Below are 55,969 nucleotides of genomic sequence, written 5' to 3'. Positions count from 1 at the left end.
GGCGGCGCCGGGCAGCGAGCCCTGGCCGTGCTTCCGCGATGCGTCTGAGGTGGTCATGGCCGACACATTAGCAGGAAAGGTTTGAGATCTTCAAAGTAGTTGTTTGAGGTTGAGGTGAGATCCGGACACGAACGAAGCTGACGCACCATCAGATCGCCCCCGTCGGCCCGATTGACCGCTGAGCGGTTATACGTATAACTTTGACGGCGTCCCCGCCCTCGCCTGCCCAGACCGGAGAAGACGCCCGATGGGCTACCTCGCCCTGCTCCGCGCCCCCCATGTCAGCCGCCTGCTCCTCGGCACCCTGCTCGGCCGACTGCCCGCCGGCATGACCGCCCTGGTGATCGCCCTCGCCCTGCGCGAGGCCGGCGCGCCGTACGGGCGGATCGGACTGGCCACCGCCGCCTACGCGATCTCCGCCGCCGTCGGCGGGCCGGTGCTCGGGCGGATCGTGGACCGCACCGGGCAGCCCCGCGTCCTGCTCGCCTCCGCCGTGCTCGCCGGCGGCGGGTACGCGCTGCTCGCCCTCGCCCCCGGCTCCGGGATCGCCGCCCCGCTCGGCGCCGCGATCGCCGGGCTCGCCATGCCCCCGCTCGAACCCTGCCTGCGCTCGCTCTGGCCGGACGTGGTGGAGGAGGAGCAGCTCGACACCGCCTACGCCTTCGACTCCGCCTCCCAGCAGATCCTCTACGTGGCCGGCCCGCTGGCCGTCGCCGGGATCGCCGGCCTGTTCAGCCCGGTCGCCGCGCTCTGGATGGCCGCCGGCCTGGGGCTGGCCGGCGCGCTGATCGTGGCCACCACCGCCCCGGCCCGGGCCTGGCGCGCCCCGGCCCGCGCACACTCCGCCGGGCTGCTCGGACCGCTGCGCTCCCCCGGCCTGGTGCTGCTGCTGGTCGGACTGGCCGGGGCCGGCTGGGCGGTCGGCGCGCAGAACGTGCTGTTCATCGCCTACGCCGAGCACCACGCCAACGCCCTGCCCGGCGGCGCGGGCACCCTGCTGGCGCTGGCGGCGCTCGGCGGCCTGCTCGGCGCGCTCGCCTACGGCGCGGTGAAGTGGCGCAGCAGCACGGCCACCCGCACCTGGGTCATGGCGCTCGCGATGGCCGCGTCCTACCTGCCGCTGGTGCTGCTGCCCGGGCCGTACCCGATGGCCGCGCTGGCCTTCCTCTCCGGGATCGGGCTGGCGCCGCTGCTGGCCGCGGCGTTCGTGCTGGTCGCCGAGCTGGCGCCGACCGGGACGGTCACCGAGGCGTTCGCCTGGCTGGTGACGCTGTTCGCGACGGGCAACTCGCTCGGCTACGCGGTGTCCGGCAACCTGGCCGAGGACTCGCTGCGGCCGGTGGCGCTGTGCGCGGCGGGCGGGATCGCGCTCGGCGCCCTGCTGCTGTTCGGCGCCCGCCGCTGGTTCCACCCGGCGCCGTCGGTGCGGCCGGTGCGGCCGGTGCCGGTGGGCTGAGGCCCCCCACAGACGACCGCGCCCACCGGGGTCTGGCCGGCGGGCGCGGTCTTTCGTTCTCCCCTACTCCTGCCTACGGCTGCGCGCCCGCCCCGGCCCGCCGACCGCCGGCGCGGTGGAGGAGCGCAGCACCAGCGAGGTGGCCAGCGGCGGGACGGGCGCCGCCCGCTCGCCGCGCAGCAGGCCCGCCAGCGCCGCCGCGCCGACCCGGCCCAGCTCCTCGCCGGGCAGGTCGACGGTGGTCAGCGGCGGGGCCAGCAGCGCGGCCACCGCGACGTTGTCCATGCCGACCACCGACAGGTCGGCCGGCACCCTCAGCCCCAGCTCGGCGGCGGCCTGGTACACCCCGGAGGCGACCACGTCGTCGTCGCAGATCACCGCGCGCGGGCGGTCCGGGCGCTCCAGCAGGCGGTGCGCCACGCTCCGCGCGGCCGGCTGGCCCTCGTTCAGGCTCACACCCAACTCCACGACTTCCAGGTCGAGTTCGGCGGCGACCTGCTCGAACGCGGCCTGCCGCACCCGGAACGTGTAGGCGGAGTGGGTGGAGCGCAACCGCCCGATCCGGCGGTGGCCGAGCCCGGCCAGGTGCTCGACGGCGGCGCGCATCCCGCCCGCCACGTCGAGTTCGACGGTCGGCCGGGCCCGGTCGGTGCCCGGGTCGGCGTCGAGGAAGACGGCGGGGGTGTCGGCGGGCAGCTCGCCGAGCTGGCTGTCGTCCGGGGAGCAGATCAGCAGGCCGTCGAAGCGGCTGGTGGTGGCGGCCTCGGCGAGGGTGGCACTCCCCCAGCCGGAGCTGACCACGACCGCCAGGCCGTGCCGGCCGGCCTCCTCGTGGACGCCCTCCAGCACCCGGCCGAAGAACGGGCCGAGGATGTTCGGCACCGCCAGGAGGATCATCCCGCTCCGGCCGAGCCGCAGCTGCCGGCCGGCCGCCTGCGGGCGGTAGCCGAGGCTGCGGGCGGCCTCCCGGACCCGCTCCCGGGTGGCGTCGGAGACCCGGCGGCCGGCCTCGGCGCCGGAGAAGACCAGCGAGACGGTGGCCTGGGAGACCCCGGCGAGCCTGGCCACGTCCCGGCCGGTGGGCCGACGCACCGGGGCCGGCCAGGTCCCGGCCTCCCCCTCGACGGCCGAGCCGGGCGGCGCGGCCGACCCGGGCGACGCCGACGGCCCAGGCGGCGGGTCGGCCGGTCCGGGCTCGGAAGTCGCGGAAGCGGAAGCGGGGTCGGGGTCGGAAGCGGAGGCGTCCGGGGCGGTGGAGTCGGGCACGGCGGCTGCGGCTGCGGGTCCGGCCGGGGTCAGCTCTGCCGGACGGCGGCCGTCCGGGCCGCCTCGTCGGCGGCGTCCTCCTCGGCGTTCTGCGCGGCGATCCGCTCGGCGGTACGGCTGCGCAGGCCGGAGACCTTGGTGGTGATCTGGGCGGACATGTCGTCGCGCTGACGGCTCAGCAGCACGTAGCTGAGCGGCGCGGACGCGATCGCGGCCAGCAGGAACAGGAAGATCACGCCGGCCTGGCCGCTGACCGGGATGATCTTGAAGTGCCCGAGCAGCAGGGCGACCAGCAGGCAGCCGAGGAAGATGCTGACCCGCAGGGAGGTGTAGCGGAGCGTGGCGTGCGACTTCTCCTGGCCGGTGCTGCTCACGGGACACGTCCTTTTCACTGGTCTGGGCGGGGGCCGGTCTCCCAGTGAAGCATGCCTGACGGGCGGCGCGGGGAAGGGGGCGCCCGTCCCCCGCCCGCCGCCGCCCGGCCGTCCTGCGGATCAGCGCAGGTCGAGCCACATGGTGATCTCGTCGCGGTCGTCCCCGGGGGCGACCCGGACCGCGTCCGGCACCCGGCCGACCTCCCGGTAGCCGCAGCGGGTGTAGAAGCGCTCCAGGCCCTGGCCGCCGCGCGCGGTCAGCCGCAGGCTCTCCAGGCCCCACCCCCGGGCGGTCCGCTCGGCCTCGGCGAGCAGCCGGACGCCGTAGCCGCGGCCCTGGCAGTCGGGGTGCACCATGACCCGCTTGAGCATCCGCCAGTGCTCCATCAGGTCGAAGCGCATCGACTCGAAGAAGAGGACACCGACCAGCCGGCCGGTGTCACTCTCGTGGGCGACCAGCAGCCGGTCCGGGCCGTCCGGTGCGACCCCGGCGAACTGGTGGTCGGCGGTGTCCCAGACCTCGTCCTCCGTCACCGGCGCCACGAAGCCGACCGCGCCGCCGGCGTTGGTGACGTCGACCCACAGCCGGACGACGGCGGTGCGCAGGTCCGGGTCGAGCTTCGGGTCCAGGGTGAAGATGAGCGCCATGGCTGCGGAGCCTAACCGTCGGGTCCGACAGGCCCCGACCCGCCCCGGGAGCCCGCTCTAGGAGAGGGCCGGGGCGAGCCGGTCCGGCCGGCTGGTGCGCAGCGCCAGGCAGAGTCCGACGGCGACCACGCACAGGGCGCCGGCGCCGTACCAGGTGAGGTCGTAGTTCCCGAGCGCGTCGCGGGCCAGGCCCGCCAGCCCGGCGACGACGGCCGCGCCGATCTGGTGGCTGGCCAGCACCCAGCCGAAGACGATCGGGGCGTCCCCGCCGAAGTGCCGGCGGCACAGCGCCACGGTCGGCGGCACGGTGGCCACCCAGTCCAGGCCGTAGAAGATGACGAAGGCCAGGATCGGCGGTTCCAGCGAGCCGGCGAGCAGCTGCGGCAGCAGGAGCAGCGAGATCCCGCGCAGCCCGTAGTAGGTGACCAGCAGGATCCGGGAGTCGACCCGGTCGGTGAGCCAGCCGCTGAAGATGGTGCCGATCACGTCGAAGACGCCGATCATGGCTAGCAGGCCGGCCGCGGTGGTCACCGGCATGCCGTGGTCGTGGGCGGCCGGGATGAAGTGGGTGCCGACCAGGCCGGCGGTGGTGGCGCCGCAGATCGCGAAGGAACCGGACAGCAGCCAGAACGCCCGGCTTCGGGCGGCGTCCCGCAGCACCCGCAGCGAGCGGGTCAGGGCGCGGCCGTCGGCGGCGGGCGCCGGGGTCTCCTCGGTCGCTCCGTACGGGAGCAGGCCGAGGTCGGCGGGCCGCTCGCGCATCAGCAGCAGGACGGGGACGGCGACGGCGCTGGCCGCGAGCGAGACCACGATCACCGCCGAGCGCCAGCCGTGGTGCTCGACCAGCCAGGCGCCGACCGGCAGGAAGACCAGGTTTCCCGCTGCCCCGGCGGCGGTCAGCACGCCGGTGACCAGGCCCTGGCGTGCCTGGAACCAGCGGCCGGTGATGGTGGTGGCGAAGGCGCCGGCCATCGAGCCGCTGCCCAGGCCCACCAGCACGCCCCAGCAGAGCACCAGTTGCCAGGGCTCGCGCATCAGCATGGTGAGCCCGGAGCCGACCGAGATGGTCAGCAGCGCGCAGACCACCACCAGGCGCACGCCGAAACGGTCCATCAGGGCGGCGGCGAAGGGGGCGGTGAGGCCGTAGAGGGTCAGGTTGACGGAGGTGGCGCTGGATATCGTCCCGAGCGACCAGCCGAACTCGTTGTGCAGGGCGTCCATCATCAGGCTGGGCGTGGACCGGAAGCCGGCCGAGCCGAGCAGGACCAGCAGCGAGACACCGGCCACCACCCAGGCGTAGTGCACCCGGAAGCGGGCCGGGCGGGCGGGGCGGGCGGGTCCTTCGGGGGCGGGCGCGGGGGCGGGGGCGAAGGCGTTGCGTTCGGTCACGCGGACGAGTGTCCCGAAGCGGCGCGGCCGCGACGAGTGGCCTGAATGACAGCTTTCGCAAGAATCGGGCCACGGTTCCGGCGTACCCTGGCCCGGACCGGCCGGACCAGCCCGGCCCGACCAGCCGCCCGGCCCGACCGGCCCGGGCGGCCCGGGCGGCCCGGGCGGCCGCACCACCGAAGGGGAACGGCATGGCCCACCTGGTCGCGGTACTCGCCCTCGACGGCGTGATCGCCTTCGAACTCGGCATCCCCGCCCGTATCTTCGGCGGCGCCAAGGACCCGGCCGAACGGCCGCTCTACGAAGTCGCCACCTGCACGCTGGACGGCCGGCCGGTCGCCACCAGCGCGGACTTCCGGATCAGCGTCGACCACGGGCCGGAACTGCTGGAGCGGGCCGACACGGTGGTGATCCCGGCCTCCGCCGACGCGAGCACGGCCACCGTCGACGCCGCCTTCACCCCCGAACTGGCCGCCGCACTGCGCCGGATCCGGCCCGGCACACGACTGATGTCGATCTGCACCGGCTCCTTCCTGCTGGCCGCCGCCGGACTGCTGGACGGCCGCCCGGCCACCACCCACTGGCGCTACACCCGGCGCTTCGCCGAGCTGTACCCGAAGGTGCGGCTGGACCCGGACGTGCTCTACACCGACGACGGCGACCTCCTCACCTCCGGCGGGGTGGCCGCCGGGGTGGACCTGTGCCTGCACGTGGTCCGCCGCGACCACGGCAGCGCGGTGGCCAACGCGGTGGCCCGCAGCTGCCTGGTCCCGCCGTGGCGCGAGGGCGGCCAGAAGCAGTACGTCGAGGCCCCGAGCCCGGTGGACTCCACCGGCCACGGCACCGCCGCCGTCCGCGCGTGGGCACTGGAACACCTGGACCAGCCGCTGGCGCTGCGCCAACTCGCCGACCGGGCGGGCATGAGCGTGCGGACCTTCACCCGGCGCTTCCGCGAGGAGACCGGCGCCAGCCCCGGGAAGTGGCTCACCGTGCAGCGCACCGAGCGGGCCCGGCAACTGCTGGAGCGCACCGACCTGACCATCGACCAGGTCGCCCGGGAGTCCGGTTTCGGCACCGCCGCCTCGCTCCGGCTGCAACTGCGCGACCGGCTGGACGTCGCCCCGAGCGCCTACCGGCGCACCTTCCGCACCGTCCCCGGGTGACCCCGGGTGGCTTCGGGTGCCCTGGGCGGCTCTCGGCCGAGTGGCCGAAAAGCGCCGCCGGATGACGGCGGGTCGGATGGCAGCCGGCCGCGTGCACCCCGAGCACGGCGCGGCCGGCTGCCATCCAATCGCGACGCACGGGCCCTGAACCCGCGCCGCGCCCTCCGCACTCGCCAAGGAGCGCCCGCGACCGGCGGTCCACGGCCCCCCTGCTGGCGTGGTCCCCCTGGACAACAGCACCGCGGCGGCGTTCGGGCGTCCCCTCGGCGTCCCCTCACTGACGGAGAGCCGCACCCAAGCGTGATCAGTCGGATACGTCACGTCAATGGGTAGTCCGAAATTCGGAATGGTTGCGTCAACTTTCGGCCGGTGATCTCCGCCGGCGATCACCGGCAGGACCGGCAGGACCGGCAGGACCGGCAGCGAACCGAGCAGGCCCCGGGCTGCCGCTGCCGCTACTGCGCCAGCGCCGCCCAGTCCACGCCCGCCAGCGGGTCCGCCGGCCGGGCGTCCGCACCGATCTCGCACCACACCCGCTTGCCCGAGCCGTCCGGGAACCAGCCCCAGCGCTCGCAGAGCAGCTCGACCAGCTCCAGGCCGCGCCCGTTGGTGGCGTTCTCGTCCGCCCCGGCGTGCCGGGGGGCGGGGGCCGTCCGGCTCGCGTCGGCGACCTCCACCCGCAGCGGGCCGGCCGGCTCGCCGCCCGCCTGGTCCTCCTCCACCGGCAGACAGAGCCGCAGCACCGCCGGACACCCGGTGTGCACCACGGCGTTGGTCACCAGCTCGGAGACCACCAGCACCACCGTCTCGGCGACCGGCGCGTCCGGGTCCACCCCGTGGTTCAGCAGCCGCGAGCGCACCCACCGACGGGCCCGCCCGACCTCGGCGGGGTCCGCCCGCACCGCCAGCTGTACCTGAAGAACCTGCACCGCTCCACCACCCGCACTCGCAGTTCGGCCATCGTCCCGATCGGGCCGGATCGTCCAGCCGGCGAACCCTCGCACATCGCCCGGTGCCACCCGGGCCCTCGGCCGGGCTCCCGCCCGGCGCTCACCCGACCTGTCCCGTCCGGGCCGACTCGTCCGTCGCGCACTGGCCGCGACTCGATTACGCCTCAGGATGAGTGGGCGGACGGGCCTCGGCAAGCGCTTCGGGCATATTCCAGCGATCGGGGGACAGCGCAGTGCATACTGTCCCGTTCACTCTCGCGAGCCTCGTTCCGGCACTCGTCCGGCCCGGGCCGACCCGCCGGTCCCGCAGTGGCGAACCTACCTCCGGACGCCCCGCGCACCCGGCCCGCCACTCGCGAACCACCCGTGCGACATATGTCCAACGGCCTTCGAACAGCGGCCTCCCGGACCGTCCCGCGCACGGGCCGCCGGTACGGGCGAGAACCGGGCGACACCCGGGCGACGACCCGGATGGGGACCCGGCTGACGACCCGGGCGACGATCCGCAGGCCCGGGTTCCGTTCTTCTGGGAATGCTCCCGCCGCCGACCGGCCGCAAGATACCGTTGGGTACGCCAGCGAAACCCGGGCAGGAGGGTGGTTCCCGATGGCCACCCCCGACCGCGCGCCGCGCTGGGACGAGCAGCTCCAACGCCGCCTCGCCCGCGGCGAGGAGACCGCGCTCGGCGAGATCTACGACCAGCTCGCGCCGATGGTGCACGGACTGGCCGGGCGGATACTCGCCGACCAGGCCGCCGCCGCCCAGCTCACCCGGGAGATATTCGCCCACGTCTGGGAGCACCCCGAGGACTTCGACCCCGCCCAGGGCTCGCTGCGCTCCTGGCTCGGCGCGCTCACCCACCGCCGCGCGGTCGACCGGCTGCGGGCGCGGCGGGCCGCCGAGCGGGTACCGGGCGGCCCGGGCAGCGGACTTGACGGACCGGGCGGCAGCGAGGGCGCGGCCGAGGCGGAGATCCGCGCCGTGGCCACCGCCGCGCGCATGCAGTACGTGGTGGACTCCCTGCCCCAACCCCTGCGTGAGACCATCGCGGTGACGTACTACGACGGCCGCACCTACCAGGAGACGGCCCGGCTGCTCGGCATCAGCGAGCAGGCCGCCAAGCAGCGGATGCGGCTCGGCCTGGAACTGCTGGCCACCGAACTGGCCGAGGAGCGCGCCCGCCACGACGAACGGCACGGCCGCGAGGACGACCGGGAAGACACGGACGACGCGGGCGACAGGGACGACGGGGACAGGGACGCATGAGCGAGCGGAGCGAGCCCACCACCGAGGAGCGGCACGACGCCCTGCGCTCGCTGCTCGGCGCCTGGGCCCTCGGCGCCTGCCCGAGCCATGACGCCGCCGAGCTGGAACGGCACCTGCGCACCTGCCCGGAGTGCGCCGAGGAGGCCGCCCGGCTGCGCGAGGCGGCGGGCTGGCTCTCCCTGGACGAGCCGCTCGACCAGCCCAACTCGCTGCGCCAGCAGGTGCTCGACTGGTGCCTGGCCCGCCGCCCGGCCGAACTGCCCGTCCCCGCCTGGGGCATGCCGTACACCGCGGAGACGGCCAAGCTCGACGCGCTGCTGCGCGACCTCGGCCCGGAGGAGTGGCAGGAGGTGGCCGACCTGCCGTGGCACGGCGGCACCGGGCGGCTGCGCCCGGCCGAGGTGCTGTGCCACCTCGCCGCCGTGGACGGCTATCTGGCGCTCGCCCTCGGCCTGCCCGACCCGGTGCCGGCCGGCCCGGGCGCCGCACCGGCCCCGGCCGCCCGGCGGGTGCCGCCGCAGGAGCCGGCCGCGCGGCCGCCGGCGCTCCGGCTCCCGCCCCTGCTCCCGCCCCGGGTCCCGCCGCAGGGCGGGCCGTACGCCGGGATCGCCGAGCGCACCGCCCGGCTGGTCGCCGACCAGGCCGGTCTCCCGCCGCAGTCGGCGCGGGAGCGGTGGCGGCGGCAGACCCACGACCTGGTGCGCACCGCCGCGCTCGCCCCGCAGGGCAACACCCCCGTCGACTACGGCTTCGCCGTGCTGCCGCTGCGCGACGCCTTCGTGGACCGCGCCTTCGAGTGCTACGTGCACGGCGAGGACGTGGCCCGCGCGGTCGCCTACCCGTACGACCCGCCGGCACCCCAGCACCTGCGGCAGATGGTGGACCTGGCGGTCCGGATGGTCCCGCGGGCACTGGCCGAGCTGCGGGCCGCCCGCGCCACCCGTCCCGAGCCCGCCGGGGCACCGGCCCTCCCGCCCGTGGCGGACCAGGGTCAGGGCCGGGGCCGGCGGCTGCGGCTGGTGATCGACGGCCCGGCGGCCGGCGAGTGGCTGATACCGCTGGACGGACCGGAGTCGGGGCCGCCCAGCGGCGAGCCGGTGGCCTCGATGGTGCTGGACGGCCTGGAGCTCTGCCACCTGGCCGCCGCGCACCGCGATCCGGACCGGCTGCCGGTCGGCGAGCACGGCGACCGGGCCGCGATCCGCGAGGTGCTGCACGCCCTGCCGCTGCTGTCGCGGCCGTAAGCGGCCACAGCCGCCGCAACGGCCGCTGCCGCCCCGGCCTCGCTACGCGAAGACCACCGTGCGGGTGCCGTTCAGCAGCACCCGGTGCTCGCTGTGCCACTTCACCGCACGGGCCAGCGCCTGGCACTCGACGTCCCGGCCGAGCGCGACCAGCTGGTCCGGGGTGACGTCGTGGGTCACCCGGGCCACCTCCTGCTCGATGATCGGGCCCTCGTCGAGGTCGGCGGTGACGTAGTGCGCGGTGGCGCCGATCAGCTTCACGCCCCGGGCGTGCGCCTGGTGGTAGGGCTTGGCGCCCTTGAAGCTCGGCAGGAAGGAGTGGTGGATGTTGATCACCCGGCCGGACAGCGCGGTGCACAGCTGGTCCGAGAGCACCTGCATGTAGCGGGCCAGCACGACCAGCTCGACGTCCTCCTTGGCGACCAGGTCCAGCAGCTGCTGCTCGGCGTCGGCCTTGGTGTCCCGGGTGACCGGGATGTGGTGGAACGGGACGCCGTAGCTCTCGGTCAGGTCGCGCAGGTCGGTGTGGTTGGACACCACCGCGGCGATCTCCACCGGCAGGGCGCCGATCCGGGTGCGGTAGAGCAGGTCGTTCAGGCAGTGCCCGAACTTGCTGACCATGAGGACGATCCGCATCCGCTGCTCGGTCGGGTGGATCTGCCAGTCCATCCCGAACGAGGCCCCGATCGCCGCGAAGCTGGCCCGCAGCTTGTCGGCGGTGACCGGCTCGGCGGCGGAGAAGTGCACCCGCATGAAGAACAGCCCGCTGTCCCCGTCGCCGAACTGCTGGCTGTCGATGATGTTGCAGCCGGTCATGAAGAGGTAGCTGGAGACGGCGTGGACGATGCCCTGCTTGTCGGGACAGGACAGCGTGAGGACGTACTGGGCGCTGGCCGGCTGCTGGTCCACTGGGGGTATCCCGTCCTGAGGTCGTGGCGTTCGTGGGTGGTCCAGCGTGTCACATCCTGGACAGTCGCCGCCCCGCTGCCCGTACTGCGGGACGGCACTGCTCAGCGGCCCGACCAGGCGCCCGCCCAGGCACCCGACCAGGTACCCGGCCGGCGGCCCCGCCGTGGCCCCGTGGCCCCGGGCTCAGACCCGGGTGAGGATGCGCAGCACGTCCAGCGACTTGGGCGCCGCGTACGGGTCGTCCCCGTCGTTCACCGCCAGCGCGACGTGCGCCTCGCGCGCGGCCCGGACCGCCTCCGGCCAGCCGGGGTGGCCGAAGTAGGCGGAGGCGTGGGCGTCCGCGCCGACCTCGTGCAGCAGCTGGACCACGCGCAGCACCGCGACGTCGACCAGGGCGGCCTCGGCGGAGTCGCGGAAGATCGTGCCCACGTACTTCTCGGCCGACCAGTGGTCCAGCCAGGTGTCCTCGACCAGCCGGTAGACGGCGTCGGTCACGTCGCCGTACCCCTCCCGGCCGTTCAGCCAGGTCTCCTGCTGGAAACCGGGGTCGGACAACATGTGCAGCGCCGAGCGCAGTCGGGCTCGCCAGCGCCACCAGGGCAGGTCGTTGAGCGGCATGCCGTTCATCGTGCTGGAGCGGTGGCCCGGACGAGAAGTGTTTCGGGCAGACCGATGCGAAGAATCTGTGCTGGCGGACATGGAGAACGATCGTACGTTCCCTGTCCGTTCGTACTCCACTCCCGATCTACACGCGTACCCCGCCTGATTTCAGCTCCCGTTACCCGACCGTTCGTACTTCGGCCCTCTCGGCGTGTGGCGCCGGGGCTTGGCTTGCTCCGGTGCGCCGGATGGCGCCCCAGAGAGGGAAGACCGATGACCAGCCGAAGGGACCCGCTCCGACCCCGGCACCAGTTCGCGCGGCGCCGCCGCCGCCCGATCGCCGCGGCCGCCACCGCCGCGGCCCTGCTCCCCACCCTCTTCTCGGCCTCCGCGTGCGGCGGACCGGCCGATGCCTCCACCAACGGCGGCGACCTCACCGTGATGACCTGGTCCCCGTCCGGCACCGGCTCCGCCGACCGGCCCGGCATGACCGCGCTCGCCGAGGCGATCGGCCGGGACGTCAACCTCAAGGGCGGACTGAACGGCCGCCGGCTGCAGGTGCTCACCTGCAACGAGCACAACACCTCCGAAGGCGCCAAGGCCTGCGCCCAGCGGGCGGTGGACGCCAAGGCGGTCGCCGTGATCGGCTCCTACAGCCAGTACGGCTTCGACTTCATGCCCGTCCTGGAGCGCGCCGGCATCCCCCTGATCGGCGGCTACGGGCTCTCCCAGCCCGAGTTCAGCAGCCCGCTCTCGTACCCGGTGGACGGCGGCATGCCCGCGCTGATCGGCGGCAGCGGCCGTCAGCTGGTCGAGGCCGGCTGCAAGGCCGTCGCGCTGGTCCGCCCGGACACCCCGTCCGGCGACAACCTGCTCGGCTACCTGGCCAACGCGCTCAAGCCGGCCGGCATCAAGCTGCTCGACGTCAAGGCGCCCGAGCAGTCCACCGACTACACGGCGGTGGCCCGCAAGGCGATCGGCAAGGACGAACCGGCGAACTGCGTCACCAGCGCCCTCGCCGCCGAGCCGACCGGCAACCTGCTGGACTCCTACCGTCGGCTGAACCCGAGGAACACCCGGTTCGCCTCGGTGATCGGCAGTGTGCAGCAATCGGTGGTCGACTCCACCGGCGGCGACTCCGGCCCGCTGGCCGGCACCTACGTCACCAGCTGGTACCCGCCGGAGTCGGCGAAGGTCTGGGACGGGCTGCGCGCGGTGGTGCGCGCCGACACCACCGGCGGCCACAGCATCGACGTCTCCGATCCCGGCGTGCAGACCACCTGGGTCGCGTACGAGGTGTTCCGGCTGGTCGCCGAGAAGGTCACGGCGTCCGGGCGGCAGGTCACCGAGAAGACCGTCACCGGGCTGCTGGACAGCGGCGAGGGCATCGACGTCGGCCTCACCCCGCCGCTGAACTGGGGCACTCCCAACATGCTGCCCAGCACCGAGTCCCCGCGGCTGGTGAACACCTGGGTCACCTACCAGGTGGTCAAGGGCGGCCGGATGACCCTGCAGCAGCCGGGCTTCGTGGACATCCGCTGGGTGCTCACCGGGGGCCGCCCGCCGGCGTGACGCCGGAACGGCGCAGGACGGGCGGCGCAGCACGGACGACAGGGGGACGGACGACGAAGGGGCGGGCCGGCGGGCCCGTTCCCCCGTCCGTCCTACAGGTCGCCGTCGCTGCGGCTGGGCAGGCCGGTCTGGGTGGCGATCGCGTTCCACAGGGTCGAGGCCTGCTTCTTCGCGGTGGTCGCCGTGCCGCTGGCCTGGACGGCGTTCTTGTAGTGCTGGTTGTCCAGCTTCTTGGGGTCGCAGGCGCCGGGCGCCTGGGAGTCCCCGGCCCAGGCCGCGTACTCGTCGTCGGCCTGGGCGGAGGCGGTCCACGCCGCGTTGAGCTGCTCGACCAGCTGCTGGCCGCCGGGCAGCTTGTCGGCCTTCAGCTGGCCCAGCTTGGTCTGGAGTTCGCGCCGCTTGCCGGCCGCGCCGGTGAGCGCCTGCTGCGACTCGGGCAGCTTGTCGCACTTCTGCACCGCGGCGACCGCGCCGACCACCGCCGAACGGCTGTCGCTCGCGGTGCCGAGCAGGTCCGACAGCGGCTGCGCCTGGGCCTTGACCGCCGGGTCGACGGTGGTGCCCGAGCTGCTCGCGCTCGCCGTGCCGGGGGTGGCGCTGCCGGTGGCGGCCACCGGGAGGGTCTTCTTGGCGTCGGCGGCGGGGGTGGTGTCGTCCCCGTTCAGCAGGACGGCGACCAGGATGCCGGCCACCGCGAAGCCGGCCACCACCCCACCGATGATCAGCTTGTTGGACGGGCGGCCGCCACGGGCGGCCGGAGCCTGCGCGCCCGCCTGGGTGGTGTCGAAGCCCTGCCCGTGGTCCTGGGCGTAGCCCTGCCCCGGCCCGTAGCCCTGGCCGTAGTTCTGCCCGTAGTCCTGACCGGGGTAGGCCGGCGCCGGCTGCGGCTGCCCGGCCTGCGAGTAGCCCTGGTAGCCGCCCGGGCCGGGCTGCTGCGGGTAGCCGGCCTGGGACTGGCCCGTGGGGTAGCCGCCCGCGTACGGGTCCGCGCCCGGGTACGGCGGGAGGTGCTGCGTCTCCGGCGCCGGCTCGTGCTGCGGGACGCCGTAACCGGGCTGCGGAGCACCGGCCCACGGGGCGGGCTGGGCCGGCATCGCCTGGGTCGGCCGCGCGTGCCCGCCCTCGCCGAGGTACTCCGGCTGCCCGGACGGCTGCCCCACCGGCGGCACGCCCGTCTGCCCCTGCGGGTGGCCCTGAGGCTGGCCCGGCACGCCCTGCGGCTGACCCGGCGCACCGCCCTGGGTCTGGCCGGGCTCGGGGCGGAACAGGTCGTCCAGGTTGAAGTCACCCGAGTTGGGGTACGAGCGGCGCTGGCTCAACGCGATTCCTCACCTGTGCACGACCGCGCGCTGACGGCGGACCACATCTCGTCGGTTCTTGGGGGCATCACAGTTCCTTGGACGTCACGCCCACGCTACCGGTTCGCCGAACCGGGTGACCACGCGGGCGGGACATCCCTCACGCTCCCCTCACGCCGCCCCGCCGGGGCCCGGGGCCTTGGACCCGCCCCGCCGGGGCGGGCACGCCCTAGGCAGCCTCCGCATCCGCCCGGGCGTGGAACTCGCGGACCACCCGCTGCTCCCGGTAGGGCTCCAGCCTGCGCCGGAACTCGTCCAGGTACTCCACGCCCCGGTTGGACCGCAGCCCGCTCAGCAGCCGGACCGCCTGCGCGCCCGTCTCACAGGCGCGTTCGAGGTCCCGCTGCTGCAACTGGGCGGTGGCGAGCAGGACGAGGTCCACCGCGCGGCGGCGGACCCGGGTCGGCGGGTGCAGGTCGAGCGCCCGGCGGGCGTAGTGCTCGGCCTGGCCTGCCTGCTCCAAGTCCCGGTGGCAGTGGGCCAGTTCGTCCGACAGGTAGGCGTCGTCGAAGTGGACGATCCAGTCCGGGTCGTCCTCCGGGCGACGCTTCTCCATCATCTCCAGCGCCTTGGCCGACACCGCCTCGCAGGAGCGGGCGTCCCCCAGCAGGGCGTGGCCGCGGGCCTCGGCGGCGTAGAACATCGCCATCGCCGTCGGGGTGGCGACCGTCCGGGCGCCCTCCTGCGCGGCGCGGGCGAGCTGGGCGATCTCCCGCGGGTTGCCGAGCGTCGCCGCCAGGTGGCTCATCGACGCCGCCAGCACGTAGCCGCCGTAGCCGCGGTCGTCGGCCGCCTGGGCGAGCCGGAGCGCCTGGATGTAGTAGCGCTGGGCCAGGCCGGGCTGTCCGGTGTCCACCGCCATGTAACCGGCCAGTTCGGTCAACCGGGCCACTGCGGCGAAGAGTTGGCGCCCGGTCTCGTCCCGGTACGCCCCGCCGAGCAGGCTGGAGACCACCGAGTTGAGGTAGTGCACGACCACCGGGCGCACGTGACCGCTGCCGAAGCGGTGGTCCAGGTCGACCAGCATCGTGGTGGTGGCCTTGATCGCGGCCACGTCGGTCGGGCCGACCCGGGGGCCGCCGGTGCGCGCCACCACCGGGTCGGGCGGGGTGATCAGCCAGTCCCGGCTGGGCTCCACCAGCGCGGAGGCCGCGACCGTGGCCCCGGTCAGGAAGTCCCGCCGCCCGACGTCGCTGCGCCAGAGCTCGCAGACCTGCTCCAGGGCGGCGTTCAGGGTCGGCGCGAACTGGAGCCCGATGCCGGAGCTGAGGTTCTTGCCGTCGGCCATGCCGATCTCCTCGACCGACACGCTGCGGCCGAGCTTGCGGCCGAGGGCCTCGGCGATCACGGCCGGCGCCTGCCCGCGCGGCTGCTGCCCGCGCAGCCAGCGGGCGACGGAGGTCTTGTCGTAGCGCAGGTCCAGACCGTGCTCGGCGCCGCAGAGGTTGACCCTCCGGGCCAGGCCGGCGTTGGAGCAGCTGGCCTCCTGGATCAGTTGCTGCAGACGCTCGTTGGGCTGTCGTGCGACGAGTGGTCTTGCGGCCATTGGGTTTCGCCTCCCCACACCCTCCGGTCCCGGCCGGCGGGCGACGATTCTGCTGATCTGTTGCCGACTGTCCGACCGTCCAAGGAATCTGACACCAGGTTAGCGATCAGCAACGCCAGCGGGATACCCACGGTGACGATCCGCACCCCCCACGCGCCCTGGGAAATGCTCCTGTGCGCCCCCACTGCGCCTGCCCCCGCCCGCCTCAACTCGGTCGAGTAACCGGTTCGGGTGACATTGCCGGTATGCGCCCAACCGGCTTGCGCCGGGCCGTAACCAGCCTCACACACGGTAGTTGAGCTTCGCGTGGAAGACATCCCCGACTCCCCCGACCAGGGCAAGACCGCCGCACTGCCCCCGCTGCTCGTCGAAGCCGTCGGCTACGCCGAGAACCGCCACTGGGAGGTCGCTCCCGGCGCCTGGCTGATCGACGGCGACGGGCCCGCCCGCTGCTCCTGCGGCGACCGGCGCTGCCTGCTTCCGGGGGCCCACCCGCTCGACGCGGACTGGGCCCGCAAGGCGAGCGCCGGGCCGGGGGCGGTGCGGCGCTGGTGGACCGAGCGGCCGCAGGCCTCGATCCTGCTGCCCACCGGCCGGTCCTTCGACGTCCTGGACGTCCCGGAGACGGCCGGCTGCCTGGCGCTGGCGCGGATGGAGCGGATGGACCTCCAGCTGGGCCCGGTCGCGGTGCTGCCCGCCTCGCCCGGCCGGATCGGTCGGCGGCTGCACTTCCTGGTGCTGCCCGGGGTCGCGGCCAAGCTGCCGGAGATGCTCCGCAAGCTCGGCTGGCCGCCCGGCCGGCTGGACCTGGTGGCCCGCGGCGAAGGGGACTGGACGGTCGCCCCGCCCTCCCGGATCGGCGGCACCGGCTACGCCCAGTGGGCCCGCTCCCCCTCGGCGCTCAACCGCTGGCTGCCCGACGCCGCCGAGCTGATCAGCCCGCTCGCCTACGCCTGCGGACGCGAGGCGCCCGCGGCCGCCCACCCCCAGCCCGCCCAGCCGGCGGCAGCGGTGCGCTGACCGGGCGCGGCAACGGTTCGCCACCCCGACGCACCGCCCTGGTTCACCGCCCCGGTTCACCGCCCCGTGAACGGCCGCCCTCCGCCTATCGGGTGAGGGCGCGCAGCGCGCGACACCCCGCGCCCGGCTGACGGGCCTTGCCTCCCACCGGAGGCGAGGCCCGTCACACGCATGTGCGGATAAGGCCTCCGTGTACCCGCTGATCATGGGCGAAAGCCCCCCGGACGAGTGACAGCGCTCAAGGATTGCCATGATCGGCCGAGGGGAGGAATTGCGGTGCGAGGGGACGCCGGAGGGAGCGCTCGGACGGGGAAGCCGGGCGAGGCGGTGGAGGGGCCGGGAGGGACGGAGGGGATGGAGGGGACAGGGAGGGACGGAGGGGACAGGGAGGGAACGGGGAGGCGAAAGGGCCCGCTGCACGGGGAGCAGCGGGCCCTTCGCGTCGTTCCGGGAAGCACGTTCCCCGGGCCCGGAAGCGTTCCTCCGGGCCCGGGGGGCGCGTTCCTCAGGCCTGGGCGACGAAGACGTGCTGGGCGATGTCCTTGCCCAGCTCCGCCGCGTTCTCCCCGGTGCCGACCAGCACGCCGCCGACGCCGGCGCTGACCCGCACGGTGGAGCCCGGCCGGATCCCGGCCCGGCGCAGCGTGCGCATCAGTTCGCCGTCGGTCTGGATCGGCTCGCCGATCCGGCGGACCACCACGCTGGCGCCGCCGTCGCCCGGCTTGACGGTGTCCAGCGGGACGAGCGCGGCGTCGAAGCCCTCGCCCTCGGCCTTGGCGTCGCCCAGCTCGTCCAGGCCCGGGATCGGGTTGCCGTACGGGGACTGGGTCGGGTGGCCGAGCATGGCGAGCACCTTGCGCTCGACCGTCTCGCTCATCACGTGCTCCCAGCGGCAGGCCTCCTCGTGGACCTGCTCCCACTCCAGGCCGATCACGTCGACGAGCAGGCACTCGGCGATGCGGTGCTTGCGCATGACGCGCACGGCGAGCCGGCGCCCGTCGTCGGTCAGTTCGAGGTGTCGGTCCCCCGCTACCTGCAACAGCCCGTCGCGCTCCATCCGGCCGACCGTCTGGCTGACCGTCGGGCCGCTCTGCTCCAATCGCTCAGCGATCCGGGCGCGCATCGGAACGATGCCTTCCTCCTCCAGCTCCAGGATGGTGCGAAGGTACATCTCAGTGGTGTCGATCAGCCCAGACATCGCCGCTGGCTCCGTTCTTCGGTGTCCTCACCGCCAATTCTGACGTACTGCACCGACAACCGGGCCCGCGCAAGGGCCCCGGGTCCCGGTTTTCGTTCCTGTTGACAGCGGTGCCGCCGGGGCGCCACGGTGCTCGCCGTAGCTTTCTCCACTGGCGGCCCGGACCCTCCCGGCCCGCCCCACCCGGCCGGCTCCCCCACCGGCAGAGAGCGAAGGCAACAGATGAACGACCTGGTCGGCCGGTACTTCGACGCCGCGATCGCCCATCTCCAGCGGGTCCGGGAGGAGGAGGCCGACGCCATCGAGGCCGCCGCGGCACTGCTCGCCGAGGCGATCGCCGAGGGCCGCCGGGTGTTCACCTTCGGTGCCGGGCACTCCGCGCTGCCGGCCCAGGACGTGGTCTACCGGGCCGGCGGGCTCGTCCCGATGAACCTGCTGAACGTCCCCGGGATGGCGGGGGTGACGGTGATGCCCGCGCCGCTGGCCAGCGCGCTGGAGCGGGTGTCCGGCCTGGCCACCACCACCCTGGACCTGACCCCGGCCGCCTCCGGCGACCTGCTGTTCGTGATCTCGCTGTCCGGCCGCCAGGTGATGCCGGTCGAGCTGGCCCGGTACGCCCGGGACCGCGGCCTGAAGGTGATCGGCGTGACCTCGCTGGCGTACCCGGGCGAGGTGCCCCCGGCGCACCCGTCCGGCACGTACCTGAAGGACAACTGCGACGTGGTGCTGGACAGCAAGATCGCGGTCGGGGACGGCGAGCTGACCCACCCGGCCGCCGAGACCACCTTCGGCCCGGTCTCCACCATCGTGACCAGCGCCCTCATGCAGGCCGTGGTCGCCTCGGCGGTCGGCCGGCTGGCCGACGCGGCGGCCGAGGGCACCACCGCGGCCCCGCCGCTGTTCCGCTCCGGCAACGTCCCCGGCGGCACCGAGTGGAACGCCAAGCAGATGGCCGACAACGCCGACCGGATCCTCTACACCTACTGACGCCCACCGGTCGCGCCCACGGGCACGCCGGGCCACGCAGGGTGTCCGCCCGCCCACCGAACGTACCCGGGCCGGACAATCCACCGGGGCATCCCGGCCATTGCGGGCGGCCCGGGGGCGGGCCAGGCGTACCGGGAAGCCGCCCGGGGCAGGAGGGCGGTGCGACCGGAGCGACGGGTGGGGGCCGGACATGGCGTCTGGGGCGGGACGGACGGGGTGGGTGCGCGAGCGGGAACTGCTGCCCGGGTTCTTCTGGGCCGCCGACGCGGCCTCGCTGCGCGGCCAGCGGCGTTCGGTGCTGCTCTCCGCCTGGGAGCTGCTCCTGCTGGTGGCCGCCGCCGCGACCGGCTCGGCCGACGGCGAGCCGTGGGCCTGGCCGGCGGCCGCCGCCTACCTCGGCGCGATCGTCCTCGCGGTGGTGATCAGTCGGCAGAACCCGCAGGGGCTCTGGTACGAGGGCCGGGCCGCCGCCGAGTCGGTCAAGACGCTGGCCTGGAAGTTCGCCGTCCGGGCGGACGCCTACCAGCCGCCGCCGCACACCCTGCCGGACGCGGAGGGCCTGTACCGCGTCCAGCTCGGCGGGGTGCTGGGCGCCTTCCGGGACAGCCGGGTGGTCACGCCGGGCGCCGGGGCGGAGCTCGCCGGGATCACGGCGGCGATGCGCGACCTGCGCGAGCAGCCGCTCGCGGTGCGGCGCGAGGTGTACCTGAGCGAGCGGATCCAGGTGCAGCACGACTGGTACCGCGCCAAGTCCCGGTACTGCGCCCGGGCCGGAGCCCTGGCGGGGGTGCTGGGCGTGGTGCTCCCGGCGCTCGGGCTGGTGCTCGCGGTGCTGCGGGCGCTCGGCGCGTTCACCTACGACGCGCTGGGCACCGTCTCGGCGGTGGCCGCCTCGATCACCGCGTGGGCGCAGCTGCGCCAGTACCGCCCGCTGGCCGCCGCGTACGGGCTGGCCGCCGACGAGCTGGAGCTCATCCGGCGCCAACTGGCCCGGCTGGACGTGGAGTCGGCGGACGCCGAGGAGCTCTGGGCCCGGCTGGCCCGGGACGCCGAGGACGCGGTCTCCCGCGAGCACACCACCTGGCAGGCCCGCCGGGAGATCCGCACCACCACCGACCGGGACCACTGAGGAGGCCGCAGGTGTCGTTACGGATGGTCAAGGCCCCGGACGGTCGCGCCCTCGCCGTCGAATCCCTGGGCGACCCGCGCGGCCGCCCGGTGTTCCTGCTGCACGGCATGCCCGGCAGCCGGGTGGGCCCGCACCCGCGCAGCACCGTGCTGTACCGGCTGGGGGTGCGGCTGATCTCCTACGACCGGCCGGGCTACGGCGACTCGACCCGCCAGTTCGGCCGCCGGGTGAGCGCGGCGGCCGCCGACGTGCGGGCCATCGCGGACGACCTCAAGCTGGACGGCTTCGCGGTGCTCGGCCGCTCCGGCGGCGGCCCGCACGCGCTGGCCTGCGCGGCGCTGCTGCCGGAGCGGGTCAGCCGGGTGGCGGTGCTGGTCGGCCTGGCGCCGCGCAACGCGGCCGGCCTGGACTGGTACGCCGGGATGACCCCGTCGAACGTGCACGCCTACCAGGAGGCGGAGCGCGGGCACGGCCGGATCGCCGACGCGATGGAGTTCCGCTCCCGGCAGATCAAGGACGACCCGGTCCGGCTGCTGAACGGGCTGCGGCCCGAACTGTCGCCCGCCGACCGGGAGGTGGTGGCCGACAACGGGCTGCGGCGGATGCTGCAGAGCAACTACCGGGAGGCATTCCGGCACGGCGCGGACGGCTGGATCGACGACGTGCTGGCGTTCACCGCCGACTGGGGGTTCAAGGTCGAGGACATCGCGGTGCCGAGCTGGCTGTGGCACGGCACCGACGACCAGTTCTCCCCGGTCGAGCACTCCCGCTGGCTGGGCGACCACATCCCCGGCGCCGAACTCTTCCTGGAGCCCGGCGCCGCGCACTTCGGCGCGTTCCGGGTGCTGACCACCGCCCTGGCCTGGGCGGCGGGCTGAGGCCTCAGGCCGTCACCGGGGTGACCGGCGCTCCCCCGCCCAGCACGGCCAGGACGTTGTCCACGGCCAGGCCGCCCATCGCCTGCCGGGTGGCGACGGTGGCACTGCCCAGGTGCGGGGCCAGGACGGCGCGTTCCTGGGCGAGCAGCGCGGACGGGACGGCCGGCTCGTGCTCGAAGTTGTCCACGGCGGCGGCGAACAGCGCGCCGGACTCCAGCGCGGCGGCCAGCGCCTCCTCGTCCACCACTCCGGCGGTCATGCTGACCACCACCGCCCCGCGCGGCAGCAGGGCGAGGCGGCGGGCGTCCAGCAGGTGCCGGGTGGCGGCGCTGAGCGGGGCGGTGACGACCAGCACCGTGGAGTGGGCGAGCAGGTCCTCCAGCGGCCGCCAGGTGGCGCCGTCGGCCTGCTCGGGCGGCAGCTCGCGGCGATTGTGGTAGCTGACCGGCATGTCGAAGGCGCGGGCCCGGCGGGCCACCGCCTGCCCGATCCGGCCCATGCCGAGCACGCCCAGCGGGGTGCCGGCCAGCTCCATGCCGAGCAGGAAGTTCGGCGCCCAGGTCCAGGGGCTGCCGGAGCGCAGCAGGCGCTCGCCCTCGCCGAGGCGGCGGGTGGCGGCCAGCAGCAGCGCCCAGGCCATGTCGGCGGTGGCGGTGGTGAGCACGCCGGGGGTGTTGGAGACCAGCACGCCGCGTTCGGCGCAGGCGGCCAGGTCGATGTTGTGGTGCCCCACGGCGTGGTTGGCGACGATCTCCAGGAGCGGCCCGGCCGCGTCCAGGAACTCGCCGTCGACCCGGTCGTCCAGGGTGGTGAGCACGGCGCGGCGGCCGCGGACGGCGGCCAGCAGGTCGGCCCGGTCCATCGCCCGGTCGGAGTCGTGGCAGGTGACGGCGTGGCGCGCGGTGAGCCGTTCGATCACCCCGGGCGCGAGGCGCCGGGTGACCAGGACCGGGGGCGGGGTCTGCTCGCTCATGGTCCCGCAGCGTACTCGCCGCCCCCGGTCGCTCGCCTACACCGGCTGCGGCTCCAGGTCCCGGTTGATCCGCTTCCAGCCGCGCGCCGCGACCGTGTTGGGGTGCTCCTCGCCGAACTGCCGGATCAGCTCGCCGATCGCGCGGGCCCGCAGTTCGGCGGCCTGGGTGTGCCGGCCGGCCGAGCGCAGGGTGATCGACAGGTTGGCCTCGCAGGCGACGGCGTCCGGGTGCCGGGGCGTGTAGCGCTCGCACAGGCCCTGGTAGGCGGCCCGGCCGAGTTCCTCGGCGAGGCCGATCTGGCCGTCGTCGCCGTAGGCGTTGGCCAGGTTGATCACCGCGTTGAGGGTGTACGGGTGGTCCGCTCCGACGGAGTCGGTCAGCCCCTCGACGGTGAGCCGGCCGCGTTCGATGGCTCCCTGGATGTCACCGCTGCCGCGCAGGTAGATGCCGAGGTTGTTGGCGCAGGCCAGGGTGAAGGGGTGTTCGTCGCCGAACAGGCGGCGGTGGCCTTCGAAGACGGTGGAGCAGAGGTCGCGGGCGGCCTCCTTGTCGCCGGAGGCGCTGTGGTCGGCGGCCAGGTTGAGCGCGCAGGCGAGCGCGTCGGGGGCGTCGGCGCCGTAGCGCTCCAGGTAGCGCTCGTAGGTCTCCTTGGTGATCCGGCGGGCTTCGGCGAGCGCGCCGATGCGGCGCAGTGAGACGGCCAGCGACTTGGCGTTGCGCAGGTTCTCCGGCAGGTCGGGGTCGAGGACGTCGCCGAGGTCGGAGGTGACTTCCTGGAGCAGGTCCACCGAGCCGCGGTAGTCGCCGAGTTCGCGCAGGTCGCGGGCGAGGTTGGACTTAGTGGAGAGGGTGTAGGGGTGCCGGGGGCCGAGGACGGCGGTGCGCCGGTCGAGGGTCTCCTGGTCGAGTTCGCGGGCGGCCTCGCTGTTGCCGACGAGCCGGTAGTCGATGGCCAGGTTGTTGGCCATGGAGAGCGTGCGCGGGTTGTCGTCGCCGAACAACTCGCGGAACTGGTCGAGGATTTCGCGGTCGAGGTCGAGTGCGGCCTGGAACCGGCCGAGTGCCCGGCGGTCGGCGCCGAGGGAGCCGGCCGTCATCAGGGTGTACGGGTGGTGCTCGCCGAGCAGGGCCCGCTGGCGTTCCAGGGTGTCCTCGTCCAGGGCCAGGGCTTCGGCGTAGTTGCCCTGGGAGCGCAGCACGTTGGCGAGTTGGAAGCGCAGCAGCAGGGTCTGCCGGTCGTTCTCGCCGAGCTTGTTGGTCCACTCGGTGTCCAGGGCGTGGCCGAGGTCGCGGGCGCGGTCGAGTTCGCCGCGCTTCCAGAGGTAGCGGACGCGGTCGATGAGCAGCTGGCGGGTGTCCGCCTCGTCGCAGTTGTGCGCCTTGGAGGGCGACAGGTGCGGCCAGATCTCGTCGAAGGCGGGCCAGTTGGCGGGGTCGTCGGTGTCGCCGAGGACCGGCCGGGCGCCGGTCAGGATGCGATGCACCTCGTGGACGGCGATCTCCTGTTCGTCGTCGGTCATCTCGGCCCGGATCACCGCCTGGACGAGCCGGTGCACCTGGAAGCTGTTGCTGCCGGCGTCAACCTTGGCCAGCGCGTACCGGCCGATCGCCTGGATCACCTTGCCCAGCATGAACTTGTCGCTGAGGTCGGCGTCGTACTTCACCAGCGCCCGGATCATCTGGTCGCTGTAGAAGAGGTTCATCGAGATCGGCTCGGGCGCGAAGAACGCGCAGAGCTGGAGGAGCCGCACGGCGGCCGGGGACTGCTGGCGCAGCCGGCCGATGGAGACGTTCCAGGTCGCGCCGACCGGGGTCGGGTAGTCGGCGGGGCGGGCGACGGCCAGCGCGCGGGCCGCCTCGGCGTGCAGTTGGGCGACGTAGGTCTCCACCGGGGTGCCGGTGGTGTCCAGCCAGGCGGCCGCGACCTCGACGGCGAGCGGCAGGTCGCCGACCGCCTCGGCGACCCGGTCGGCGTCCGGGCGGGACAGGCCGCGGGCGCGCCGGCACAGGTGCTCGACGCTCTCGCCGCGGGTGAAGACGTCCACCTCCAGCGCCTCGGCGTGCCCGGTCCAGGCCTGGTTGCGGGAGGTGACCAGGATGTGGCCGGAGCCGCCGGGGAAGAAGCGGCGGATCTCGGCCGGTTCGTCGGCGTTGTCGAAGATCAGCAGCCAGCGCGAGGTGGGCACGCCGCGGCGCAGCGCCTCCCGGGCGGCCTCGGCGGCTTCGGTGACGGAGTCGCCGACGCGCAGGCCGAGCCGGCGGGCGAGGTCGGCGAGGGCGGGGGCGACGAGTTCGGTCTGTTCGGCGTCGATCCACCAGACCAGGTCGTAGTCGGACATGAACCGGTGCGCGTACTCCAGCGCGACCTGGGTCTTGCCGACGCCGCCGAGCCCGTACAGCGTCTGGGGGGTGGGCAGGACGGCCGCCATGCCGCCGCGCAGCTGGTTGCGCAGTTGTTCCAGGACGGCGGCGCGGCCGGTGAAGGAGGGGTTGCGCGGCGGGACGTCCCACACGGTCGGCTTGCTGCCGGGGAAGCGCGGCCCGCCGCCGTTGGACTCGGTCAGGGCGACGTCGCCGCGGCCGAGGGCGCGCAGCAGGGTCTGGACGGACTGCGCCTCGTCGCGGCCGACGAGGTCGACGGGGTTGCGGTTGCTGAAGGGCGCGGTGAGCCTGACGTCGCCGACGCGGACGGGGACGAGCTGGCGCCGGGTGCCGGCGGGGTCGGAGTTGACCACGGACTCCCACAGCGCCCGGGCCTGCGGGGAGCGCTGGTAGGCGGGCGAGAGCACGGCGACGGTCCGGTAGGCGGCGTCGATGCCGCGTTCGGTCTCCTCGCGCGGGTCGGTGCCGGCGCTGAGGTCGCGGGGCAGCACCCGGAAGCCGGCCCGGGTGAGCACGGACTCGATCCAGTCCGCCCACATCCGGTCCTCGGGGACGTAGGAGAGGTAGAGGTCGGCGGGGACGGACGGGCGGCGGCGGGTGAACGCGTCCACGTAGCGCAGCCGCAGTTCCTCGTCCATGACCGGCAGGGAGGTGACCTTGCGCTGGGTGATCATCGCGGTGAGCCGCTCGCAGGCGGCGAGCATCGAGGTGGGGGTGCCGGTCTGGTCGCCGAAGGTGGCGAGGATCTCCTCGTAGGCGTAGAACGGCCGGTACGGGATCTCCACCGAGCCCCAGTAGGCGGCGAGTTCCTCGCCGTTGAGGCCGGTCGGCAGCCCGTCGAAGCGGACCCGGGCGAGGGAGCGGCCCGCGTCGGCCTTCTCCTTCTCGCCCTCGTCGATGCGCATCGGGACGGGCAGGATGCGGATGCCGCGCTCGCGGTAGCGGTCGTGGATGTGCTGGGCGATCCGGGAGGCACCGTCGATGGACTGGTCGCTCAGGGTGAAGCAGACCACCAGGTCGTCGGGCATCTGGACGGTGCAGATCTCGGCGATGTCGGACAGTCCGGTGCGCGAGTCGATGAGCACGTAGTCGTACCGCTTGCTCATGTCGGCCTTGAGGGCGTCGAAGAACTGCCCGCCGTCGAAGCGGTCGTAGAAGATGTCCCAGTCCAGGTGGGTGACGGCCTCGGAGTAGTCCCGGTTGAACTGGCCGGCGGACAGGAAGTCCAGGCTGCCCCCGGTCGGGAACAGCGGCCAGGACAGCGACAGCGCGTGCGGGTGCACCCTGGCGAAGTCCAGGTGCCAGCCCTCGGCGTGCTCGACCGGGCGCAGGGCCTCCTCGCGGTACTCGGCGATCAGGTCCATCATCCCGGTCGTGCCGGCCAGCGAGGCCGGGTCGAGGAAGGGGTGGAAGAACTTGGCCAGGCCCGGCGCCTCCAGGTCCCAGTCCACGGTGAGCACCCGGTAGCCGTTGGCGGCCAGGATCCAGGCGGTGTTGGCGAGCGCCATGGTGCGCCCGGTGCCGCCCTTGTAGGAGTAGAAGGTGATGATCCGACCGTTGCGGTCCTGCTCCACGGACCGTCGCTCGGCCTCCCGCTGGGCGGCCAGTTCGGCCACGGTGAGGCCCCCGAGGCGGAAGTTCCTGGTGGGGTTCTCGCTCATCTGGGTCGTCCTCCCAAGGGCGCCATCCCGTCATCGGGGTCATCGCCGTCGTCACGGTCTGGGTGGTCGTCACTTCCGGAGCCGTCCTGCCCGAAGGGGGCCTCGCGGCCGAACGGGGCCGCGCCCGGGCCGCGCCGGAACGCGTCCCGCAGGTTCGGGCGGGGCGGCGGCGGATCCTCCGGCTCGGCCCTGGTGCGGCCCTCGAAGGCGTACTTGGCCTTCATGGCGGCCCGGGGCAGCGCGTCGTCGAAGTCCTCCAGGGTGTTCAGCCCGGTCGGGCCGGTCACGCCGAGGAAGCTGGGGCGGCTCGCCCGCCGGGTGATGCGCAGCGCCTGGTCGCTCAACTCGCCGAGTTCGCCGCCGCGTTCCTCGCACTCGGGATCCTCGGTGTTCCACGGCTCCAGGACGCTCACCCAGGTGGCGTCCGAGCGGTCGAAGCGGCGGACGAGCTCCCGGCGGTCCGGATCGCGCAGCGCCCACCGGTCGAGCAGGAGCAGGCCGGGGGCGGCCGCCTCCCCCTCGATGATGGATTCGACCTCGTCGTCGAACTCGTGCACGGTCGGCTGGAACCCCAACTGCCGGGCCAGCCGCACCGCGTGCTGGGCGATCGGCGAGCCGGCCGGTCGATAGGGGTGCCAGTCGGTGCGCCGGGCGCCGTAGAAGTCGGGATTGCGGTCGGGCGGCACCTCACCCTGGTGGTAGGAGAGTACGGAGATCCGCAGCTGCTTGGTCGGCGCGCTCACGTCGAAGGCGCTGGGCAGCCCGCTGAAGTCCAGCCGCCGCCCGACCGGGATCACCGTCTCCTCCGCCACCTGCACGATCCGCGCCGCCAGCCGGTGCACGGCCAGCTCGTAGGCGGAGCGGAAGTAGGTGAGCTTCATCAGCGCGTACAGGCCCTCGGTGGCGTAGTCCGGCCCGAAACTGGCGTGGTTGAACTGGAGTTCACTGGCGACCTTGGGCAGCCGGTAGCGGCTCATCGGCGCCCACAGCACCGGCACGATGCCACTGGTGCGCTCCGCGTCGATCGTCGCCGGGTACACCGGACGGCGGGTGAAGGCGTGCCACTCCTGCCCGCACGGGACGCTGTTGAAGTACCGGGGCGAGTACAGCGGTACGAACACCCGGCAGGTCGCCAGCTCCTCCGACAGCCGCTCCGCCCACAACTCCCCCTGGTGCATGGACTCGTCCATGAAGCCGACCGGCACCCCGGCCGGGACGGTGGTCAGCTGCAGCACCGCCTCGCACAGGTCCCGGTACAGCTGGCGGACCCAGTGGTTCGGATCACCGGCTCCGCGCGTGCCGGCCTTCGGGGTGTGCGCGTAGGAGAGGAAGAAGTACGGCCGGGCATCGTCCTCGTCCCAGCCACGGTCGTTCACACGCGCCTCCCCCGGGCCCGTCGGCAACCTGGTTCCCGCAGCCCCCGTGCGGCGGGGTCTCAGTGTAGGAACGACTGAGGACCCAAGGGAATAGCACAACGAGTCGCACGAATTGACATGACCGAAACGACGCGGCTGTGCGCCCGCTTATCGTGGCTCCGGGGCCTGCTCCAGCGCGCCCGATACGGAGTACAAGGAAGGTAGCCATGGACCACCTCAACTGGCAGAAGCCGAGCTTCAGCGGGGAGGAAGCCAACTGCATCGAGATCGCTTCCGACGGCGACCTCGTCTACCTCCGCGAGTCCGACAACCCCACTCACATCGTCACCACCACCCGCGCCAAGCTCAACGCCTGGCTCCTCGGCGCCAAGGCCGGCGAGTTCGACCACTTCATCGCCTGACCTCCACGGCCGGACATGGCGCGGGCCCGCCTGGAGAAGGCGGGCCCGCGTGCCATGCATGGCACCTATGCCTGATCCCGCCGATCCCGAAGCCGCTCGGACCGGGCCTGGCAGACACCGCCGACGGCGGCGGCCAGCAGGATCAGGACCAGCATGCCCGTCACGCCCGGCCCCGCCGACGCTTGAACTCGCGCAGCAGAGCCAGCAGGTTGATCAGGGTGCTGGCCGGGATGTTGCCGATGGAGACCAGGGCCCGGCCGTTCAGGTCGGCTTCGCCGGACTGAGCGGACGGCCAGAGGAGGCCGAACTCGCGTCCCTCCGTACGGAGATCGACGATCAGTTCGGTGATCTGCCGGCCGGTGAGCTGCCGCAGGGCCGGGTCGGCGGGGTGGATCGGGTGGTGGGCGATCACGCGGCGCCGTCCAGCTCGAACCAGACGCGCTTGCCGAGCTTCTGCGGCTCCGCACCCCAGCGGTGCATGAGCCCCTCCACCAGCATCAACCCCCGCCCGGACTGGGCGAACGGGTCGGGCTTGCGCTGCTCGGGCAGCACAGGGCTGCGGTCCGCGACGGTGACGCGGAGCGTCCCGCGGACGACGGCGACCAGGACGACGGGCGCGGCGGTCAACCCGTGCCGCCAGGCGTTCACCACCAGCTCCACGAGAGCGAGTTCAGCATCCCCGATGGAGGAGTTGGGGTACCCGGCGCGCGCCATGGTGTCGCGCAACGCCTCGCGAGAGACGGTGAGGGAGGGGGAGTTGAGGTTGGGGTCACACATGGGGAATCTCCCAGCGGTGCAAAGTGATTGGTGAGTGGACTGTAGGGCCAATCACCACAATCCTGCAACACTCTCCGCATCTAGATCTACACTTTCAGTAGGCGGCCTACTCGTTGGCCGAACTACTGCACGAGAAGGGCACGTGCATGGGATTCAGGACCGCAATCAGTGAACGGCAGCGTCGACTTGGCGATGAGCTGCGACGTCTCCGCACCAGCACAGGCATGTCTCTTCCGGACCTCGGCGAGCTGGTTGGCATGAAGGGACCAGCCGTCAGCCACACCGAGTCGGGCAGGCTCGGTATCAATCCTGAGCGCTTGACCCTCTGGCTCGACGCCTGTCATGCCAACGATCCCGAGTATCGAGCGGGCCTTCTCGCCATGGGCCAGAGCAACGGCAAGGGCTGGTGGACGGAATACCGGCCCTACGTTCCAACGTCAGCCCTCGATCTCGCCGAGTTCGAACACAGCGCCACCCGCCTGGACACCTACGAGACGCTACTGATCCCTGGGCTGCTCCAGACCAAGGGCTACAGCGAGGTCATCCTCGAATACGCGCAGAAGACCGTCGAGTTCCGGCAGTCGCGACAGCGAATCCTCAGCGTCGAGAGCGGGACGCCATTTCATGCCGTGATCCACGAGGCTGCCCTACGAACGATGTACGGCGGACCTACCGTCATGCGTGACCAGCTGAACCACTTGATCGAGGTCGGCAAGCTGCCCCACGTCACCATCCAGATCCTGCCGTTCGACTGCACCGTGTTCGCCTCGGCCGACACCCCGTTCATGCTGCTTCACGGCAGACACTCCAAGCTGGACACCGTCTTGATGGAACAGCCCCAGGGCTCACCATTCCTTGGCGAGCCCGAAGCAGTAGCCTCGTTCCGGCGACAGTTCGAACGACTCAAAGGCCTGGCACTCCCGCCCCTGACGGCCAGCGCATCCGAGCCATCGCCCTCATATCGCGATTCATGGGGCTTGCTCCAACACATTCGGTACGCAGTACAGGGAAGGTAAGCATGGAACAGCTCAACTGGCAGAAGTCGAGCTTTAGTGGGGAGCAGACCAACTGCGTGGAGATCGCTTCCGACGGTGAGCTGGTCTACATCCGCGAGTCCGACGACCCCGCCCACATCGTCACCACCACCCGCGCCAAGCTCAACGCCTGGCTCCTCGGCGCCAAGGCCGGCGAGTTCGACCACTTCACCGCCTGACCCACTCGGCGCAGAAGGGCGGCTCCCGCGAACTCGCGGGAGCCGCCGCCTAGCGATCGGCGCTGAGCGCGGTATCGAGATACTCCTGCACCGGCTCGAACAGCCCGTACGGCACGTACTCGGGGATCTCGGCGAGGGTCACCCACGCGAGCTGGTCCAGTTCCTCCGTGTCGACCACCTCGGCGGTGCCGCTGACGACCTCGCAGGCCGTGTACGACATCAGTCGGCCGGTCTTCGGGTGCACGCGCTCACCCAGGAGCTTGATCGCGGCCACACCGAGCCCGGTCTCCTCCACCGTCTCTCGGACAGCCGCCAGCTCGGGCGACTCGCCGGACTCGATCTCACCAGCCGGGAACTGCCACGAGAGCTGGCCCTCGCTGACCCGCCGCCGGACCATCAAGACGCGGCCTTCGTGGACCACGATCGCGGCGGCGATTCCCGGGCGTTCCTCGGCAGTCTGCCGTGTCACGTCTGCTCCTCCAGCGCGGCCAGGACGGGTGGAAAGATCGTATCGGCGTCGATGAAGCGGGTCACCTTCTCTCGCCGACACCAGTGCCGAGACGATCTTCTCCAAGCGCTTTCTGGAGCACATCAGCTCCGGGGCTCGACCGGGCCTCTGATGATGACGGACTTCAGCCGGACCAGCGGTTGCCCCTCGCAAGGAGCCGCCGGTCAACAGTTCCCCGGAGCGTCAGAGCGGGAGACCCTTAGCAAGATTCTTATTCCAGATCAGGAATATGCCCGATACGGCTTGGACAGGCGCCGCAGCCGGCCTTAGCGTCGTTGATGGGTTGGGAGGCACTCGACCTGGAAGGGGTCAGCATGGCTGAGTACCCGCAACTGCTGCGTCTTACCGGCAAGTTCAACGGTCCGAACTGCGACGACGACGACTGCCCGAACGTGTACGCGACCGATCGGGGGACGTTCGTGGTCCAGGGCGACCACTTCACGGCCCTGAAGGTGCCCACCGGGGAGTCCGCTGTCGAGATTCCCCAACACGTCCTGGAGGAGGCCATCCGTGCTCTTGGATGGTGACCAGTGGCGCGCTCACTTCGACAGCTACCAGCACGAAGCGTTCCGGTTCGAGGCGCAGCCCGCCTACACCATGCCCAGGGAAGCAGAGAGCCTGGCCCGCTTTCTGCGCGGCGAGCCGAAGCCGGTCGATCACAACGCGGCGTGGCACCGGAGGGTGCACGGCTTCGTCTCCTCGGGGCGGATGATCGGCCGCGTCCGGGTGGTGCGCCGACCCCTCACGGACTACCAGCGGTACCAGTTCGCCTGGGGCATCCCCGGCAACATCGCCGCCGGGGAAGACATTCGAATCCTGGACGCCACTGAACGGAACTTCGGCATTCCCGACCAGGATTGGTGGCTGTTCGATGGCTCCTCGGCAGTCCACCTGAACTTCCGACCTGACGGCACCCAGATCAACCGGGAGCTGGTCAGCGGCGACATGCGCCGACACCACGAGTGGAAAAGAATCGCCCTGGCCCACTCCATGCCGTTTTCCGAATACCTGAAAGAGCTCGGGTGACGCTCGACCCGGATCAGCTCGGCCGGTCGAAGTCCGATCTGGCCGAAACGCTCAGAAGGCTCCGCCTGGAAGCCGGCCTCACAGGAGACCGGCTTTCGGTGCGTTGTGGCATATCCCAGAGCAAGATCAGCAAGATCGAGACCGGAAAACTGACCCCGGCCCTCGTCGATGTGGAGCGCATCCTCAGGGCTCTTGGGGCTCCGGCCGCCCTCGTCCGGGAAGTGTCCTCGCTGGCTCGTACGGCCAATACCGAGTGGCAAGACAAGCGAACCTCGTGGCGCCGGGGCATCGAAAAGCGACAGGCGGAGCTGGCGTCGCTGGAGTCGGACGCGACAGAGCTGCGATATTTCCTGCCGGCAATGATCACAGGCCTCCTGGCCACGCCCGATTACATTCGGGCCAGCTTGAGCCACTCCCCCGGTGACAGGACGATCATCGTGGGCCGCAAGCTGGAACGCCAGGCGGCTCTCTATGACGAATCAAAGTCATTCACGTTCCTGCTCACGGAGCAGGCGGTGAAGTGGGCACTGCTTCCTCCTCAGGCAATGGCCGTCCAGATTGACCGCCTTGCATCGCTCGCCCATCTGCCGTCCGTTCGAATCGGCGTGATTCCCTATGGGACACTTATTACTCGCGGACCAATGAACACGTTCACGGTGTACGACGACCGCCTCGCCACTGCGGAGTCGTTCACCGGCCGTCTCGCATTTCGCGATCACCGGGACATCCAGCGCTATCTTGAAATTTTCTCGACATTCGAAGAATCCGCCCTCTTCGGCGACGAGGCCAGGGGGCGGCTCAGCGAATGGTCGATGATGTACCGCGGGTGATCTTTATTCACTGACGGGAATATCGTTGTCCGGTCTGCGCGAACCCTCCTAGTCTGGACACCTGCGCTACGGCGGCTCGGTACGGCAGAAGGATGGGCCGATGAAAACCTGGGAGTTCGTGAAGGACCGGACCGCCACCCGGGGTGCGGTCTGGAGATCGGTCGACGGCTCGCTCTACAAGCGGACCGGCGGAGAGGACTTGCGGGCGGAAGTCGAGTTCCAGCAGCTGGCCGCCGGACTGGGATTCCCCGTACCTGCGATTGTCGACAGCGGATTCGAAGGCGGAAGTTACTTCGCCGTCGAACGCACCATCGGCAACAGCTCGTTGCACGAGGACGCCCTGGCCGACGCTCAGCGGGCCGGACAGGTCAGCGACCACGTGATCAGCGCCGCGGCCGCCATCTCCTCGAAGCTCCTACAGGCCCAGGCGAGGCACCCTCTGCCCTCAACACCGTGGTTCGAGAAGGCGGCCTTCGCAGCGGACGTCTTCAAGGAGAACCCGGACTTCGACACGCCGCGGGTCCACCAGGCTGTCGAGCACGCCCTCGACCGCCTGTCCCGACTCCCCATGGTGCACGGGCACTTGGACTACGGTCTGCCCAACATTTTCACGGCCGGGGTCATCGACTGGCAGCACCACGGACCGATCCCGTTCGGCTACGACGTGTACCCGGCGCTCGACATCGTGGCCTTCAAAGGCGGAGGCAAGGGCTACACCATCACCTCGGAGCAGCGCGCCACGTACACCTTCGCACTCGACCGGACCAGCACGTCCCTGATCGGCTGGCGGGTGAGCGATCACCTGGGCGACTTCCTGCTCGTCAAGTGCTTCTTCTTCCTTGCCCTCATGCGGCCCACTCACCCCGCACGGCATGACAAGCACATCAAGTGGCAGTACCGCCGTGCCCTCTTCTCGATGGGACTTGAGCAGTATGAGTCGTCCACCACGATCGACACCGGAGCCTTCCCCGCTCTGGAACAGTTCGCCGCTGAACACCGGTAGGCCGGTTCCCACCGTTCGCGACCGTGACTACCTGATGGATCACCACGGTGTCGTCTTCAAGGTCATCGGGGACAGTCACCCCGGCAGCCACTACCTGGGCTACGTCAAGTACCACCCTGACGAGAAGGGGGACCGGCGGGTGTTCGGCCGGACCTACCGGCAGAACAGTGTCGTGTCGAAGTCCTTCGGCATCCTGGCCGACCGACCGGAGTGCTACGTCTACTCCGACGCCCTCGGCTGCGTCATCACGGGCATTCCGCGCGAAGACGTCGCTGTCCACTACTCGTGCCGCCAGGCCCTCGCCGCCATCCATGAGGAACCCGGCGCGGTCGCCGACAACCCGGCGGGCAAGGACCTCCTGGCGATCACGGAGTGGGTCACCGCGAACGGCGCCCGAGATCTCCTGGGTGTCACCGGGTCCTTTCTCGTCGGCTGTTTCAACGAGCGCTCGGACATCGACCTCGTCTGCTACGGGCCGGAGGGCTACGAGGCCGCCCAGGACCTGTTCCAGCAGACCGCTCTGATCAAGCCCTACGACGGAGACGACCTGACCCGGCTGTACATCCGCCGGGCCAAGTACATGGAGGGCAGCTCCTTCGAGGCCCTCATCAAGCAGGAACGCCGCAAGCTTCAAGGGCTCACCGTCAACACCGGCGCGCACATCAACTGCGAACCCATCCGCTCCGACCGCGACAGGCCCTTCTCCCGTATCTCCTCCAAGGAGATCGGAGAGATCTCCCTCCTCGCGAGAATCACCGACCACGCCGAAGGCCTCACCACCCCGGCGCTCTACGGGATCAAGGTCAGGACCATCCTGAGCTCGACCATCGACGAGCCCGACTCCTTCGCCCGCCGGATCACCCACATGCGCTCCTACCTCGGCGCCTACACCGGCGCGTTCCGATCCGGAGACACCGTGCACCTGTCCGGCAAACTCGTCCACTCCCAGGACGGCGACCGCAGCAGCTTCGGCATCGAGCTCACCCCCTGGACCGTCAGTGGCTCCTACGTCGCCAACCTCGCCGCGTAGGCGCCGCGCGGTGGCCCTGCTCGTCATCCGACACGCCGAGTCCGTCGAGAACGCCGACAAGTACCACGGCTTCTACCAGGACCCCCGCCCCTACAGCGGAGCCGCCGCCCATGCCATCTCCCACACCATCGTCGGCCTGACCCCGCGCGGCTTCCGGCAGGCCCAGTGGCTCGCCGGCATCCTGCCGAAGCTCGCCGGCCCCACGCCACACGTCTACACCTCGACCTACCGCAGGACGATCGACACCGCCGCGATCGCCCTGCCCGACATCCCCGACGGCTGGCCCCAGCAGACCACGCTCCTCGACGAGCAGCACTACGGCGACGCCACCTACATGACCAAGCGTGAGCTGAGCGACAGCTACCCCGAACTCGCCAAGGACCGCCGCCTGCGCAAGCACCTCTGGACCGCACCGGGTGGCGGCGAGTCGCTCGCCGAAGGCGTACTCGACCGGGCCACCGAGTTCGCCGCCCTCGCCCAGGCCGAACTCCAGGAATCGAGCACCGTCGTCGCCTTCACCCACCAGACCGCCGCAGTGGCACTCCGCTCCCTACTCGAAGCCTGCACCCTGGCCGAGATCCTCGCCGAGGAGCGGAAGGGCAAGATGCCCAACGCCGCGATCCTCCACTACGAACTGCGAGACGGCCAGTTCACCCGGACGGGAACCACAACCCCGCCGATCTAGGAGGAGCCCGTGCGACACCTGTTTCTCAACGGCCCTGTCCAGAACGGCCCCTTCACCTTCGACACCCGCCCCGGCAAGGCCGTCGGCATCCGCCTCGCAGCCGCCCTCGACGCCATCCTCGGCTTACCGCCCGCACCCCACCTGTGGAACACCGTCACCCTCGCCGGAGACCTCCGCCACCGCGAGGCTGAGGGGCCGAAGATCCCCCGTCAGCGCTTTGAGGCCGACCTCATCGCGAGCAAGTACGCGCCGGGACAGTATCCGGCCGGCGGCATCATGACCGACACCGACACTGAGGTCGCAGGCCTCGCCCTGGAGATGATCGAAAACAACCTCCGCGCCGGCACCCTGACCATCAGCCGTGAGACCGTTCCCACCTGCCGGGCCTGCGGCCACATGACCGGTACCGGTGGCCGCCCCTGCAACGCCTGCGGGAGCACCGACACCCGGGACCGCACAAGCCTTCACCTTGTCGCCGAACTCCCGAAGGACCGCCCCGTCCTCGACCGCTCCGACATCCACGCCAGTCGCCGGCAGCAGCCCAGACACCTTCAGGGCACCGTCGGCAAGGTTCCAGGGCGCCTGATCCTCTCCCGTACTCGCGACCACGGCATCGACCTGTCGCCATTCGGTCTCGACCGCCTCGTGCTCGACCCTCGCGTCGGCATCCATGCCACCGTCCTCGCCGCAGCCCGAAGGCACCGGGCGGAGGTGGCCGTCATGGCCACCACCCAGAACGCCGCCAACCACATCGCCGCCCACGGCCTGCACTTCCGCGGACACGACGGCATCCGCCTCCGCTATGCCCTCCACGGACACCTGCCCTACAACCACATGGCAGATCTTCGACCGCTCCACGACGCATACCGAGCCACCCCGGCGATCAAGGAGAGCTTCGAAGCCTGGTTCCTCCCCCTCTTCTCCCTACAGGCCAAGGCCGCAACCCGGCCCGAGCAGTTGCCGGCAATCTTCAGGCACTACATGCGGGCGCACCTGGCCAGACCGGCTGCAGCCGACGAAGAGATGATCGAGGTCCTACGGTGCTCAGTCGAAGCCGGCAACACCGAATGGATCACCCGGAAACGCGCGCTGGCCGCCGCGATGACAGCCTGTGAGGCCACCGCGTAGAAGCATCCGGCCCTGCATAGGAAGTCGGGCCCACCGACTTCCTATGCAGGGCCGCTCGACAGGAACGTCGCCGCCTTCGGGGGAAGGGCGGCTCCCGCGAGTTCGCGGGAGCCGCCCTTTCCCCCAGGCGCCGCCGTCACGCTGCGGCGGGCGTCGGGACGATCCAGAGCTCGGCCGGGCCGCTGATGATGACGGACTCCAGGCGGGCCGGCACCGGACTGGCCGGGTCCAGGATGCTGCCGGGGTAGGCGCCGAAGAGGCCGTCCAGGGCCACTTCGGCCTCCAGCCGCGCCAGGGGTGCGCCGAGGCAGAAGTGCGGGCCGTAGCCGAAGGACAGGTGCTCCTTGTCGGGGCGGGTCGGGTCGAAGTCGTCCGGCCGGTCCGGGTGGACCTCCGGGTCCCGGCCGGCCGCGCCGAATCCGAGCAGGATCGGCTCGCCCTGCCGGATGACCACGCCCTCGCCGAGGTCGATGTCCTCCAGCGGGTAGCGGAGCGGGATGTGCATCACCGGGCTCTCGTGGCGCAGGGTCTCCTCGATGACGTCCTCCCACGCGAGGGTGCCCTCGCGGACCTGGGCCAGGTAGCGGGGGTGGGTGAGGAGCGCCTGGACGGCGCTGGTGATGAGGTTGACGGCGGTCTCGTACCCGGCGCCGAGCATCAGGAAGAGCTCGTCGCGGGACTCCTCCTCTTCGCGGCCCGTGTCGCCGCCGGTGCTGACGGCGGCCACGTCGCTGGCGAGGTCGGGCCCGGGCTCGCGCCGTTTGAGCTCCAGCAGTTCGGCCAGCACCACGTTGATCTCCGCCCGCGAGAGCGTCATCTGCTCGGTCGTCGCCGTCGTCGTCAGCAGGGTGTCCATCGACCGGCCGATCTGCGGCCGCATGTCGGCGGGTACGCCGAAGAGGTCGCAGATCACCGTCATGGTGAGCGGGAGCGAGAGGGCCCGGCGGATGTCCACGGCCTCGCCGGGGGCGAGGTCACGGAACGCGCCGACCAGGGCGGCGGTCGTAGCCTCGATCCCCGGCCGCAGCGCGGACACCCGGCGGAGCGAGAACGAGGGCGCCATCCGTCGTCGTGCCGAGCGGTGTTCGTCGCCGTAGCGGTTGAAGAAGTTCTGCTGGAACGCGATCGGCCCCATCGGCCACCCCTCGGGCACCGAGGCCAGGCCGGGCCAGTGCTTGCGCGGGTCGCGGGAGATCCGCGGATCGCCGGTCAGGGCGCGGATCACCGAGCTGCGGGTCACGGACCAGGCGATGATGCCGCCGGGGAGTTCGACCCGCACGGCGGGCCCGGCGGCGCGGAGCTCCGCGTTCTGCTGGTGCAGGGCCCGGGCGGTCATGTCCAGCACCGGGCAGCCGTTGTCGTCTGGAGCCATGGCATTGCTCCTCAGGATCTCTCGGGGGCGCCCCGGCGGTCCGTGCGCGGCACGGCCCACCGTGTCCGGGGTCTGTGCTCCGTTCTAGAACGGCCCGGGGCGGTCGTCAACGGGCCGCGACAGTGTTACCAGGATCATCCAGCCAGACGGACTGTGCACCGTCTACACCGATGGTCACGCCGAACCGGCCCAGGTCCGGCCTCCCCTCCTCCACCCACCACCGGCGGCCGCCCACGATCTCGTCCCACAGCCAGCGGGGCCCGCATTGCTGAACAGCGTCCTCGCCGTTCCACCTGGCGTAGCGAACCGAGGCCCACGATCCGGCACCGTCGGACAGTTGCATGCGAAAGATGCCGCTGGGGTCGGCGGCGACATGCGCCGCCACCGCGAGTGGAAAAGAATCGCCCTGGCTCACTCCGTGCCGTTTTCCGAATACCTGAAGTCGGCCCCACCGACTTCTTGCGCAACACCGCATCCGTCGGCCCGCGTCCCAGGCGTCCTGGGGCGCGGGCCGACGTCATGACCGGGCCGGGCCTGTGCGGAGAGCGCAGGCCTGGCCCCCTCCGCAGGTAGGCGCGTCCTTGTGCGTAGGAAGTCGGTGAGGCCGACTTCCTACGCACAAGAGACCTGGACAGGACCGTCGCCGCTTCGGCGGGGCCGAAGTGGCGACGGGAGCAACCGAGCTGGAGGAGGGTGGGAGCGCGGGAGGGTCAGCGGCGGAGGAGGTGTTCGGCGAGGTCGACGGCTTCGCGGACGGGGACGAGTCGGCAGTCGGTGGTGCCGAGGCGGGTGGTGGTGATGCCGGTGGCGGCGGCGAGGACCTGGCTGCCGAGATCGGCGAAGTGGAGGTCGTCGAGCTCGGGGGCCCGGAAGGCGAGCCAGCCGTCGGGGCCGACGCAGCGGTATTCGCGCAGGGGGACGTCGGGCATGCGCTGGTCGGCGAGATGGAAGGCGGTGAAGCGGGCCATCGGGACGCCGAGCATCAGCACCCTGGCGTCGAGGTCGTAGAGGCGTCCGAGCGGGGACTCGGGGCCGAGATGGGAGGTGAGGGGGTGGTGGGCGGTGATCTCGTGGGCGTGCCGGCCGAGGGCCGTCCAGGAGGTCTGGGGGTGGCGGCTGCGCAGGGCGCCGGGGCGGGTGCGGATCTCCTCGGAGAGGGCGCCCATGGTCGGCGAGCACGGGGTGGTCGCCGGGTCGAACCGCGGCATCCGGGCCCGGTAGGCGGCGGTCTCGGCCGGGGTGAGGCCGGCGGTGGCGGTCTGGTGGATGCGCGAGGTGGCGGAGTTCTCGGGGGTGGCGGTGTAGGCGACCAGGGTGCCGCCGGGGCCGAGGACGTGGAGCAGCGCGTCGGCGACGGTGGCGGCGCCGCCGTCCACCGGGCCGAGGGCGCGCAGGGAGGCCTCGACGTGCACCACCATGCCCGGGCGGACGCCGAGTTGGGCGAACCCGGCGGCCAGACTCCCCGCGGTGAGGGCGGTATCGGTGAGGGCGGTATCGGTGAGGGCAGTGACGGTGCGCATGGCCGCTCCTCTGGGTCAGACCTCGGCGTGGCGGGCGTGGCCGCGCTCGTGGCGGGCCCGTTCGGCGGCCCGTTCGGCGGCGGCGGGCAACGGCACGGCGAGCCACGGAACGACGCTCTCACGCATGCCGTCGGCGAAGCGCAAGCCGAGCGCCGTGAGGGCGCCGGATCCGGCCAGCCGGTCGACGGCTTCGGCGGTGTACCGGCGCCAGAGCGCGAACTGCGTGCGCGCCCGGTCTGCGGCCTCGCCCGGCAGCCCGTCGTAGGCGAGCGCGCGGGTGCCCCAGTACTCGGTGACGGCGAGGTGCGCGTAGGTGCCCTGGAGCAGGCCTTCGAGCGGGCGCGGGTCGGGCCGCCAGGGCGCGAGGTACAGCCGGTCGTCGGCCGGGTCGTGGAGGTCGAACAGGTCGAGTACGGCGCCGAGTTTGACGTGCTGGAACTCGTGCGCGAGCAGCAGTGCGAGCGTCGGCGCGGTCGCGGGCCGGGCGATGCCGACCGCGCCGTGGGCCTGCCGGGCGGCCGAGCTGACGTCCCGCCCGGTGGGGCCCGGCCGTAGCGGGGTGATGGTGGTGAGGCCGGCCCGGAGGCCTTCCGCGTACGCGGGCAGGTCGTGCCCGAGCAGTTCCCAGGCTTCGCGCAACGCGCCCGTCCAGTCGAGCAGTTCGCCGTCGGAGAGCCGGCCGGCCACGGCGTGGTCGTGGCTGTCGCGCAGCGGGTCGACGTCCTCCAGGGTGACCGTCCACCCTCCGGCCAGCCGGACCCGCCGCAGCGGCTCGTCCAGGGCGGCGGACACCGATCCGTCGGACGCCCGCACGCTGAACCCGTCGGCCAGGCCGGTGACGACCGCCTCCCCGTCCGGGGCGGCGGTCCGCCCGAGGGTCGGCAGGTGCAGCCACCCGCCGCGCACCGGCACCGCGACCGCGTCCCCCCGCCCGGCGCGGACGGCGGCGGCGGCGGCCAGGGCGGCCAGCGGGCCGAGCCCGACGGTGAGGTCCCCGGCGAGCCGGCGGGCGGCCCAGGCGCGGGCGTACGGGTGGGCGAGGACGGTGTCGACGGCGGCGGGTGCGCTCGCGTCGAGTTCGGACAGCAGCGCCCAGGCCGCCGATCCGGGCTGCCCGGAGGCGTCCCAGGCGGCGGCCAGCATGGCCCGGGTGAGGGCGAGTTGGGCACGGGACAGGGCCCGTACGGTGTCCTGGTCCCCGTACCCGCGGGCGAGCTGGTCGAGCTGCCGCTCGGTGAGGGTGGCCGGCACCACCGGCTCCCCGGCCTGGGCGGGTACGGAAGGCCCCGCCGCGGCAACGGAACCGGCAACGGACCCGGCAACGGACCCGGCAGCGGAAGCGGCGGCGGAACCGGCGGCGGAACCCGCGGCGTCGCCGGCGAGTTCGTTGATGAGCTTCATGAGGTCACCGCAGTAGACGGAGGGATTGTCGAAGCCCGTGTCGGCCCGGTACCGGTGGGCGTACAGGCCGCCGCCGCAGCTGCGGACGACCGGGCAGGCCCGGCAGGCGGCGCTCAGCCCGGCCAGCCCCGACTGGCGGGCGGTCATGCCGGGGTGCAGCGCGACCTGGTCGAGGCTGTGCGTGAAGACGTCGTACCCCGTCTCCGGCGCGCCGTCGTAGGCGGTCTTGAGGCTGTCGGCCTGTTCGAAGCTGCCGTCCGTCTCCAGGACGACGAGGTCGGAGGGTTCCAGGCCGAGCGATTCGGTGAGGCTGGAGAGCCCGTGCAACGTCCGGTGGACGGATTCGAAGGTGCGGACGGCGAACGGGCGGCCGTCGGCGTCCCATCTCCGGTACACGGCCAACAGCCAGTCCGCGTAAGGCGTTTGCGCACCGTCGACGGCCGGTTTCGGCCGGTCCTCCCAAGTGGCGTGCGGCAGCAGGAAGTCGACGGCGGGGGGGTCGAGTTCGGCCAGGGCGCGGTAGACGGCATCCGGGTCGTTCTCGATGTCGACGGTGCAGAGCAGCCCGGCGTAGAGGTGCCGGTACGCGGGCCGGCGCAGCCGGTCGACCGCCCGCAGGACGTGCGGGTGGCTGCTGCGGCCGTCGGCGAAGCGGCGGTGGCGGTCGTTGGCGGCGCGGTCGCCGTCGAGCGAGACGCCGACCCTCATGCCGACTTCGGCGAAGAGTTCGCAGTAGGCGTCGTCGAGTTGGACGCCGTTGGTGTGGATGCGCAGGTCGAGTGCGCAGCCGGGCGGGAGGGCCGCCCGGAGCGCCTTGGCCGCGTGGCGCAACCGGTCCGGGCCGGCGAGCAGGGGTTCTCCCCCGTGCAGGACGACCCGGACGGCGGGCAGCCGGTGCGCGGCCGCGTGGTCGCCGATCCGCTCGGCGATCTTGTTCAGGACTTCGTCACCGATGACCTTGGGGCGTCGACGCCAACTGGTGTCGGCGTGCTCGTACACGTAGCAGTGATCGCAGGCGAGATCACACCGGCTGTGCACTTTCACGACGAACTGGGTGAAAGGCAGCGGAGTTGGCGTCATGGTCGATCGGATTCAGCCGGAGCCGATGGTCAGTCGGCTGATCAGATGGAGGAGTTGAAGGCCGCGACCGGCACCGCACCCGCGCCGGTGTCGGGCAGGGCTCGTCGGATCCTGGTGGAGAGTTCCTCGGCGCCGAGCTGGGCGAGGTCGGCCAGTGAAGGTCGGGTTTCGCCCTGAGGCTCCGTCAGTTCAGTGCGGGGCATGGTGTCCAGTGCGGGTGTCATGTTCGATTCTCTTCCACGATGGGGGTTAGAGAGAAGCAGGGCCGGGTATATACGTCGGCCTAGTCGACCAGGGTACTGCCAGCACGTGGGCTGTGCCGTTCTCTTGCGTGCCCCTAACAGCCCACTACCCCCTTCACGCAGCGAAGTCCCGCCAAAAGTTCACCCACTCGGCGGTCGCGTGAAGACACCTGACCGGCGCACAGGAGCACGGCGACGCGCCGCCGGCCCCACCCCGGCGGCGCCCCTTTGCCGACGTACGGCCGCCGCCCCGGACCGGCCCGCTCCACCGGCGCGGCCGGAGCCCGCTCCCCCAGCGCTCGCGCCCCATCCGAACCACCGGTCGGCGAGGGCCGGTTGGCGCGATTCGACAGCGCCCCGCGCTCCCCCGCCGCCGCACGACGGCCAGCCCGACGAGCCCGACGGCGGACCCGACGAGCCCACCGACGGACGCGCCGGTATTCGAACGCCTCGCAGACCCGCCCGCTACGGGCAGAGCCGCTCCACCCGCCACCCGCCCGCTCCGGCCGGATCGGCGAGGTAGCGCAGCCGGTCGTGCAGCCGGTTCTCTCGCCCCTGCCAGAACTCCACGCTCTCCGGGATCACCCGGTACCCGCCCCAGAACGGCGGCACGGGCACGCCCTCGCCCTCCGGGTAGCGGCGCTCCAGTTCGGCGTAGCGCTGTTCGAGGACGTCGCGCCCGCCGACCGGGCTGGACTGCTCGCTGGCCCAGGCGCCGAGCTGCGAACCGTGCGGCCGGGTACGGAAGTAGGCGGCGGTCTCGTCCCGGCCGACCTTCTCCACCCGCCCCTGGACGATCACCTGGCGGGCCAGCGCGACCCACGGGAACAGCAGCGCGGCGTGGGGGTTGGCGGCGAGCTCGGAGCCCTTGCGGGAGCCGTAGTTGGTGAAGAAGACGAAGCCGCGCGCGTCGTAGCCCTTGAGCAGGACGGTGCGCGAGCTGGGCCGCCCCTGGGCGTCGGCGGTGGAGAGCACCATCGCGTTGGGCTCGACCACCCCGGCGTCGTCCGCCTCGTGGAACCAGCGGGTGAACTGGGCGATCGGCTCGGGCGCGAGCTGTTCCTCGACCAGGCCCTCGTGGGTGTAGTGCTTGCGCATCACGGTGAGGTCCGGTCCGGGCCGGGCATCGTCGGCCAGGATCCGGGTGGCGGGGCTCAGGGGCGTCGACTGGGCGCGTTCCGGGGTCTGCACGTCAACATCATCCCGTACGACAAGCAACCGGCACCGCTACCTCCGGACAAACCCCGGTGGGAGATAAGGTGTCCCGCCACCGCTCGACCGCCCCCCGTACGGTGAATTGTCCCGAACCAGGCGTTTGGTTCCGGAGATTCCCGGGCACGACCGACCCTCGGCGGAAAAGTCAAGCAGGCCCAAGCGCAACATCACCATGGTGGTGTATGGCGCAATGCACCCGGTGCCTGTCACTCTGGCACCGAGTGCCAACCACCATTCGGTCACTGGCGCGCCGCCCCACCACGGCGCAGCGCCGATCGCAGAACTGAAGGAGCCGTCGTATGTCCGACTTCGTACCCGGGCTTGAGGGAGTCGTCGCGTTCGAGAGCGAGATCGCCGAACCCGACCGTGAAGGCGGCGCGCTGCGGTACCGCGGTGTCGACATCGACGACCTGGTGGGCCACGTCTCCTTCGGCCACGTCTGGGGCCTGCTGGTGGACGGCAAGTTCAACCCCGGCCTGCCGGCCGCCGAGCCGTTCCCGATCCCGGTGCACTCCGGTGACATCCGGGTCGACGTGCAGTCCGCGCTCGCCATGCTCGCCCCGGTCTGGGGCCTCAAGCCGCTGCTCGACATCTCCGCCGAGCAGGCCCGCGACGACCTCGCCCGCGCCGCCGTGATGGCACTGTCCTACGTGGCCCAGTCGGCCCGCGGCCAGGGCCTGCCGATGGTCCCGCAGAGCGAGATCGACAAGGCCGAGACGGTCGTCGAGCGGTTCATGATCCGCTGGCGCGGCGAGCCGGACCCGAAGCACGTCAAGGCCATCGACGCCTACTGGACCTCCGCCGCCGAGCACGGCATGAACGCCTCCACCTTCACCGCCCGCGTCATCGCCTCCACCGGCGCCGACGTGGCGGCCGCGCTCTCCGGCGCGGTCGGCGCGATGTCCGGCCCGCTGCACGGCGGTGCGCCGTCCCGCGTGCTCGGCATGATCGAGGAGATCGAGCGCACCGGCGACGCCACCACCTGGGTCAAGAACGCGCTGGACCGCGGCGAGCGCCTGATGGGCTTCGGCCACCGCGTCTACCGCGCCGAGGACCCGCGCGCCCGCGTGCTGCGCCGCACCGCCAAGGAGCTCGGCGCCCCGCGCTTCGAGGTCGCCGAGGCGCTGGAGAAGGCCGCGCTGGAGGAGCTGCACAACCGCCGCCCCGACCGCGTGCTGGCCACCAACGTCGAGTTCTGGGCCGCGATCATGCTGGACTTCGCCGAGGTGCCGGCGCACATGTTCACCTCGATGTTCACCTGTGCGCGCACCGCGGGCTGGTCGGCGCACATCCTGGAGCAGAAGCGCACCGGCCGGCTCGTGCGCCCCGCCGCGCGCTACATCGGCCCCGGCCCGCGCCGCCCCGAGGAGATCGAGGGCTGGGACGCCATCGGCCACTGAGCCCACCGGGCGCCCCGCGTCCGCACCACCCCTGAGCAGCGGGTCCGACCTCCGTCGGGCCCGCTGTTTCCGCAGTTGGGAGCCGTGAAGATCACAGTCTCAGCGTGCGGACGACCGTACCCCGGGCGGCTCCCCGGCCGGTAGGCTGCGCGCGTGGCTCAGATCCAGATCCCCGCTGACATCAAGCCCGCAGACGGCCGTTTCGGCTGCGGACCGTCCAAGGTGCGCCCCGAGGCCCTGAGTGCCCTCGCCGCCACCCAGACCTCCCTGCTCGGCACCTCGCACCGCCAGGCCCCGGTCAAGAACCTGGTCAAGCGCGTACGCGAGGGCGTGAGCAGCCTCTTCTCGCTCCCCGAGGGCTACCAGGTCGTCCTCGGCAACGGCGGCTCCACCGCCTTCTGGGACATCGCCGCGTTCGGCCTGGTGCGGGAGAAGTCCCAGCACCTGGACTTCGGCGAGTTCTCCTCCAAGTTCGCCTCCTCGGTCAAGGCCGCGCCGTGGCTCGCCGAGCCCAGCGTGATCAAGACCGCCCCGGGCACCCACCCGCTGCCGGTCGCCGAGGCCGGCGTCGACGTCTACGGGCTCACCCACAACGAGACCTCGACCGGCGTCGCGATGCCGATCAAGCGCCCGGTGGGCGCGGACGAGGGCTCGCTGGTCCTGGTGGACGCCACCTCGGGCGCCGGCGGCCTGCCGGTGGACATCACCGAGACCGACGTCTACTACTTCGCCCCGCAGAAGTCCTTCGCCTCCGAGGGCGGCCTGTGGCTGGCCGCGTTCTCCCCGGCCGCCCTGGAGCGCGCGGCCGAGATCGCCGGCTCCGGCCGGTACATCCCGCCGTTCTTCGACCTGCCGACGGCCATCGACAACTCGTCGAAGGACCAGACGTACAACACCCCGGCGATCTCCACCCTGTTCCTGCTGGCCGACCAGCTGGAATGGCTGAACGGCAACGGCGGGCTCGACTGGGCCGTCGCCCGTACGGCTGATTCCTCGTCCCGGCTGTACGCCTGGGCCGAGAAGTCCTCCTACGCCAGCCCGTTCGTGGCGAACCCGGCCGAGCGCTCCCAGGTGGTCGGCACCATCGACTTCGACGAGTCGGTGGACGCCGCGGCCGTCGCCAAGGCACTGCGTGCCAACGGCATCGTGGACACCGAGCCGTACCGCAAGCTGGGCCGCAACCAGCTGCGCGTCGCGATGTTCCCGGCGATCGACCCGGCGGACGTCGAGGCGCTCACCCACTGCATCGACTACGTGGTCGAGCAGCTCTGAGCGATCCCGTGCACGACTGAGGGCCACCGCCTCCGGGCGGTGGCCCTCAGCCGTTGCGGCGGGGTCGACCCGCCGGGCCGGGCGGGTGCGCCGCCGGCCGGGCCTACCTCCCGGCCATCGAGCTGATCAGCACGACGACCAGCAGCAACACCAGGGTGCCGGTCACGATACGCATACGAGTCTTGGGATCCACGGTCAACGAGCGTACCTCCGGACCACCCGCCGACGGATCGGAGCCCCGGGCCCGACGGCCGCCCCGGGCCCGACGGCCGCCCCGGACCCAACGGCCACCCCGGATCCGGGCGCGCCCCGGCTCAGCTCCAGTCGGCGAGCGGCCAGGCGCGCAGCGAGGAGTAGTGGGCGAAGCCGCCGTCCAGGTCGCTCTGCATCAGGTGCAGCTCGGCGGCCTCCCACTCGGGCCCCCGGTAGTCGGCCAGCGCGGCCGCCAGGGTGTCCAGCTCGGCCGCCGCGAGCCGCTGGACGGCCCGCCGGTGGCCGCGCGAGGAGCCGGCCCGGGCGAGGGTGAGGTGCGGGTGGAAGGCGAAGGCGTCGACCTCCCCGGTCACCCCGGCGGCGGCCTCGGACACGGCCTCGGCGAGCCTGCGCAGCGCCCAGGTCTGCCCCTCCACCCCGACCCAGAGCACCCGGTCGCCGAACCGCCCGGCGCCGGACAGCCGCAGCCGGTGCACCGGATGCACCTCGGCGACGGCGGCCAGGCCCGCCTCCAGCTCCGGCAGTTCCTCGGCCGCCACCTCGCCGAGGAAGGCCAGGGTCAGGTGCCAGCCCTCGACGGTGGTCCAGCGCAGCCGGTCCGCCCCGGGCAGCCCGCGCACCGGCGCCACCGCGTCCGACAGCCCCTGCAGCGCGTTGACCGGCGGCAGGACCGCCACGAAGAGCCTCATGGAGACATCTTCCCGCGCGAGGCCGTTTGGGCTAGAACCTTTCGTATGAAGATCCGCACCGGGGGACCGGACGACGTTCCCGACATCCTCGCCCTGCTCGACGGCGCCGTGGGCTGGCTGGCCGGCCAGGGCCGCACCGGCCAGTGGGGGGACCAACCCTTCAGCACCATCCCGGCCCGGGTCGAGCAGGTCGCCGGGTACGCCGCCGAACCGTTCCTGGTCCGCCTCGCCGAGGACGACGAGGGCCGCGCCATCGGCTGCTGCGTGCTGTCCGAGCAGCGGGGGAAGTACATCCCCCCGGTGGACGAGCCCGAGCTGTTCGTCCGCATCCTGGTCACCGACCGCAGCCGCAAGGGCTCGGGGATCGGCGCCGCGCTGATCGCCGACGCGGTCGAGGAGACCCGCCGGCGCGGCCTCGGCCTGCTGCGGGTGGACTGCTACGCGGGCGCCGACCGCAGGCTGGTCGGCCAGTACCGGGCGCTCGGGTTCACCGAGACCGAGTCCTTCGAGGTCGAGCAGCCGGACGGCGTCTGGCCCGGTCAGGTCCTCGCGATCCGGCTCTGACCCAATCTCCGAGGCCCTGCACCGAAGCCCCGGGGCGGACTACCGCCCCGGGGCGTGACGCCTCGTCAGCAGGCGGGCGCCAGCTCCGACTTGTTGGCGGTGACGGTCCGCGGCACGAAGGCCACCACCCGGCCGCCACGGCCGGGGTGCAGGTCGAACCGCACCCTCAGGTCCGCACTGCGGGCCAGCACCAGGCCCACCACGCCGGCCGCCAGCGCGGACACCAGCCCGCAGGCCAGCAGGCCGAGCCGGGGCCCGTACGAGGCGGTCACCCAGCCGACGATCGGGGCGCCGATCGGCGTGCCGCCGGTGAAGACCAGCACCAGCAGGCCCATCACGCGACCGCGCATCGCGGGGTCGGTGGCCAGCTGCAGCGTGGAGTTGACGGAGGTGTTGAAGCTGAGTCCGAACACCCCGATCAGCGTCAGCAGCACCGCGAAGGTCCAGTAGTCGGGCGCGAACGCGGCCACCACCTCCAGCGAGCCGAAGGCCAGCGCCGCCGCCACCAGCCGGCGCAGCCTGGGCACGCCCCGGCGGGCCGCGAGCAGCGCGCCGGCCAGCGAGCCGACCGCCATCGCGGTGTTCAGCAGGCCGTACTGCCCGGCGCCGACCTTGAAGGTGTCGTAGGCGAACCCGGAGAGCAGCGTCGGGAAGTTGAAGCCGAAGGTGCCGATGAACCCGGCCAGGACCATCGGCCAGAGCAGTTCGGGCCGCTCCTTGACGTAGCGCAGGCCCTCCCGCAGCTGGCCCTTCTCGCGGGCGATCGGCTCGGTCGGGCGCAGTTCGCTCTCCCGCATGGCGAGCAGCCCGCCGATCACGGCGGCGAAGGACAGCGCGTTGACGGCGAACGCCCAGCCACTGCCGACCACCGCGATCAGCAGGCCCGCGACGGCGGGGCCGACCAGCCGGGCGGTCTGGAAGTTGGCGGCGTTCAGGCTGACCGCGTTGGCGAGGTCCTTGGGCCCGACCATCTCGGACACGAAGGCCTGCCGGGTCGGGTTGTCGACCACGGTGACCAGGCCGAGCAGCAGCGCGAAGGCGTACACGTAGTACGGCGTCACGACGCCGCCGATGGTCAGGACGGCCAGGCCGGCGGCCAGCAGGCCCATCGCGCCCTGGGTGTAGATCAGCAGCCGGCGCTTGGGCATCCGGTCGGCGAGCACGCCGCCGAACAGGCCGAGCAGCAGCATCGGCAGGAACTGCATGGCGGTGGTGATACCGACCGCGAGGGGGCTGCCGGTGAGGCTGAGGACCAGCCAGTCCTGGGCGATCCGCTGCATCCAGGTGCCGGTGTTGGACACCACCTGGCCGGCGAAGTAGTAGCGGTAGTTGCGAACGCGAAGGGAGGAGAACATCCCCCCGGGCCTCGTGAAGCGGGCACCTGTGGGAGACGTGGACGCGCGGGTGCGTCCGGGAGCGGCGGGGTCGTCCGCCGCGGTGCGTTCGTCGGGGTCGTCGTCGCCGCTGCCGGGCAGCCCCGTGGGGGCGGGCGCCTGGAGGTCGGCGGCCGCGGCGCCTGCCGCGGCGGGGTCGGTGGTCTGGTCGTCGGTGCGGATGGCGGCGGCGCTGGCTGCGGCCGGCGGTGTCACGGTGGTCTCCCCTCGCGGCGCGGCGGCCCGAACTGCGGCCGTCGCGCTCCTGGTTTCGGTGGTCGGTCCTGCGGTGATGCGGTGCTCCTTCTTCTCCCGGCCGGCGGGCCGGGGTCGGTGTGCCTAGAGGTGTGCGAGCTTGTAGAGCACGGGCGCGGCCTCCCGGAGGACGGCCCACTCCTCCTCGTCGAGCCCCTCGGCGAGCTCGGCGAGCCAGACGTTGCGGCGCCGGCGGCTCTCGGCGAGGATCGCCTCGGCCTGCTCGGTGCTGCTGACGACCACCTGGCGGCGGTCCTCGGGGTGCGGCTCGCGCCGCACCAGCCCCTTCTCCTCCAGCATCGCGACGATCCTGGTCATGGAGGGCGGCTGCACGTGCTCCTTCCGGGCGAGCTCACCCGGTGTCGCCTTTCCGCATCTGGCGAGGGTGCCGAGCACCCCCATCTCGGTGGGGCTCAGCGACTCCTCGACCCTCTGGTGTTTGAGTCGACGGGAGAGGCGCATCGTGGACGATCGCAGCTGATTGATCGCTGCGAGGTCCTGCTCGGACATCTCGGGCATGTTCTTTAGCTTACGTCATTACTCTCGCTAAGGAAAATGCGTTCCCAGTCCACCCGGCCGACCCCGCCCGTTCACCGCGCGCCGGAAGATCGGCCCGGTGCGATGCTGGTGCTGGGTCTCGAATGATCTCGACTGGAAGGGCCGACCAGACATGTCCGACCTCGCCGCCGACCCCGCCGCCGCCCCCGCCTCCGGCCTCGCCGCCGCGCCGGACAGCGCCGGCTTCGCCCGCCTCGCCATGGTCACCATCGACTGCGCCGACCCGATCGCGCTGGCCCGGTTCTACGGCGAGCTGCTGGGCTGGGAGAGCCGCCACCTGGACGAGCAGTTCGCGATCCTGGACAACCCGGAGGGCGGCAGCCCGCTGGGCTTCGGCCGGGTGTCGGGCTACCGGCCGGAGCCGTGGACGGAGCCGGACGGCGGCAAGCACTTCCACCTGGACTTCTACGTGGACGACCTGGACGAGGCGATCGCGAAGGCGCTCGCGCTCGGCGCGACCGAGCCGACGTACCAGCACGGCCGGACGCTCAAGGTGCTGATCGACCCGGCCGGCCACCCGTTCGGACTAGCCCCACTGGAGTGACGAACCCGGAGCGACGAGCCCGGGGGGACGGACCCGGAGCGACGAAGCCGGAGTGACGAACCCGGAGTAACGGACGAACCGCCCGGCAGCCGTGCGCAGGCGGTGTCAGGGGTTGGTGCCAAGATCATGCAGGCCGCGTAAAGGTCCATCCTGACCAGGGACTTCACGAAAAGCGCGAACCTTGTGCGACCGCCCGGTAGTGGCTACTGTCCCCCGTTGTCAGGGGCACCACACGCCAGGTCTCCCTTCGGCGGCGCCGTTCCCGCGCCCGTTGCCGCGTTCCCTCCCGACCATCCGTGTCCGCCCGAGGCCTGGCGCCCTTCCTCCCCCGCATCCGTCCTGGGAGCTCTCTTGGGTGAGATCCATCATGCCGACCACGGCTGGGTGACACCGGCGGTCTCGTACTTCGTCGCCTGCCTCGGCGCCTTCGTCGCCCTGCGCAGCGCCCGCTGGGCACTCGTCTCGCAGGGCCGCACCCGGGTGGTCTGGCTGCTCTTCGCCTCGACCTCGCTCGGCGCCGGGATCTGGTCCATGCACTTCATCGCGATGCTCGGCTTCTCCGTCACCGGGGTCGACATCAGCTACCGGCCCGGGCTGACCGTGCTCAGCCTGCTGGTCGCCATCGCCGTCGTCGGCATCGGCCTGTTCACCGTCGGGTACAGCCGCCGGCCCGTCCTGTCCCTGCTGGCCGGCGGGCTGACCACCGGCCTCGGGGTCGCGGCGATGCACTACCTCGGGATGGCCGCGATGGTCCTGCCCGGCCACCTCGACTACGACCGGCTCGCGGTCGGACTGTCCGTCGCCATCGCCGTGTTCGCGGCCACCGCCGCGCTCTGGGCCACCCTGAACATCCGCGGCACGCTCGCCGTCCTGGCGGCCGCGCCGGTCATGGGCGTGGCGGTGTGCGCGATGCACTACACCGGCATGGCGGCGCTCTCGGTGCGACTCGACTTCTCGCACTCCACCCAGGGCGGCGTGATGGCGCTGCAGTTCATCTTCCCGCTCGGGGTCGGGCTCGGCTGCTACGTCTTCTTCGGCTCGCTGGCCTTCGCGGTCTCGCCGAGCCGCGGCACCACGCAGCCGCTCCTGCTCGGCCCGGCGGCCCCGCTGGTCCCGCGACAGCCGCGCCGGCGGGACGAGGCCGGCGCCAGGCGCTGAGCCGGGCGGGCCCCCAAGCCCCGAGGGTGTCCGACCGGGTCCCCCACCCCGGCCGGGCGCCCTCGGCTCACTTCCGGCGGCCTCCCCCGCCTCGCCCCGGCGACCACCCCTGCCTCACTCCGGCCGCCCCAGCAGCCCGGTCAGGTGCGCGGGCGTGGCCACCGGGCAGACCTTGTGCACGAAGTCCCGCCGCAGCGCGTGGTACGGCTCGCCCGCCCGGTAGAAGTTGGCGTGCATCCGCCGCAGTTCCTCCGCCCGGTACTCGGCCAGCGGCTTCGCCTCCTCGTCGACGGACCGGCGGCGCTTCTTGTCGACCAGCCGCCCGGTGAGTTCCGGCGAGGCGCCGAGCGCGGCGGCCTCCCGGACCACCCAGCGCCGGAAGGCGGCCGCGTCCCCGCCGCAGGTGCGGTCCACCAGGCCGATCCGGCGGGCGTGTCCGGCACCGACCGGCAGCGCCTCGGTGGTCAGCCGCGCGGCCTGCTCGGCGCCGACCCGGCGCGGCAGGGTGTACGTCCAGTACTCGGAGCCGTAGAGGCCCATCAGCCGGTAGTGCGGGTTGAGCACCGCCGACTCCCTGCACCACACCTCGTCGGCGGCGAGGGCCGCCATCAGGCCGCCGGCCGCCGCGTTCCCGGCCAGGGCGGCGACGGTGAGCTTGTCGGTCGTGGTGAGGACCGCGTGGACGAGGTCGTCCATCGCGTTGATGTTCTCCCAGGACTCCAGCGCCGGGAAGGCCGCGCCCTCGATGACGTTGAGGTGGATCCCGTTGGAGTAGAAGTCCCGGGGCGCCCCGAGCACCAGCACCGAGGTGGGCCGGTCGGCGGCCTCGCGGTAGGCGGCGAGCAGCCGGCGACACTGCCCGGTGCTCATCGCCCCGCCCGCGTAGGCGAATTCGAGGTAGCCGACGTCGCCCTCCTCTCGGTAGCGCAGCTCCGACCAGGTGTCCCGGCGGGCCGCCGAGGTCGGCGTCACCGGGACTTCGCGGACCCGGTGCAGCCGGCCGGCGAGCACCGTCGCGGCCGGCTGCTTGAAGGTGGCGGGCCCGCCCGGGGTGCGGCGCGGGCGCAGCTGGGGGATCCAGACCGCGCCGTCCACGGTGGCGCGGCAGATCGCGCCGTCGCGGGTCGCGAGCACGGCGCCGGGCACCGGGCCGCGCAGCTCGTCCTCGGGGTGGCCGCCGTGCAGGAAGTACTCGCGCCCGAACAGCTCGTCGAGCACGCCGGGTTGGGAGTCGGCGGCGCGGAGCTTGCGCAGCACGGTGGCGGTGTCGTCGGCGGCCCAGTCGATCCGGCGGGCGTCCTGCCGCAGCAGGGGCCGCAGCCTGCCGTGGACGTCCGGCCGGTCGTAGTCGAGCGGTTCGGGGGTGAACAGCCCGCCCTCGAAGCGCTGGACGGCGAGCAGGACGGCCTCGACGGCGGCGTCGGCGACCTCGCCCCGGTACAGCTCGCTCTTGCCGCAGTCGGTGACGGGGAACTCGACGGACGCCCAGATGTCACCGGCGTCCATCTCCTCGACGGCCTGGAGGACGGTCACGCCCCAGCGGTCCGCCCCCTCGGTGATCGCCCAGTCGAGCGAGGAGGGGCCGCGGTCGCCCTGGGGCCCGGGGTGCACGATCAGGACGGTCCGGGTGGACCAGATGTCCTGCGGGACGGCCTTGGTGAGCATCGGGCAGATGATCAGCTCGGGGTCGGTACGGTCCACCGCCGTCCTCATCGCCTCGTCGCCGAGGGCGAGTTGGACGGCGACCTGGTGGCCGCGCCCGCGCAGCTCGGTGTGGACGCGCTGGGTCAGGCTGTTGAACGCGCTGGCGATCAGGAGAATGCGCAAGAGGGCCTCCGGACAGGGACTGGGGTCGCGCGCAGGCGATGAAACCAGGGCATGGACACGTAATGATTACGTTCTACGCCTTCCCGCCCGACCCTCACGCACTCCGCACACCTGTGCCCCCGGCGTGGCGTCCGCTTCGCCGGATCTCCCCAGCCCCTCCCGGAGTTGACGGCAGCGGCCGCCCGCCGACATCGACGGCGGGCGGCCCCGGCCGCTACCTCGGAAACGCCCGGCGGGCCCGCCAGGTGGTGTGCTCGCGGGACACCGCGTCCTCCGCCTCGGCGGCCATCCGGGCCCAGCGCGCCTCGGCGTCCGGCGTCTTGAGGTCGAGATCGGAGAGCTGGTTGCCGACGTTCTCCAGCTCGCGCGCGGCCAACTGGTAGGCGGCGGCCAGCGGGCGCAGCTGCTTGAGCTGGGTCCAGGCGATGACGGCGGCGGCCGCGGCCGAGCTGGCGCCGAAGACGTGCACCTGGAGGGCCCCGGTGGCCTGGGCGACGGCCGCCGCCGCGCCGATGATGATCAGCGCCGCGATGCCGAGACCCCAGGACACCGCCTGCGTCTCGCACGCCTCGGCCCGGGCGCGGTACCAGGTCCGCTGGCCCTCGACCCGGGTGCGCAGGTAGAGCATGCGGCGGGCGGTCAGGCTGCCGGCCCGCATCCGCCGCATCTCCGGGGTGATCTCGGGGACGGTACCGGGCGGCACGATCTCCGGGTCCTCGAAGGCCCGCAGCACGTCCTCGACCTGGAGCAGGTAGCCGCGGTCCACGTCCGCGGACTCCGCCTCGCCGTCGAACGGCCGGGCCCGGACGGTGTACTTCCAGGCCAGCGTCTTGACCGACTCGGCCGCCGCCCGGGCCTCGTACCAGCGCCCCTGCGGGTTGCTGCGGCGCAGCCGGGACCAGAAGTAGCCGGCGATCAGGAAGGCGCCCACCGAGTACAGCGGCACGCTGTCGAAGGAGCCGCGGTCCTTCGGCCCGGGGAACGAGCCGATCACGGCGGCGATCACCAGCATGGCGATCAGTCCGCGGTACCAGCGCAGCGTCTCGCGCTGGCCGTCCAGCGAGGCCTTGTCCGCCGTCCAGAACAGCTCCGGCAGCAGCTTCGCCTCGTCTCCCCCGGGCGGATCCTGTTGCACCATCGGTCGAGCCCCCTCCCCGTGTCCGTCCAGGCAGTATTCCCTCCGTCAACTTCGCTACACAGGCCCCTTTTTGACATTTTTCCCAGCGGTGATCGCCACACCGCCCTCGAAACCGGTACAACCGGTTGCATGCCGCTGCACTGGAAGCTCGTCATCGACTGCGCCGACCCGAACCGCCTGGCCGCCTTCTGGGCCGCCGCCCTCGACCACACCCTTGAGGAGCACAGCGCCCTGATCACCCGCCTGCTCGCCGCCGGTGCCGTCACCCCGGACGCCGTCACCGAGGTCGACGGCCACCCCGCCTGGCGCACCCTCGCCGCCGTCCGCCACCCCGAGGACCCGTACGACCCCGCCACCGGCACCGGTCTGGGCCGCCGCCTGCTCTTCCAGGCCGTCCCCGAGCCGAAGCACGGCAAGAACCGCCTCCACCTCGACGTGCACCCGGGCCCGGGCGAGCGCGGGTCCACCGTCGCCCGCCTCCAGGCGCTCGGCGCCACCGTGCTGCGCGACGTCGAGGAGCCGGGCGGCTCGTGGACGCTCATGGCGGACCCGAACACTCCGGATTCAGTGTTCTGGAGTGACCCCCGGTGTCGACCGCCACCCTGACCCGTGACCAGCGGAATTCGTCCCCCTCTCCCGAGGGCATGACGACAGCAACCCTGCCCGGTACCGAGGGCACCGTGTTCTCTGGGCGCCTGCGGGGCGTCTCAGCAATCCGCCTGTCCGTGCTGACGGACGAGACCACCAGCCCCGAGCGGCAGCGTGAAGCCAACGAGCGCGCCGCGGAGATGCTGAACATCAGCTTTGGCGAGGACGACGAACGCCGCGAGGCGGTCGACCTTGACGTGTCGGCCAGCAAGACCGCTCCGTGGGAACGTCCGGAGCTAGGGCGCTGGCTCGCCGACCCCGACAGCTTCGACGTGATCGTGTGGTGGCGCTTTGACCGCGCTGTCCGGTCGCAGGGGCACATGCACGAACTCGCCAAGTGGGCGAGCGAGCACCGGAAAATGATCGTTTTCGCCGAGGGTGTCGGGGGCGGTCAGCAGACGTTCGACTTCCGCAACCCGCTCGACCCGGTCACGCGGATGATGCTGAATCAGTTCGCGTTCGCGGCCGAGATGGAAGCATGGTCGATCAAGGAACGCGTAACCGGTGCCATGGCAGCCATGCGCAAGATGCCGTTCCGGTTCAAGGGCGGGCGCCCGTCCTACGGATACAAGATCATCCCCATGCCCGCGGAACACGGTGGGGTCGGCAAGACGCTCGCGCAGGACGAGAGCGCCGTCAAGATCATCATCCGCATCATCCGGGACCTGTTGAGCGGGAAGACCATCACCCGAATCTGCCAGGAGTTGGAGCACGACCAGGTACCGACCCCGCGCGACCACTGGTCCGTGAGCCGGGGCCGGAAGACCGGCGGGAAGACCGGCGGTGCCAAGGGTGAGACCAACGTCCGGGACGTGTTCAAGTGGGTTCCGACGGTCCTGCGGAAGATCCTCACCAACCCGGCTCTATTGGGCTGGAAGATGCACAACGCCAGCCCGATCCGGGACGCGCAGGGCGAGCCGATCATGTCGACCGAGCAGCCGATCCTCACCCGCGAAGAGTTCGACGTGGTGGGCAAGTTCTTCGATGACCGCCGGATGACCGAGCCCCGGGCCATCCCCACGGACGCATCCAAGTTGCTCCGGGTGATCCACTGCGGGACGTGCGGTTCGCGCATGTACCACCAGACCAACAGGAAGCAGCAGCGCGCGTACACCTGCGGCGGGCACCTCACGCGGGTCAAGTGCGCGTCCCCGATGACCATCCGGGCTGACTGGGTTGAAGACTACGTAGAGCGGGAGTTCCTGGCCATGACGGGGCGCATCCGGATTCAGCGGACCGTGATCACGCCCGGGTACGACCCGGCGCAGGAACTCGCTCACACCCTCGCCGAGTTCGAGGCGCACCAGGAGGAGAAGGGGCGCCAGAAGTCCAACACGGCAAAGGCAGCGTGGCAGGCGCGAGCCGACGCGCTCGATAACCGCATGGCGCTACTGGAGAACACCCCGGCCCGGCCCGAGGTGCGCGAGAAGGTCGACACGGACGAGACGTTCGCCGATCTCTGGGGGCTGTCCGACGACGACGCCCGCCGACTCCTGATGCTCGACGCCGGGGCCCGGCTGGAGATCCGCAAGGGCGTACGGGGCGGCTGGCGG

The 55,969-nt window shown here is 72.4% G+C and carries 52 protein-coding genes (1 of these 52 running past the window's edge); 26 read left to right on the top strand and 26 right to left on the bottom strand.

The window, feature by feature from the left end:
• Positions 1-247 precede the first annotated feature (247 nt).
• On the top strand, positions 248-1,456 hold the full coding sequence (locus ABT015_RS07115) for an MFS transporter (protein ID WP_350877596.1): 1,209 nt from the start codon (positions 248-250) through the stop codon (positions 1,454-1,456).
• A gap of 63 nt (positions 1,457-1,519) precedes the next feature.
• Here the strand turns inward: ABT015_RS07115 and ABT015_RS07110 are convergent, their stop codons facing one another.
• The 4 genes from ABT015_RS07110 to ABT015_RS07095 form a co-directional block, all read right to left on the bottom strand.
• Positions 1,520-2,524, bottom strand: coding sequence for a LacI family DNA-binding transcriptional regulator (locus ABT015_RS07110; RefSeq protein ID WP_350877595.1), 1,005 nt, complete (start codon positions 2,522-2,524; stop codon positions 1,520-1,522).
• A gap of 227 nt (positions 2,525-2,751) precedes the next feature.
• Positions 2,752-3,096 (bottom strand): DUF4229 domain-containing protein, encoded by a 345-nt coding sequence (locus ABT015_RS07105; RefSeq protein ID WP_350877594.1) that lies wholly within the window; start codon positions 3,094-3,096, stop codon positions 2,752-2,754.
• A gap of 120 nt (positions 3,097-3,216) precedes the next feature.
• The gene (locus ABT015_RS07100; RefSeq protein ID WP_350877593.1) at positions 3,217-3,744 is read right to left on the bottom strand and encodes a GNAT family N-acetyltransferase; all 528 of its coding nucleotides are present in this window, start codon (positions 3,742-3,744) and stop codon (positions 3,217-3,219) included.
• A 57-nt stretch (positions 3,745-3,801) separates the two neighbouring features.
• Entirely contained in the window at positions 3,802-5,133 is a 1,332-nt protein-coding gene (locus tag ABT015_RS07095) for an MFS transporter (protein ID WP_402451306.1), read from the bottom strand.
• A gap of 191 nt (positions 5,134-5,324) precedes the next feature.
• On the opposite strand from ABT015_RS07095, the gene ABT015_RS07090 reads away from it, so the two are divergent.
• A complete protein-coding gene (locus ABT015_RS07090; RefSeq protein ID WP_350877592.1) occupies positions 5,325-6,296 on the top strand; it encodes a GlxA family transcriptional regulator in 972 nt (323 codons plus the stop codon).
• 455 nt (positions 6,297-6,751) lie between these two features.
• Here the strand turns inward: ABT015_RS07090 and ABT015_RS07085 are convergent, their stop codons facing one another.
• A complete protein-coding gene (locus ABT015_RS07085; RefSeq protein WP_350877591.1) occupies positions 6,752-7,225 on the bottom strand; it encodes an ATP-binding protein in 474 nt (157 codons plus the stop codon).
• 627 nt (positions 7,226-7,852) lie between these two features.
• Between ABT015_RS07085 and ABT015_RS07080 the strand changes: the two genes are divergently transcribed.
• Together ABT015_RS07080 and ABT015_RS07075 are read left to right on the top strand one after the other, a co-directional pair.
• Complete coding sequence (locus ABT015_RS07080; protein ID WP_350877590.1) at positions 7,853-8,512, top strand: RNA polymerase sigma factor; 660 nt, start codon at positions 7,853-7,855, stop codon at positions 8,510-8,512.
• Entirely contained in the window at positions 8,509-9,756 is a 1,248-nt protein-coding gene (locus tag ABT015_RS07075) for a zf-HC2 domain-containing protein (RefSeq protein ID WP_350877588.1), read from the top strand. The genes ABT015_RS07080 and ABT015_RS07075 overlap by 4 nt, the downstream gene beginning before the upstream one ends.
• 42 nt (positions 9,757-9,798) lie before the next feature.
• Here the strand turns inward: ABT015_RS07075 and purU are convergent, their stop codons facing one another.
• Together purU and ABT015_RS07065 are read right to left on the bottom strand one after the other, a co-directional pair.
• A complete protein-coding gene (gene purU, locus ABT015_RS07070) occupies positions 9,799-10,665 on the bottom strand; it encodes a formyltetrahydrofolate deformylase (RefSeq protein WP_371517487.1) in 867 nt (288 codons plus the stop codon).
• Between the two features lie 183 nt (positions 10,666-10,848).
• On the bottom strand, positions 10,849-11,283 hold the full coding sequence (locus ABT015_RS07065) for an SCO4402 family protein (protein WP_350877586.1): 435 nt from the start codon (positions 11,281-11,283) through the stop codon (positions 10,849-10,851).
• 255 nt (positions 11,284-11,538) lie between these two features.
• On the opposite strand from ABT015_RS07065, the gene ABT015_RS07060 reads away from it, so the two are divergent.
• Positions 11,539-12,837 (top strand): ABC transporter substrate-binding protein, encoded by a 1,299-nt coding sequence (locus ABT015_RS07060; protein WP_350877584.1) that lies wholly within the window; start codon positions 11,539-11,541, stop codon positions 12,835-12,837.
• 92 nt (positions 12,838-12,929) lie between these two features.
• Here the strand turns inward: ABT015_RS07060 and ABT015_RS07055 are convergent, their stop codons facing one another.
• Together ABT015_RS07055 and ABT015_RS07050 are read right to left on the bottom strand one after the other, a co-directional pair.
• Positions 12,930-14,156 carry a hypothetical protein gene (locus ABT015_RS07055; protein ID WP_350877582.1) on the bottom strand — a complete coding sequence of 409 codons (1,227 nt, stop codon included), beginning with the start codon at positions 14,154-14,156 and terminating at the stop codon, positions 12,930-12,932.
• 208 nt (positions 14,157-14,364) lie between these two features.
• On the bottom strand, positions 14,365-15,741 hold the full coding sequence (locus tag ABT015_RS07050; RefSeq protein WP_350877580.1) for an NsdA family TPR-like regulatory protein: 1,377 nt from the start codon (positions 15,739-15,741) through the stop codon (positions 14,365-14,367).
• 315 nt (positions 15,742-16,056) lie between these two features.
• Here ABT015_RS07050 and ABT015_RS07045 point away from each other — a divergent pair, with 315 nt between their 5' ends.
• Entirely contained in the window at positions 16,057-16,761 is a 705-nt protein-coding gene (locus ABT015_RS07045; protein WP_350877767.1) for a bifunctional DNA primase/polymerase, read from the top strand.
• A 505-nt stretch (positions 16,762-17,266) separates the two neighbouring features.
• On the opposite strand, the gene ABT015_RS07040 is transcribed toward ABT015_RS07045, so the two are convergent.
• A complete protein-coding gene (locus tag ABT015_RS07040) occupies positions 17,267-17,959 on the bottom strand; it encodes an iron-dependent transcriptional repressor DtxR (RefSeq protein ID WP_350877579.1) in 693 nt (230 codons plus the stop codon).
• 222 nt (positions 17,960-18,181) lie between these two features.
• Between ABT015_RS07040 and ABT015_RS07035 the strand changes: the two genes are divergently transcribed.
• From ABT015_RS07035 to ABT015_RS07025, 3 genes are all read left to right on the top strand, one after another.
• A complete protein-coding gene (locus ABT015_RS07035; protein ID WP_350877577.1) occupies positions 18,182-18,946 on the top strand; it encodes a sugar isomerase domain-containing protein in 765 nt (254 codons plus the stop codon).
• Positions 18,947-19,166: 220 nt separating this feature from the next.
• Positions 19,167-20,075, top strand: a complete 909-nt coding sequence (locus ABT015_RS07030; RefSeq protein ID WP_350877575.1) for a DUF4231 domain-containing protein — start codon at positions 19,167-19,169, stop codon at positions 20,073-20,075.
• Positions 20,076-20,098: 23 nt separating this feature from the next.
• The gene (locus tag ABT015_RS07025; RefSeq protein WP_350877765.1) at positions 20,099-20,953 is read left to right on the top strand and encodes an alpha/beta fold hydrolase; all 855 of its coding nucleotides are present in this window, start codon (positions 20,099-20,101) and stop codon (positions 20,951-20,953) included.
• A 4-nt stretch (positions 20,954-20,957) separates the two neighbouring features.
• Here the strand turns inward: ABT015_RS07025 and ABT015_RS07020 are convergent, their stop codons facing one another.
• The 3 genes from ABT015_RS07020 to ABT015_RS07010 all read right to left on the bottom strand — a co-directional run bounded on the left by ABT015_RS07020 (position 20,958) and on the right by ABT015_RS07010 (position 27,346).
• Positions 20,958-21,926 (bottom strand): 2-hydroxyacid dehydrogenase, encoded by a 969-nt coding sequence (locus ABT015_RS07020; protein WP_350877573.1) that lies wholly within the window; start codon positions 21,924-21,926, stop codon positions 20,958-20,960.
• 36 nt (positions 21,927-21,962) lie between these two features.
• Positions 21,963-25,883, bottom strand: a complete 3,921-nt coding sequence (fxsT, locus tag ABT015_RS07015) for an FxSxx-COOH system tetratricopeptide repeat protein (protein WP_350877763.1) — start codon at positions 25,881-25,883, stop codon at positions 21,963-21,965.
• Between the two features lie 83 nt (positions 25,884-25,966).
• Positions 25,967-27,346, bottom strand: coding sequence for a TIR-like protein FxsC (locus tag ABT015_RS07010; RefSeq protein ID WP_350877571.1), 1,380 nt, complete (start codon positions 27,344-27,346; stop codon positions 25,967-25,969).
• Between the two features lie 206 nt (positions 27,347-27,552).
• Between ABT015_RS07010 and ABT015_RS07005 the strand changes: the two genes are divergently transcribed.
• Complete coding sequence (locus ABT015_RS07005) at positions 27,553-27,747, top strand: DUF397 domain-containing protein (protein ID WP_350877569.1); 195 nt, start codon at positions 27,553-27,555, stop codon at positions 27,745-27,747.
• Positions 27,748-27,907: 160 nt separating this feature from the next.
• On the opposite strand, the gene ABT015_RS07000 is transcribed toward ABT015_RS07005, so the two are convergent.
• Together ABT015_RS07000 and ABT015_RS06995 are read right to left on the bottom strand one after the other, a co-directional pair.
• Positions 27,908-28,159 carry a hypothetical protein gene (locus ABT015_RS07000; RefSeq protein WP_350877566.1) on the bottom strand — a complete coding sequence of 84 codons (252 nt, stop codon included), beginning with the start codon at positions 28,157-28,159 and terminating at the stop codon, positions 27,908-27,910.
• A complete protein-coding gene (locus ABT015_RS06995; RefSeq protein ID WP_350877564.1) occupies positions 28,156-28,524 on the bottom strand; it encodes an ATP-binding protein in 369 nt (122 codons plus the stop codon). Before ABT015_RS06995 ends, ABT015_RS07000 begins: the two co-directional genes overlap by 4 nt.
• Before the next feature lie 146 nt (positions 28,525-28,670).
• Here ABT015_RS06995 and ABT015_RS06990 point away from each other — a divergent pair, with 146 nt between their 5' ends.
• Entirely contained in the window at positions 28,671-29,540 is an 870-nt protein-coding gene (locus ABT015_RS06990) for a helix-turn-helix domain-containing protein (RefSeq protein ID WP_350877562.1), read from the top strand.
• A complete protein-coding gene (locus ABT015_RS06985; protein WP_350877560.1) occupies positions 29,495-29,737 on the top strand; it encodes a DUF397 domain-containing protein in 243 nt (80 codons plus the stop codon). Before ABT015_RS06990 ends, ABT015_RS06985 begins: the two co-directional genes overlap by 46 nt.
• A 49-nt stretch (positions 29,738-29,786) precedes the next feature.
• Here the strand turns inward: ABT015_RS06985 and ABT015_RS06980 are convergent, their stop codons facing one another.
• Positions 29,787-30,206 carry an NUDIX hydrolase gene (locus ABT015_RS06980; RefSeq protein ID WP_350877558.1) on the bottom strand — a complete coding sequence of 140 codons (420 nt, stop codon included), beginning with the start codon at positions 30,204-30,206 and terminating at the stop codon, positions 29,787-29,789.
• A gap of 353 nt (positions 30,207-30,559) precedes the next feature.
• On the opposite strand from ABT015_RS06980, the gene ABT015_RS06975 reads away from it, so the two are divergent.
• From ABT015_RS06975 to ABT015_RS06945, 7 genes are all read left to right on the top strand, one after another.
• Positions 30,560-30,772 carry a hypothetical protein gene (locus ABT015_RS06975; RefSeq protein ID WP_350877556.1) on the top strand — a complete coding sequence of 71 codons (213 nt, stop codon included), beginning with the start codon at positions 30,560-30,562 and terminating at the stop codon, positions 30,770-30,772.
• Complete coding sequence (locus ABT015_RS06970) at positions 30,756-31,271, top strand: DUF6879 family protein (protein WP_350877554.1); 516 nt, start codon at positions 30,756-30,758, stop codon at positions 31,269-31,271. The genes ABT015_RS06975 and ABT015_RS06970 overlap by 17 nt, the downstream gene beginning before the upstream one ends.
• The gene (locus ABT015_RS06965; RefSeq protein WP_350877551.1) at positions 31,268-32,101 is read left to right on the top strand and encodes a helix-turn-helix domain-containing protein; all 834 of its coding nucleotides are present in this window, start codon (positions 31,268-31,270) and stop codon (positions 32,099-32,101) included. Before ABT015_RS06970 ends, ABT015_RS06965 begins: the two co-directional genes overlap by 4 nt.
• 100 nt (positions 32,102-32,201) lie before the next feature.
• Positions 32,202-33,104 (top strand): phosphotransferase, encoded by a 903-nt coding sequence (locus tag ABT015_RS06960; RefSeq protein WP_350877549.1) that lies wholly within the window; start codon positions 32,202-32,204, stop codon positions 33,102-33,104.
• 34 nt (positions 33,105-33,138) lie between these two features.
• Entirely contained in the window at positions 33,139-34,134 is a 996-nt protein-coding gene (locus tag ABT015_RS06955) for a nucleotidyltransferase domain-containing protein (protein ID WP_350877547.1), read from the top strand.
• Between the two features lie 10 nt (positions 34,135-34,144).
• On the top strand, positions 34,145-34,819 hold the full coding sequence (locus tag ABT015_RS06950; protein ID WP_350877545.1) for a histidine phosphatase family protein: 675 nt from the start codon (positions 34,145-34,147) through the stop codon (positions 34,817-34,819).
• 9 nt (positions 34,820-34,828) lie between these two features.
• Positions 34,829-35,947, top strand: a complete 1,119-nt coding sequence (locus tag ABT015_RS06945) for a hypothetical protein (protein ID WP_350877543.1) — start codon at positions 34,829-34,831, stop codon at positions 35,945-35,947.
• Between the two features lie 136 nt (positions 35,948-36,083).
• On the opposite strand, the gene ABT015_RS06940 is transcribed toward ABT015_RS06945, so the two are convergent.
• The 5 genes from ABT015_RS06940 to pdxH form a co-directional block, all read right to left on the bottom strand.
• The gene (locus ABT015_RS06940; RefSeq protein ID WP_350877541.1) at positions 36,084-37,319 is read right to left on the bottom strand and encodes a cytochrome P450; all 1,236 of its coding nucleotides are present in this window, start codon (positions 37,317-37,319) and stop codon (positions 36,084-36,086) included.
• Positions 37,320-38,029: 710 nt separating this feature from the next.
• Positions 38,030-38,839 carry an AAC(3) family N-acetyltransferase gene (locus ABT015_RS06935; RefSeq protein ID WP_350877539.1) on the bottom strand — a complete coding sequence of 270 codons (810 nt, stop codon included), beginning with the start codon at positions 38,837-38,839 and terminating at the stop codon, positions 38,030-38,032.
• A 15-nt stretch (positions 38,840-38,854) separates the two neighbouring features.
• The gene (locus tag ABT015_RS06930) at positions 38,855-41,320 is read right to left on the bottom strand and encodes an FxsB family cyclophane-forming radical SAM/SPASM peptide maturase (RefSeq protein ID WP_350877537.1); all 2,466 of its coding nucleotides are present in this window, start codon (positions 41,318-41,320) and stop codon (positions 38,855-38,857) included.
• A gap of 41 nt (positions 41,321-41,361) precedes the next feature.
• On the bottom strand, positions 41,362-41,544 hold the full coding sequence (gene fxsA, locus ABT015_RS06925) for an FxSxx-COOH cyclophane-containing RiPP peptide (protein ID WP_350877535.1): 183 nt from the start codon (positions 41,542-41,544) through the stop codon (positions 41,362-41,364).
• 483 nt (positions 41,545-42,027) lie between these two features.
• Positions 42,028-42,660 carry a pyridoxamine 5'-phosphate oxidase gene (pdxH, locus tag ABT015_RS06920; RefSeq protein ID WP_350877761.1) on the bottom strand — a complete coding sequence of 211 codons (633 nt, stop codon included), beginning with the start codon at positions 42,658-42,660 and terminating at the stop codon, positions 42,028-42,030.
• 416 nt (positions 42,661-43,076) lie between these two features.
• On the opposite strand from pdxH, the gene ABT015_RS06915 reads away from it, so the two are divergent.
• Positions 43,077-44,177: a citrate synthase 2 gene (locus ABT015_RS06915; protein ID WP_350877533.1), complete on the top strand. Its 1,101-nt coding sequence runs from the start codon at positions 43,077-43,079 to the stop codon at positions 44,175-44,177.
• 153 nt (positions 44,178-44,330) lie between these two features.
• Positions 44,331-45,449 carry a phosphoserine transaminase gene (serC, locus tag ABT015_RS06910; protein ID WP_063348193.1) on the top strand — a complete coding sequence of 373 codons (1,119 nt, stop codon included), beginning with the start codon at positions 44,331-44,333 and terminating at the stop codon, positions 45,447-45,449.
• 314 nt (positions 45,450-45,763) lie between these two features.
• Here serC and thpR read toward each other — a convergent pair whose 3' ends face one another.
• Complete coding sequence (gene thpR, locus ABT015_RS06905; protein WP_350877530.1) at positions 45,764-46,351, bottom strand: RNA 2',3'-cyclic phosphodiesterase; 588 nt, start codon at positions 46,349-46,351, stop codon at positions 45,764-45,766.
• A 45-nt stretch (positions 46,352-46,396) separates the two neighbouring features.
• On the opposite strand from thpR, the gene ABT015_RS06900 reads away from it, so the two are divergent.
• Positions 46,397-46,915 carry a GNAT family N-acetyltransferase gene (locus ABT015_RS06900; RefSeq protein WP_350877528.1) on the top strand — a complete coding sequence of 173 codons (519 nt, stop codon included), beginning with the start codon at positions 46,397-46,399 and terminating at the stop codon, positions 46,913-46,915.
• A gap of 65 nt (positions 46,916-46,980) precedes the next feature.
• Here the strand turns inward: ABT015_RS06900 and ABT015_RS06895 are convergent, their stop codons facing one another.
• Positions 46,981-48,504 carry an MFS transporter gene (locus tag ABT015_RS06895; RefSeq protein WP_502897270.1) on the bottom strand — a complete coding sequence of 508 codons (1,524 nt, stop codon included), beginning with the start codon at positions 48,502-48,504 and terminating at the stop codon, positions 46,981-46,983.
• 123 nt (positions 48,505-48,627) lie between these two features.
• A complete protein-coding gene (locus tag ABT015_RS06890) occupies positions 48,628-49,062 on the bottom strand; it encodes a MarR family winged helix-turn-helix transcriptional regulator (protein WP_063348195.1) in 435 nt (144 codons plus the stop codon).
• A 151-nt stretch (positions 49,063-49,213) separates the two neighbouring features.
• On the opposite strand from ABT015_RS06890, the gene ABT015_RS06885 reads away from it, so the two are divergent.
• Positions 49,214-49,645: a VOC family protein gene (locus ABT015_RS06885; protein ID WP_350877526.1), complete on the top strand. Its 432-nt coding sequence runs from the start codon at positions 49,214-49,216 to the stop codon at positions 49,643-49,645.
• 351 nt (positions 49,646-49,996) lie between these two features.
• Positions 49,997-50,803 (top strand): MHYT domain-containing protein, encoded by an 807-nt coding sequence (locus ABT015_RS06880; RefSeq protein ID WP_350877524.1) that lies wholly within the window; start codon positions 49,997-49,999, stop codon positions 50,801-50,803.
• 114 nt (positions 50,804-50,917) lie between these two features.
• Here ABT015_RS06880 and ABT015_RS06875 read toward each other — a convergent pair whose 3' ends face one another.
• Positions 50,918-52,630 (bottom strand): hydrogenase maturation protein, encoded by a 1,713-nt coding sequence (locus ABT015_RS06875; protein ID WP_350877522.1) that lies wholly within the window; start codon positions 52,628-52,630, stop codon positions 50,918-50,920.
• Positions 52,631-52,844: 214 nt separating this feature from the next.
• Positions 52,845-53,768 (bottom strand): DUF4231 domain-containing protein, encoded by a 924-nt coding sequence (locus ABT015_RS06870; RefSeq protein WP_350877520.1) that lies wholly within the window; start codon positions 53,766-53,768, stop codon positions 52,845-52,847.
• 129 nt (positions 53,769-53,897) lie between these two features.
• Here ABT015_RS06870 and ABT015_RS06865 point away from each other — a divergent pair, with 129 nt between their 5' ends.
• A complete protein-coding gene (locus ABT015_RS06865) occupies positions 53,898-54,374 on the top strand; it encodes a VOC family protein (RefSeq protein ID WP_350877518.1) in 477 nt (158 codons plus the stop codon).
• Positions 54,356-55,969 carry the 5' portion of a recombinase family protein gene (locus ABT015_RS06860; RefSeq protein ID WP_350877516.1) on the top strand. It continues 156 nt past the right edge of the window, so the window shows 1,614 of its 1,770 coding nt (coding positions 1-1,614); it begins with the start codon at positions 54,356-54,358; the stop codon falls past the right edge of the window. The genes ABT015_RS06865 and ABT015_RS06860 overlap by 19 nt, the downstream gene beginning before the upstream one ends.

It is taken from the genome of Kitasatospora sp. NPDC094016 (assembly GCF_040304045.1).
In the GTDB taxonomy this organism is placed as follows: Bacteria; Actinomycetota; Actinomycetes; order Streptomycetales; family Streptomycetaceae; genus Kitasatospora.
Note: the sequence above shows the minus strand (reverse complement) of the source record. Positions and strands in the feature narration are given on the sequence as shown.

What these genes read in the sequence shown, in the direction of transcription:
- ABT015_RS07115 (WP_350877596.1), top strand. Translation starts at nt 248, where the DNA reads ATGGGCTACCTCGCCCTGCTCCGCGCCCCCCATGTCAGCCGCCTGCTC.
- ABT015_RS07100 (WP_350877593.1), bottom strand. Translation starts at nt 3,744, where the DNA reads ATGGCGCTCATCTTCACCCTGGACCCGAAGCTCGACCCGGACCTGCGC.
- ABT015_RS07090 (WP_350877592.1), top strand. Translation starts at nt 5,325, where the DNA reads ATGGCCCACCTGGTCGCGGTACTCGCCCTCGACGGCGTGATCGCCTTC.
- ABT015_RS07080 (WP_350877590.1), top strand. Translation starts at nt 7,853, where the DNA reads ATGGCCACCCCCGACCGCGCGCCGCGCTGGGACGAGCAGCTCCAACGC.
- ABT015_RS07075 (WP_350877588.1), top strand. Translation starts at nt 8,509, where the DNA reads ATGAGCGAGCGGAGCGAGCCCACCACCGAGGAGCGGCACGACGCCCTG.
- ABT015_RS07065 (WP_350877586.1), bottom strand. Translation starts at nt 11,283, where the DNA reads ATGCCGCTCAACGACCTGCCCTGGTGGCGCTGGCGAGCCCGACTGCGC.
- ABT015_RS07060 (WP_350877584.1), top strand. Translation starts at nt 11,539, where the DNA reads ATGACCAGCCGAAGGGACCCGCTCCGACCCCGGCACCAGTTCGCGCGG.
- ABT015_RS07050 (WP_350877580.1), bottom strand. Translation starts at nt 15,741, where the DNA reads ATGGCCGCAAGACCACTCGTCGCACGACAGCCCAACGAGCGTCTGCAG.
- ABT015_RS07040 (WP_350877579.1), bottom strand. Translation starts at nt 17,959, where the DNA reads ATGTCTGGGCTGATCGACACCACTGAGATGTACCTTCGCACCATCCTG.
- ABT015_RS07035 (WP_350877577.1), top strand. Translation starts at nt 18,182, where the DNA reads ATGAACGACCTGGTCGGCCGGTACTTCGACGCCGCGATCGCCCATCTC.
- ABT015_RS07025 (WP_350877765.1), top strand. Translation starts at nt 20,099, where the DNA reads ATGGTCAAGGCCCCGGACGGTCGCGCCCTCGCCGTCGAATCCCTGGGC.
- ABT015_RS07020 (WP_350877573.1), bottom strand. Translation starts at nt 21,926, where the DNA reads ATGAGCGAGCAGACCCCGCCCCCGGTCCTGGTCACCCGGCGCCTCGCG.
- ABT015_RS07005 (WP_350877569.1), top strand. Translation starts at nt 27,553, where the DNA reads ATGGACCACCTCAACTGGCAGAAGCCGAGCTTCAGCGGGGAGGAAGCC.
- ABT015_RS06995 (WP_350877564.1), bottom strand. Translation starts at nt 28,524, where the DNA reads ATGTGTGACCCCAACCTCAACTCCCCCTCCCTCACCGTCTCTCGCGAG.
- ABT015_RS06990 (WP_350877562.1), top strand. Translation starts at nt 28,671, where the DNA reads ATGGGATTCAGGACCGCAATCAGTGAACGGCAGCGTCGACTTGGCGAT.
- ABT015_RS06985 (WP_350877560.1), top strand. Translation starts at nt 29,495, where the DNA reads ATGGGGCTTGCTCCAACACATTCGGTACGCAGTACAGGGAAGGTAAGC.
- ABT015_RS06975 (WP_350877556.1), top strand. Translation starts at nt 30,560, where the DNA reads ATGGCTGAGTACCCGCAACTGCTGCGTCTTACCGGCAAGTTCAACGGT.
- ABT015_RS06960 (WP_350877549.1), top strand. Translation starts at nt 32,202, where the DNA reads ATGAAAACCTGGGAGTTCGTGAAGGACCGGACCGCCACCCGGGGTGCG.
- ABT015_RS06955 (WP_350877547.1), top strand. Translation starts at nt 33,139, where the DNA reads ATGGATCACCACGGTGTCGTCTTCAAGGTCATCGGGGACAGTCACCCC.
- ABT015_RS06940 (WP_350877541.1), bottom strand. Translation starts at nt 37,319, where the DNA reads ATGGCTCCAGACGACAACGGCTGCCCGGTGCTGGACATGACCGCCCGG.
- ABT015_RS06935 (WP_350877539.1), bottom strand. Translation starts at nt 38,839, where the DNA reads ATGCGCACCGTCACTGCCCTCACCGATACCGCCCTCACCGATACCGCC.
- ABT015_RS06930 (WP_350877537.1), bottom strand. Translation starts at nt 41,320, where the DNA reads ATGACGCCAACTCCGCTGCCTTTCACCCAGTTCGTCGTGAAAGTGCAC.
- fxsA (WP_350877535.1), bottom strand. Translation starts at nt 41,544, where the DNA reads ATGACACCCGCACTGGACACCATGCCCCGCACTGAACTGACGGAGCCT.
- pdxH (WP_350877761.1), bottom strand. Translation starts at nt 42,660, where the DNA reads ATGCGCAAGCACTACACCCACGAGGGCCTGGTCGAGGAACAGCTCGCG.
- ABT015_RS06915 (WP_350877533.1), top strand. Translation starts at nt 43,077, where the DNA reads ATGTCCGACTTCGTACCCGGGCTTGAGGGAGTCGTCGCGTTCGAGAGC.
- thpR (WP_350877530.1), bottom strand. Translation starts at nt 46,351, where the DNA reads ATGAGGCTCTTCGTGGCGGTCCTGCCGCCGGTCAACGCGCTGCAGGGG.
- ABT015_RS06900 (WP_350877528.1), top strand. Translation starts at nt 46,397, where the DNA reads ATGAAGATCCGCACCGGGGGACCGGACGACGTTCCCGACATCCTCGCC.
- ABT015_RS06890 (WP_063348195.1), bottom strand. Translation starts at nt 49,062, where the DNA reads ATGCCCGAGATGTCCGAGCAGGACCTCGCAGCGATCAATCAGCTGCGA.
- ABT015_RS06885 (WP_350877526.1), top strand. Translation starts at nt 49,214, where the DNA reads ATGTCCGACCTCGCCGCCGACCCCGCCGCCGCCCCCGCCTCCGGCCTC.
- ABT015_RS06870 (WP_350877520.1), bottom strand. Translation starts at nt 53,768, where the DNA reads ATGGTGCAACAGGATCCGCCCGGGGGAGACGAGGCGAAGCTGCTGCCG.
- ABT015_RS06865 (WP_350877518.1), top strand. Translation starts at nt 53,898, where the DNA reads ATGCCGCTGCACTGGAAGCTCGTCATCGACTGCGCCGACCCGAACCGC.